46 protein-coding genes and 2 pseudogenes are annotated in these 44,662 nt (G+C 37.9%); 35 read left to right on the top strand and 13 right to left on the bottom strand.

Annotated features, from left to right (window positions below; translation table 11 throughout):
- Window positions 1–123 precede the first annotated feature (123 nt).
- Window positions 124–582, top strand: a complete 459-nt coding sequence (locus J7E67_RS16465; protein ID WP_214732387.1) for a 2-thiouracil desulfurase family protein — start codon at window positions 124–126, stop codon at window positions 580–582.
- Window positions 583–605: 23 nt separating this feature from the next.
- Here the strand turns inward: J7E67_RS16465 and J7E67_RS16460 are convergent, their stop codons facing one another.
- The 3 genes from J7E67_RS16460 to J7E67_RS32110 are packed head-to-tail and all read right to left on the bottom strand — an operon-like array spanning window position 606 to window position 2,560.
- Window positions 606–1,157 carry a tyrosine-type recombinase/integrase gene (locus J7E67_RS16460; protein WP_308161427.1) on the bottom strand — a complete coding sequence of 184 codons (552 nt, stop codon included), beginning with the start codon at window positions 1,155–1,157 and terminating at the stop codon, window positions 606–608.
- Between the two features lie 45 nt (window positions 1,158–1,202).
- Window positions 1,203–1,826: an aminotransferase-like domain-containing protein gene (locus J7E67_RS32115; RefSeq protein WP_308161426.1), complete on the bottom strand. Its 624-nt coding sequence runs from the start codon at window positions 1,824–1,826 to the stop codon at window positions 1,203–1,205.
- Window positions 1,817–2,560 (bottom strand): aminotransferase-like domain-containing protein, encoded by a 744-nt coding sequence (locus J7E67_RS32110; protein ID WP_308161425.1) that lies wholly within the window; start codon window positions 2,558–2,560, stop codon window positions 1,817–1,819. Before J7E67_RS32110 ends, J7E67_RS32115 begins: the two co-directional genes overlap by 10 nt.
- Window positions 2,561–2,572: 12 nt before the next feature.
- On the opposite strand from J7E67_RS32110, the pseudogene J7E67_RS31335 reads away from it, so the two are divergent.
- A pseudogene (locus J7E67_RS31335) lies at window positions 2,573–2,671 on the top strand (GNAT family N-acetyltransferase); the annotation flags it as partial.
- Between the two features lie 180 nt (window positions 2,672–2,851).
- On the opposite strand, the gene J7E67_RS16450 reads toward J7E67_RS31335, so the two are convergent.
- The gene (locus J7E67_RS16450; RefSeq protein ID WP_214718456.1) at window positions 2,852–3,481 is read right to left on the bottom strand and encodes a homoserine/threonine efflux transporter; all 630 of its coding nucleotides are present in this window, start codon (window positions 3,479–3,481) and stop codon (window positions 2,852–2,854) included.
- Between the two features lie 142 nt (window positions 3,482–3,623).
- Between J7E67_RS16450 and J7E67_RS16445 the strand changes: the two genes are divergently transcribed.
- On the top strand, window positions 3,624–4,451 hold the full coding sequence (locus tag J7E67_RS16445; RefSeq protein WP_214718458.1) for a TrmB family transcriptional regulator: 828 nt from the start codon (window positions 3,624–3,626) through the stop codon (window positions 4,449–4,451).
- Window positions 4,452–5,159: 708 nt separating this feature from the next.
- Here J7E67_RS16445 and J7E67_RS16440 read toward each other — a convergent pair.
- Complete coding sequence (locus J7E67_RS16440) at window positions 5,160–5,654, bottom strand: undecaprenyl-diphosphatase (RefSeq protein ID WP_214718467.1); 495 nt, start codon at window positions 5,652–5,654, stop codon at window positions 5,160–5,162.
- A 2-nt stretch (window positions 5,655–5,656) separates the two neighbouring features.
- Window positions 5,657–6,445 carry an alpha/beta fold hydrolase gene (locus tag J7E67_RS16435; RefSeq protein ID WP_214732386.1) on the bottom strand — a complete coding sequence of 263 codons (789 nt, stop codon included), beginning with the start codon at window positions 6,443–6,445 and terminating at the stop codon, window positions 5,657–5,659.
- A 290-nt stretch (window positions 6,446–6,735) separates the two neighbouring features.
- Between J7E67_RS16435 and J7E67_RS16430 the strand changes: the two genes are divergently transcribed.
- The gene (locus tag J7E67_RS16430) at window positions 6,736–7,176 is read left to right on the top strand and encodes a cell wall hydrolase (RefSeq protein WP_214732385.1); all 441 of its coding nucleotides are present in this window, start codon (window positions 6,736–6,738) and stop codon (window positions 7,174–7,176) included.
- 431 nt (window positions 7,177–7,607) lie between these two features.
- Here the strand turns inward: J7E67_RS16430 and J7E67_RS16425 are convergent, their stop codons facing one another.
- Window positions 7,608–8,525: an AraC family transcriptional regulator gene (locus J7E67_RS16425; protein WP_214732384.1), complete on the bottom strand. Its 918-nt coding sequence runs from the start codon at window positions 8,523–8,525 to the stop codon at window positions 7,608–7,610.
- A 383-nt stretch (window positions 8,526–8,908) separates the two neighbouring features.
- On the opposite strand from J7E67_RS16425, the gene J7E67_RS16420 reads away from it, so the two are divergent.
- Together J7E67_RS16420 and J7E67_RS16415 are read left to right on the top strand one after the other, a co-directional pair.
- Window positions 8,909–9,901, top strand: a complete 993-nt coding sequence (locus J7E67_RS16420) for an aldo/keto reductase (protein WP_214732383.1) — start codon at window positions 8,909–8,911, stop codon at window positions 9,899–9,901.
- A gap of 24 nt (window positions 9,902–9,925) precedes the next feature.
- A complete protein-coding gene (locus J7E67_RS16415) occupies window positions 9,926–10,666 on the top strand; it encodes an SDR family oxidoreductase (RefSeq protein ID WP_214732382.1) in 741 nt (246 codons plus the stop codon).
- 397 nt (window positions 10,667–11,063) lie between these two features.
- Here the strand turns inward: J7E67_RS16415 and J7E67_RS16410 are convergent, their stop codons facing one another.
- The gene (locus J7E67_RS16410) at window positions 11,064–11,237 is read right to left on the bottom strand and encodes a hypothetical protein (RefSeq protein ID WP_214732381.1); all 174 of its coding nucleotides are present in this window, start codon (window positions 11,235–11,237) and stop codon (window positions 11,064–11,066) included.
- 100 nt (window positions 11,238–11,337) lie between these two features.
- Window positions 11,338–11,571, bottom strand: a complete 234-nt coding sequence (locus J7E67_RS16405; protein ID WP_214718061.1) for a hypothetical protein — start codon at window positions 11,569–11,571, stop codon at window positions 11,338–11,340.
- Window positions 11,572–12,102: 531 nt separating this feature from the next.
- Here J7E67_RS16405 and J7E67_RS16400 point away from each other — a divergent pair.
- From J7E67_RS16400 to J7E67_RS16380, 6 genes are all read left to right on the top strand, one after another.
- Window positions 12,103–12,423, top strand: a complete 321-nt coding sequence (locus J7E67_RS16400; RefSeq protein WP_214732380.1) for a hypothetical protein — start codon at window positions 12,103–12,105, stop codon at window positions 12,421–12,423.
- A gap of 350 nt (window positions 12,424–12,773) precedes the next feature.
- Window positions 12,774–12,905, top strand: a complete 132-nt coding sequence (locus tag J7E67_RS31855) for a hypothetical protein (RefSeq protein ID WP_256942356.1) — start codon at window positions 12,774–12,776, stop codon at window positions 12,903–12,905.
- Window positions 12,906–13,393: 488 nt separating this feature from the next.
- Entirely contained in the window at window positions 13,394–15,556 is a 2,163-nt protein-coding gene (locus tag J7E67_RS16395; protein WP_214732379.1) for a xanthine dehydrogenase family protein molybdopterin-binding subunit, read from the top strand.
- Window positions 15,556–16,020: a (2Fe-2S)-binding protein gene (locus tag J7E67_RS16390; RefSeq protein WP_251026818.1), complete on the top strand. Its 465-nt coding sequence runs from the start codon at window positions 15,556–15,558 to the stop codon at window positions 16,018–16,020. The genes J7E67_RS16395 and J7E67_RS16390 overlap by 1 nt, the downstream gene beginning before the upstream one ends.
- A complete protein-coding gene (locus J7E67_RS16385; RefSeq protein WP_214732378.1) occupies window positions 16,014–16,883 on the top strand; it encodes an FAD binding domain-containing protein in 870 nt (289 codons plus the stop codon). The genes J7E67_RS16390 and J7E67_RS16385 overlap by 7 nt, the downstream gene beginning before the upstream one ends.
- Before the next feature lie 26 nt (window positions 16,884–16,909).
- Complete coding sequence (locus tag J7E67_RS16380; RefSeq protein WP_214732377.1) at window positions 16,910–17,704, top strand: XdhC family protein; 795 nt, start codon at window positions 16,910–16,912, stop codon at window positions 17,702–17,704.
- Window positions 17,705–18,371: 667 nt separating this feature from the next.
- On the opposite strand, the gene J7E67_RS16375 is transcribed toward J7E67_RS16380, so the two are convergent.
- Window positions 18,372–18,788, bottom strand: a complete 417-nt coding sequence (locus J7E67_RS16375) for a MerR family transcriptional regulator (RefSeq protein ID WP_214732389.1) — start codon at window positions 18,786–18,788, stop codon at window positions 18,372–18,374.
- Window positions 18,789–19,171: 383 nt separating this feature from the next.
- Between J7E67_RS16375 and J7E67_RS16370 the strand changes: the two genes are divergently transcribed.
- Window positions 19,172–20,212 carry an NAD(P)-dependent alcohol dehydrogenase gene (locus J7E67_RS16370; RefSeq protein WP_214732376.1) on the top strand — a complete coding sequence of 347 codons (1,041 nt, stop codon included), beginning with the start codon at window positions 19,172–19,174 and terminating at the stop codon, window positions 20,210–20,212.
- A gap of 206 nt (window positions 20,213–20,418) precedes the next feature.
- Here J7E67_RS16370 and J7E67_RS16365 read toward each other — a convergent pair whose 3' ends face one another.
- The gene (locus J7E67_RS16365; RefSeq protein WP_214732375.1) at window positions 20,419–21,321 is read right to left on the bottom strand and encodes a LysR family transcriptional regulator; all 903 of its coding nucleotides are present in this window, start codon (window positions 21,319–21,321) and stop codon (window positions 20,419–20,421) included.
- 294 nt (window positions 21,322–21,615) lie between these two features.
- On the opposite strand from J7E67_RS16365, the gene J7E67_RS16360 reads away from it, so the two are divergent.
- From J7E67_RS16360 to J7E67_RS16320, 9 genes are all read left to right on the top strand, one after another.
- The gene (locus tag J7E67_RS16360) at window positions 21,616–22,461 is read left to right on the top strand and encodes an SDR family NAD(P)-dependent oxidoreductase (RefSeq protein ID WP_214732374.1); all 846 of its coding nucleotides are present in this window, start codon (window positions 21,616–21,618) and stop codon (window positions 22,459–22,461) included.
- A gap of 464 nt (window positions 22,462–22,925) precedes the next feature.
- A complete protein-coding gene (locus tag J7E67_RS16355; protein WP_214732373.1) occupies window positions 22,926–23,666 on the top strand; it encodes a cytochrome P460 family protein in 741 nt (246 codons plus the stop codon).
- An 87-nt stretch (window positions 23,667–23,753) separates the two neighbouring features.
- The gene (locus J7E67_RS16350) at window positions 23,754–24,455 is read left to right on the top strand and encodes a DUF4405 domain-containing protein (protein ID WP_214732372.1); all 702 of its coding nucleotides are present in this window, start codon (window positions 23,754–23,756) and stop codon (window positions 24,453–24,455) included.
- Between the two features lie 132 nt (window positions 24,456–24,587).
- Window positions 24,588–25,163 carry a cyclophilin-like fold protein gene (locus J7E67_RS16345; RefSeq protein ID WP_214732371.1) on the top strand — a complete coding sequence of 192 codons (576 nt, stop codon included), beginning with the start codon at window positions 24,588–24,590 and terminating at the stop codon, window positions 25,161–25,163.
- A 24-nt stretch (window positions 25,164–25,187) separates the two neighbouring features.
- Window positions 25,188–26,363: an MFS transporter gene (locus J7E67_RS16340; protein WP_214732370.1), complete on the top strand. Its 1,176-nt coding sequence runs from the start codon at window positions 25,188–25,190 to the stop codon at window positions 26,361–26,363.
- A 109-nt stretch (window positions 26,364–26,472) separates the two neighbouring features.
- Complete coding sequence (locus tag J7E67_RS16335) at window positions 26,473–26,700, top strand: hypothetical protein (protein ID WP_214732369.1); 228 nt, start codon at window positions 26,473–26,475, stop codon at window positions 26,698–26,700.
- 138 nt (window positions 26,701–26,838) lie between these two features.
- A complete protein-coding gene (locus J7E67_RS16330) occupies window positions 26,839–27,894 on the top strand; it encodes a transposase (RefSeq protein WP_214732368.1) in 1,056 nt (351 codons plus the stop codon).
- Between the two features lie 689 nt (window positions 27,895–28,583).
- Entirely contained in the window at window positions 28,584–29,633 is a 1,050-nt protein-coding gene (locus J7E67_RS16325; RefSeq protein ID WP_214732367.1) for an NAD(P)-dependent alcohol dehydrogenase, read from the top strand.
- Between the two features lie 87 nt (window positions 29,634–29,720).
- Window positions 29,721–30,428, top strand: a complete 708-nt coding sequence (locus J7E67_RS16320) for an SDR family oxidoreductase (RefSeq protein ID WP_214732366.1) — start codon at window positions 29,721–29,723, stop codon at window positions 30,426–30,428.
- Window positions 30,429–30,527: 99 nt separating this feature from the next.
- On the opposite strand, the gene J7E67_RS16315 is transcribed toward J7E67_RS16320, so the two are convergent.
- Window positions 30,528–31,073 carry a TetR/AcrR family transcriptional regulator C-terminal domain-containing protein gene (locus tag J7E67_RS16315; protein WP_214732365.1) on the bottom strand — a complete coding sequence of 182 codons (546 nt, stop codon included), beginning with the start codon at window positions 31,071–31,073 and terminating at the stop codon, window positions 30,528–30,530.
- A gap of 298 nt (window positions 31,074–31,371) precedes the next feature.
- Here J7E67_RS16315 and J7E67_RS16310 point away from each other — a divergent pair, with 298 nt between their 5' ends.
- Complete coding sequence (locus J7E67_RS16310) at window positions 31,372–32,316, top strand: alpha/beta hydrolase (RefSeq protein WP_214732364.1); 945 nt, start codon at window positions 31,372–31,374, stop codon at window positions 32,314–32,316.
- A 158-nt stretch (window positions 32,317–32,474) separates the two neighbouring features.
- A complete protein-coding gene (locus tag J7E67_RS16305; RefSeq protein WP_214732363.1) occupies window positions 32,475–33,683 on the top strand; it encodes a multidrug effflux MFS transporter in 1,209 nt (402 codons plus the stop codon).
- 136 nt (window positions 33,684–33,819) lie between these two features.
- Here the strand turns inward: J7E67_RS16305 and J7E67_RS16300 are convergent, their stop codons facing one another.
- Window positions 33,820–34,368, bottom strand: coding sequence for a TetR/AcrR family transcriptional regulator (locus J7E67_RS16300; RefSeq protein ID WP_214732362.1), 549 nt, complete (start codon window positions 34,366–34,368; stop codon window positions 33,820–33,822).
- A gap of 216 nt (window positions 34,369–34,584) precedes the next feature.
- Between J7E67_RS16300 and J7E67_RS16295 the strand changes: the two genes are divergently transcribed.
- From J7E67_RS16295 to J7E67_RS31850, 11 genes and pseudogenes are all read left to right on the top strand, one after another.
- Window positions 34,585–35,343: a carboxymuconolactone decarboxylase family protein gene (locus J7E67_RS16295; protein WP_214732361.1), complete on the top strand. Its 759-nt coding sequence runs from the start codon at window positions 34,585–34,587 to the stop codon at window positions 35,341–35,343.
- Window positions 35,344–35,364: 21 nt separating this feature from the next.
- A complete protein-coding gene (locus J7E67_RS16290; protein WP_308161421.1) occupies window positions 35,365–36,564 on the top strand; it encodes an MFS transporter in 1,200 nt (399 codons plus the stop codon).
- A gap of 14 nt (window positions 36,565–36,578) precedes the next feature.
- Window positions 36,579–36,935: a cyclophilin-like fold protein gene (locus tag J7E67_RS16285; RefSeq protein WP_308161419.1), complete on the top strand. Its 357-nt coding sequence runs from the start codon at window positions 36,579–36,581 to the stop codon at window positions 36,933–36,935.
- A 275-nt stretch (window positions 36,936–37,210) separates the two neighbouring features.
- Window positions 37,211–37,930, top strand: coding sequence for a dihydrofolate reductase family protein (locus tag J7E67_RS16280; protein WP_214732359.1), 720 nt, complete (start codon window positions 37,211–37,213; stop codon window positions 37,928–37,930).
- 42 nt (window positions 37,931–37,972) lie between these two features.
- Window positions 37,973–38,950, top strand: coding sequence for an aldo/keto reductase (locus J7E67_RS16275; protein WP_214732358.1), 978 nt, complete (start codon window positions 37,973–37,975; stop codon window positions 38,948–38,950).
- A gap of 468 nt (window positions 38,951–39,418) precedes the next feature.
- Window positions 39,419–39,601: a Fur-regulated basic protein FbpA gene (locus J7E67_RS16270; RefSeq protein ID WP_168243455.1), complete on the top strand. Its 183-nt coding sequence runs from the start codon at window positions 39,419–39,421 to the stop codon at window positions 39,599–39,601.
- Window positions 39,602–40,320: 719 nt separating this feature from the next.
- Window positions 40,321–41,856, top strand: coding sequence for an argininosuccinate lyase (gene argH, locus J7E67_RS16265; RefSeq protein ID WP_214732357.1), 1,536 nt, complete (start codon window positions 40,321–40,323; stop codon window positions 41,854–41,856).
- A gap of 971 nt (window positions 41,857–42,827) precedes the next feature.
- A complete protein-coding gene (locus J7E67_RS16260; protein ID WP_214732356.1) occupies window positions 42,828–43,421 on the top strand; it encodes a XylR N-terminal domain-containing protein in 594 nt (197 codons plus the stop codon).
- Between the two features lie 125 nt (window positions 43,422–43,546).
- Window positions 43,547–43,675: pseudogene (locus tag J7E67_RS16255) on the top strand (alcohol dehydrogenase); the annotation flags it as partial.
- Between the two features lie 13 nt (window positions 43,676–43,688).
- Complete coding sequence (locus J7E67_RS16250; RefSeq protein ID WP_214732355.1) at window positions 43,689–44,219, top strand: GrpB family protein; 531 nt, start codon at window positions 43,689–43,691, stop codon at window positions 44,217–44,219.
- Window positions 44,220–44,463: 244 nt separating this feature from the next.
- Window positions 44,464–44,592 carry a hypothetical protein gene (locus J7E67_RS31850; protein ID WP_285291931.1) on the top strand — a complete coding sequence of 43 codons (129 nt, stop codon included), beginning with the start codon at window positions 44,464–44,466 and terminating at the stop codon, window positions 44,590–44,592.
- The last annotated feature ends 70 nt before the right edge of the window (window positions 44,593–44,662 follow it).

Below are 44,662 nucleotides of genomic sequence, written 5' to 3'. Positions count from 1 at the left end.
ACTCTCTACAGGAATGCTAAAGAAGTAGGTTAATGCAAAAGAAACTTGTTGTATTAACTATTTTCGAAATATAAAATTAATTATAAAATGAAGAATTGATTTATTGTGAAAGGGTGTTAGTCGATGATATTAGTTAGTTCCTGTTTAGCAGGGTTAGAGGTAAAGTATAACGGTACAAGTAGTTTAAATAATACAATACGCAAATTAGTAGAAGAAAATAAAGCTATCACCATATGTCCTGAATTACTTGGTGGATTTGTAACTCCCAGAGAACCTGCTGAGATAATAGGTGGAGACGGGGGAGATGTACTCGATGGAAAGGCTAAAGTAATTGAAAAATCAGGAAAAGATGTTACGAAACTTTACATAAAAGGTGCTTATGCTGCTTTGGAACAGGCTAAAGAAATAAATGCAACAATAGTTGTGCTAAAGGAGAATAGCCCATCCTGTGGTAGTTCTATGATTTATAATGGAGAATTCATTGGTAAGAAAATTGTGGGAACTGGAGTTACATCTGCTTTACTAAAAAGAAATGGATTACAAGTAATTTCAGAAGAACAATTTACTAAAAATCTATATTAGTTCTTCAATAAACGAATGCGTATTCAAGATAAGGTAGCAAAATTGTGAAGTATTGCACGACTTGATATTCGTTTTATTATGTACCTCATCTGACCAATACTCATTTTATGCGGGTGCCGTTCAGTTACAAAAATAGCTGGGTCTTTATCCTGACGAAAATCTAAGTATCGTTTCAGCCAAATTTCACAACGTATATTAAAATAGACCTCCCTTTCTTTATCCCCCTTTCCTAGGACAATGGCAGAGCGATTTGACCAATTGATAAAATTCTTTTCGAGAGAAACTATTTCACCAATTCTACAACCTGTGAAAAACATAAATTCAAGTAATGCCTTTTCCATTGGAGTAAAACACGCTTCCCTTAAATGCTCAATTTCCATCTCTGTTAAGAATTTTGGGATTCGTTTCCCTTGTTTAGGTTCTTTAATTTTAGCAGCTGGAATTTTTGTTATATGCCCTTCTTCGTGTGACCAACGAAATATCGATTTAATGAATCGAATTCGATGAGCTAAACTTGATGGCTTTAAATGTTCACTGGATTTTGCTAGGTATCTTCGATACTTGAATAGTGGTATCGCACCTTTTTATTATTTAAATAAAAGTAAAACTGTTGTTTATAATTATTTAAACCAAGCTTTATTCAAAAGAATAATTCCTTCAGTTATTTGATGTTCTGTTAATCCACCAAATCCTAGTTGGATCAGAGGATTATTAATATGCCGTAAATCATTAAAATATTTCGATGTTGGATAAACCTTTACTTTATTTCTTAGTGCAGTTTGTACAAGCTCTTTCTCAGTCATTTTGTTGTTTACTTGTAATAAAATATGCAACCCTGAATGACTGCCAACTATATTAACTTTGTCATCCATTATATCTATAATGCTTGAAATAAGCGTTGAACGTTTTTTTTGATAAATTTTTCTCATTTTCCGTATATGTCTATCCCAATGTCCTTCTTCAAAAAATAACTGCATAGTTATTTGATGAATTTTTGATACAGTTTGCTCATAGGAGGCAAAGTTTCGTTTGAAAACTGACAACAAATATTTTGGTAAAACCATATAACTCATTCGTAAAGCTGGTATTAAAGCTTTAGAAAAAGTACCTAAATAAATAACCCTTCCATTTGGGTCTAATCCTTGTAAAGAAGGAATTGGCTTTCCAATGTATCTAAACTCTCCGTCATAATCATCTTCAATTATGCATCCGTTACGTTGCTCTGCCCACTGTATTAATTCCATTCTTTCGAATAAGGCATTATCATTCCACAAGGAAATTGATGAGAAGGCGTAACGTATACCACATTTGCATCACTACTTTTTAAGTGCTCCATATTAATTCCTGTTTCATCCAACAAGATGGGGCGTAAGTTAAAACCTAAGTTTTTAAAAACCATTCTCACACCATCATATGAAGGCTCTTCAAATGCAATGGATTGATTATTTACACCGATTATTTGGCAAAAAGTTGTTAGCAATTGCTGGATCCCAGATCCAACAAGGATCTGGCTTAGAGAACAATTTACACCTCTTGATTGATAGAGGTATTGTGCTATTTCTCTCCTAAGTGCTAGCTCACCTTGAGGGTCTCCGTACAAAAAATTACTTTTGTTCTCAGGAAATAACACCTGGTTAGAAAGTTTTCTCCAAGTTGTATAAGGAAAATGTTCTAAATCAATTCTTCCCTGTCGGAAATCATATTCAAATGTTTCTTTGTTCTCATTTAAAACTTCATCAAATAATTTTCGCTTTGCTTTTTTGATTGGAATTATGTCCGTGTCATTTTCCACCACATATAAGCCACTTCTTGCTCTACTTTCTACATATCCTTCAGCAATTAATTGTTGATAAGCTAATTCTATCGTGTTTTTACTTACATTTAAATACGATGAAAGTTGACGGATTGATGGTAAACGAGTTCCAGCATCTAGAATCCCTTTTTGAATTTCTTCTTTTATGTATTGGTAAAGTTGCATATACAAGGGCTCATGACTTGGGAAACGGCAAAAGATAATTTTGTAGCCCAATCCCTTTATAATAAAATGGGTGGAGAACTATCTGAATGGTTATTTTATGAAATTAGATAGGTGCCAACATTTATTTTTTATTAAGCTAACGGGGGCGATTGTCCAATAGAGGCAGTCGCTTCTTGTGCTAACGAGCAGGTTAGTTGAACAATGAGTTGCACGTTTGAAACAAATGAGGACAAAAAAACCGTTCAGTTGTCTGAACGGAAAAAGTCGAATTAGGAGTGTTAGTAAATGAATTTAAATTCCTGTTTTAACGCCCAAACTTACTAAAATTAAGCCAGTTGATTTTTGGAATACTTTCTGGAATTTGGAGTTATTCAACCATTTTTTTGCGTAATCAATTACATAAACAAGGGTAAGAAACCACAATACAGCGAGTAAAGAAAGGATTGATGCTAACACAATCAATTGCTGATTTACATTTCCGTTCAAATCGATAAATTGAGGCATGACAGTTATATAAACCAAAACAGTCTTTGGATTAAGAACATTACTAAGTAACGCTTGCATAAAAGACTCTTTATTATGCCGACTTGAAGAATTGGTAGGTGCATTCGCTTGTGCTTGAATTTCCTTTAAAGAAAAAACACTTTTAGCAAAAAAACTTTTTATACCCAAATAAATTAAGTAAGCAGCTCCCAAATATTTGATTGTACTGAAAAGAATTACAGACTTTGCAATGACAACAGATAATCCAAGAATAGCAATAAGCGTCCAAAAAGAAAGTCCCGTTGCCATTCCGAGAACCGTATAACGTCCAGCTTTTGTACCATAGCTGAGTGTGTTTTTCACCAATAGCATAGTATCTGCTCCTGGAATAACAACCATCATTGCAGCAATTGAAATGTATGTTAGTAAGCTATCCATGTTGTTTCTCCCTTCATTTGCTAATAGTGACTACCAAAGTAACTACTTACCACGAGTATATCAGAAGCCTTTGGAAATAATCAACTGATTTTGATAAAATATTAGTTACTAAGGTAGCGACTGATATTATATTGGAGGGTTTATGAAAGAAACCATTTTCGAAACATTAAAGAATCTAAATTTTACCGAATATGAAGCGAAAGCGTATCTTACCTTATTGGAAGAATCGCCATTAACTGGATATGCAGTAGCGAAAAATTCTGGTGTACCACGTTCAAGAATTTATGAAGTTTTAGATAGTCTCGCCATACGAGGAGATATTCTGGTTAGTCCTGGAAACACGCCACAGTATACTCCTGTTCCTGCCAAGGAGCTAATTAAAAACCGCCGAAGGAAAGCAGAAGAGAATTTGGAATTGGCAGAAAAATCACTAGCGGAGTTCGAACGTTCTGCAAATGACCGTGAAAATATCTGGAATATCACGGGACGCAATGAAATACTCGATAAGGTAAAAGCTTGTATATCATCTGCTACAAAAAGAATTCTCTTAGAGGTTTGGAAAGAGGAATTCGAAGAGTTGGATTCTGAACTAAGACAGGCAGCAAAAAGAGGGGTCAACGTAACGATTATTGCTTATGGGGAAATCGTCTCCGATTTTGCTAATGTTTACCTTCATTATATGGGTCATGAAATTACAGAAGAGTATGGTGGACGATGGATTGTTATTAGTGGAGATGATTCAGAAGTAGTAGCAGGTATTGTTTCGCTGGGCGAAGATAGCCGTGCAGCATGGACCATGCATGTAGGTTTAGTCATGCCAATTACAGAAGTCATGATTCATGATTTGTATCTCATGGAAATTATGGAGAAACATAGAGAACTTCTAGAGGAAAGTTTTGGGAAAAACCTCGTGAATTTACGCCATAAATTTTCTATTTACCCAGATTTTAAAAAACATTATGTAAAATAAATTTGTACAATTAACTGTTTTATACAGCATAAGAAGAACAGTATTTCTTCATAGCAAATAAGCTGTTCTTCTTCAACTGATATGAACGAAACTGTCAACCCACCACACATAAATGTTTTTAAATGGTGTTTTATTCAGCAATGAATAGAGTTATTCCTTGTTCAACTTACAAACCAAATATCCTAAGTACAAATTACTGAAAAACTTCAGTTATTTAAATATGAAAAAATATTATAGTTATATTTCAGTTTTTCGCCACTTTAAGAGAATCGCGTTTAGCTTTGTAGTTGCAACTTTGTTGATTTTTCAAAGCAAGATTGTGAAGAATTGTGCTTAAAGTAACGGGTGCAAGAGTTGAACTGTGGAGTTGTTGTGGCAGCTCATTTTCTTATTGAACTAAAGGACAGTTTACTTGAATAAGGATAGTTGTAATTGACTCGGGAAAAATACACCTAGTTATAATTTAGGGTGATGAAAAATGAACAAAAGTTTTTCTTTTTAATACTTATTTTCAGTTTCATAATTTGCGGAACAACTAATCTAACTGTATTTGCCAAAATTCAAAAGGAGGAAAGCCTCCAAAAAGCGTTTGATTAGTAGAAGGGATTATCAGGACCTCACAAGGGAAATAGTGAACCCAATGTTTCTCAGCTATTTGTTAATTTAAAAGTCAATCACATCTATAGGCAGTGAAATTCCTTAGAGTTTTCATTGCCATTTTCTTTGTAATATTTTATTAATAATCGCACTTGTTAAAGAGCCTAATACAGCACTTCCTGCAATATCAGATGGATAATGATGTCCTACCCAAATTCGTGACAATCCTGTTAAAAAAGAAAACCCCAACATAATAGATCCAAGGATGCGTTCATTAAAGAGGACTATTGTTGAAACGGCGAAAGTTAGTAGTGTATGTTTACTTGGAAAGGACGAATCGAATTTTGAAGGGATAAGTATACCTACTCTCCCTTCTATAAATGGACGGGGCTTAAAATAAAATAACTTAATTATAAAATGCATGAATAACGAAATCATGATAGACACTACTGCTTCAATAGTTACATTCTTTTTTTTAAAAAGCAAAATCACTAAAATAATAAAGAAAACAAATTTCATCTTTTTGGAAATAAGTATCATTAATTTATCTATTACTAAATGACGTCCGGAAAGCAAATTTATTAAACGAAATAGTTTAACATCCAAGCTTATTCACCTTTGTTTGATGGAATATTTTGGATAAATCGATAAATAACTTGATTCAATTCACTTGCTGCTTTTGTTGGGACCTGATGTTTAATGCCTTTAACAAAGGTTATTTCATTTTGAGGTAGTTTCGTATGTAGTTGTTGTGCATAACGATAAAATGTTTTATCTTTTCCGCCATAAATGAGGGAAATTGGCATAGTAATGTTTTCTAGTTGATCGGAAATGTTATAGTTCAAACTGTAATCATAGTATTGCAAGATGTTTCTAGCATCACCTTTTTTAGCTTCTAGTAACATCTTGTCGAACAACTCTTTTGTATTTGAATTGCTATGGGATATTGAACGAGCTAAAGCAGGCAATGCCCCAATCTTTGCAAGGTTTTTAGCAATGCGTATTCTGTTTTTTAGACGCCAGTCACTTACCTCAGACATTCCACTAATAATGATTCCACCTAAAGCACGCCCTTTTGAAGTTGATAAAAAAAACTCCAATAGGATAGATGCCCCTGTTGAATATCCGCATAAAAAGGCTTGCTTAATATTCAGATGGTCCATTAGTTTTTTTATATCCTCAACGATTAGTGGATAAGTAACAGGTTTTCTTGAAAAAGGACTCCTTCCATGTCCTCGTATATCAAAGGTGATAACCTGAAAATAACGAGATAGTTCTTCTAACTGGTATATGAAATTTATAGAAGTAAGAACAGGTGGATGAATAAATATGATTGGAATCCCTTTACCTTTAACAGTGTAGTAAAGGGTACTCTCATCAACTTCGAGGATTGGCATTATATCACCTCAAATTAATAATACCTTGATTTGGTTTCATTTATTATTTGGTTCATTTTGTTGAATCATACAAAAAAAGCTAGGTCTTCCCAGCTTTTTTACAACTCAAATTCCTGGCAGCCTTTTCTTATTGAACTAAAGGGAGCAGTATAGTTGAATAAAGGTATAAAAAGAATGCAATAGTTTTCATTTTACTTAAAAACTGTAGTTTTAAAAACTAAGCATTCTTATTATATAAACAATGGCATGAATGTAGCCTTTTTTTCATATTATATTTTGGAGGTGGAAAAATGCCAAGAGTTAGTTACCGAAGTTCAGACGTTGACTTAATGGCAAGGATGATGAGAGCAGAAGCCGAAGGTGAAGGAAAACAGGGAATGTTATATGTTGGAAATGTAATTGTGAATCGTGTTGTAGCAAATTGTACAGACTTTAAAGGTTTAAGAACAATTAACCAAGTTATTTTTCAAGTACAAGGAGGAAATTTTTCCTTTGAAGCAGTTCAAAAAGGGAATGTATTTTATCAAAGATCAAGAACTTCTGAAAGAAGATTAGCAAAACAGAATTTGGATTATTGGAGAGACCACCCAGCGAAATTTGCTCTTTGGTATTTTAATCCACATGCTCCATGCCCTCCAACATGGTACGGTCAACCTCAATCTGGTCAATTTAAAGAACATTGTTTTTATGAACCAAAACCTGGAACATGTGATAGTGTTTATAACGGTTAAGCTTACTCTTTGAGTAAGCTTTTTTACATATTTAGAATATTTACACAGAATAAAATAAAACTTTTAGTAATAGTTTTTATCCAAGAATGCAAGATTGTGAAATATTGTACTTAAAGTAACGGGTGCGTGTGCGGCCGAGCTTAGGTCGTATCATATAGCGGGTGGGATTCCCGTACTAGAAATAGTGTCTCTTACTATACAATAAGTTGCATTTTGTGAAGGATTGTACTTAAAGTAACGGGGGCAGAGTTGAAAAACCAGGCTGCCAGAGTTGGCAGCTTTCTTTTTGAACTAAAGGGAGTTTAGTTTAGTGTAATTATTTAGAATTTCCATTTATATTGTTAGTTAGGCAATTTTCCAGGTTAATGCATCTCCTTAGAAATTTTTCCTTTTCTCCACACTATAGGAACCCCCACCATTAGGCAGGGGATTCATTCGTTTATCGTTTCGTTATAGTTCTCCCTTAGGCGCTTTATATCTTCTTTAGGTGGTAAACCAAACATGCGCGAATATTCTCGGCTGAATTGTGATGGACTATCATAACCAACCCGGAATGCAACATCTGCTGCATCCGCTGATTCGGATAATAACAGGCTCCGGGCTTCTTGAAGTCTGAGTTGTTTTTGGAATTGGATTGGGCTCATCGCTGTTACCTCTTTAAAGTGTCGATGAAGTGAAGAAACACTCATATTTGCTATTTCCGCAAGTTCCTCAATCTTAAAAGACTTTCCATAGTTATTCATGATATATTCGATCACGTCACTGATTTGATTGGCAGAACTTCCTTCTATTGCAATTTGTTTAAGCATCCCCCCATGTTCTCCTTGCAGAACCCTATAGATGATTTCTTTCATAATTAGAGGAGCAAGTACCGGGATATCCTTCGGATTATCTAGGAGTCGAGCTAATCTGGTTACCGCGTCAAGCAGAAATGGCTCTATTTTGCTGACATACATACCTCGCTTAGCATTCTCCTTCTTATCAACACCCATTTCAGATTCACGTAACACCTCTAAAATTTGACTCGCTGTAAATTCAATTTTTAGAGCCAAGTACGGAACCTGGAAAGAGGCTTCTGTCACTTGTCCGGTTATTGGTAACTTTACGGATGCAACAAGGTAATCGGCAGGACCGTACTGAAAACGCTCTTGTGACAGTAATACCTCCTTCATCCCTTGAACCACAATGCATAAGGAAGGCTTGTAAACTCCGTAATTTGGTCCAGTTTCATTAGAGTATCGAGAGAAAAATAAAGACGGAATAGCAGTCATGTGAGAACCGTCCTGTCCTATGTGACCTTCTATGATTTTGGTGAGCTCAACTCTTTGTCTATATAATTGTTCAAACATAAAATCCTCCTTTGTCTTCATCCGTGATGGTCCCATTATAATGCTAATTCACCTTTTAGGTAATGGATTTGAGAGGATTATGCAATCATTTGGTACGATTGTGATACCAGTCGCGATTTCATTTGTTGCATAATGAGGATGCAAGTTATTTCACATCTTTATTTTTAACCTAGATAGAAACCATGATTAACACATAGAAAATATACATGCTAACACTCATCAGCTTCTTGGTTGGCACCTCACAATTCGTTATTTCTGCATTCTTGATAAAGTGGCTGCTTTCGTCGGCGTTTCCATATGAAATATATGGGATTAAAAACTAATTCTAGCGAAGCAACCAAATTTCATCAATTAATTGCTGATAAAAAGGAGGAAGATAAATAATGAAAAAGCGTCAATTAGGAAAAAGCGGTTTAGAAGTTTCTGCAATTGGGTTAGGTTGCATGGGAATGAGTCAAAGTTTTGGTCCAATTCCAGAAAAGAAAGAGGCAATATCTTTAATCCATGCGGCGGTTGAACGTGGTGTTAATTTCTTCGACACTGCAGAAGTATATGGGAAAGATCATCACAATGAGGAGTTGGTAGGTGAAGCACTTGCTCCATTTAAGGGAAAGGTGGTCATCGCAACTAAATTTGGCATTAAAATGGAAGACGGCAAGCAGGTGCTTGACAGCAAACTTGAGACTATTAGGAAATCAGTCGAAGGCTCGCTCAAACGACTTAAAATCGAAACGATTGACCTATATTATCAGCATCGTGTTGACCCAACTGTGCCAGTAGAAGAAGTGGCTGGAGTAATACAAGACCTAATCATGGAAGGCAAGATCAGACATTGGGGACTTTCTGAAGCAGGGGTGGAAACAATTCGTCGTGCGCATGCTGTTCAGCCTCTCACGGCAGTTGAAAGTGAATACTCAATGATGTGGAGAAGTCCTGAAAATGAATTGTTACCTACCCTTGAAGATTTAGGGATTGGCTTTGTACCATTTGCCCCGCTGGGCAAGGGATTCCTTACTGGAACTATTGATAAGAATACAACATTCGGGAGCGACGACTTCCGCAGCAAGCAGCCTCGCTTCCAATCAGAGAATCTTGAAGCAAATCAGGTTTTAGTGGAATTAATAAAGAAGGTGGCTGCAGAAAAGAACTCAACGACGGCTCAAATTGCACTAGCATGGGTACTTGCTCAGAAGCAGTGGATTGTTCCGATTCCTGGTACTCGTAAATTTGAGCGACTGGTAGAAAATATTGGTGCAGTGGATGTGGAGCTTTCAACTGAGGAACTAAAAGATTTGAATAACGCACTCTCTAAAATAGAGATTGTGGGAGATCGTTATCCTGTAGGTTCTGATTACGCAAAAAGAGTGAGCAAATAACTTAAAAGAAGGGATTAATTCAGTATGTCTAATATTCAAGATAAAGTTGTTATTATTACGGGTGCTTCTAGTGGGATTGGGGAGGCTACTGCAAAGGAGCTTGCATCTAAAGGTGCCAAGCTGGTCTTAGCAGCTCGCCGGGAAGATCGTTTAAAGAAATTACAAGAAGAAATTAAAAGTTACGGTGGTCAGGTTGTTTATAAAGTAACGGATGTCACTTCGCATGAACAAATGGAAGAGTTAGCTGAAGATGCGCTTCAAACGTTTGGAAAAATAGATGTACTAGTCAATAATGCAGGCGTTATGCCGCATTCATTTCTTTACAAGAAAAAAGTTGATGATTGGAACAAGATGATTGATGTAAACATTAAAGGAGTTCTTTTTGGAATTGCGGCTGTGCTTCCATCAATGAGAGAACAAAAATCAGGTCATATTATCAATCTTTCTTCTGTAGCCGGACACTTTGTTGGTCCTGGGAGCACCGTTTATGCTGGAACGAAGTTCGCCGTGCGTGCTATTTCTGAAGGTCTACGTAAGGAAGAGGCTGGAAACAATATTCGTTCCACGATTATTTCACCAGGGGCTGTTAAGAGTGAATTAACAGAATCGATCACAGATATGGATTTGAAACCTGGAATCGATAAAATTTATGAAGGTGCGATTGAAGCTGAAGCAATAGCTCGTGCCATTGCCTTTGCGATTGAACAACCAGCTGATGTTGCTATTAATGAGATGATTATTCGACCAACAAATCAAGAACGGTAAAAACTCTGGGGGCAGTTTTAATATCGGGTTATTATCGTTCCTTATTGTAGTGAATCTACCCACTTAATTGATATGAATGAACGACGGCGATGCTCTAAATAGGCATCGCCTTTTCCTTAATAAAAGGTAAGTTTGTGAAGATTTACACTTAAAGTAAAGGGTGCTTGAGTTTAAGATTAAGGCTGCCATAATTGGTCGCTTTTTCGGCGAAACTACTTGGAGCTTAGAAAATTACTATGTACAGTTGAAGAATACGAAGAATCATCGTTTAATGAATTAATAGAGGATTTAAAAATGTATAAATGTTTATAATCTGTTCTAGTTGTTGTTTGAACACAGCCTATTTCTTTTTTTAAATAAAGGGAGGGCTGAGGATTCCTCACGCCCCTTAGATTTACTACTCGTTCATAGAACCGCTATTATTACTCGCATTACGGTTGTTAGCAGCAGCATTGTTATCTCCGCCAGCACCCTCGCCAACTTGGTTACCAAGCGCACCGACCGCAAGACCGCCAGCAACAGTACCAAGTGGTCCAAACATAGCGCCCGCAGCACCGCCGCCAACAGTCAATAATTAAAACAAGCTGTAAATAAAAAATGGGTTTTATCCTTTTCTGCTTTTTTTCGAAGAATTTATCTAAAAGTCCCATTGTCAATCAACCCTAACCTGACTAAAATTCCTCAGGTACGTTTAGTACCTTTATCGTCTTAAATGCTGGAATCACTTTAAACCGCAAATTGTAGTTAGAATGAATTATTTCCAACTCTTGTTCTGTAGCTGTAAACTGCATAGCAACATCATTATCCTGATCTATAAGTGCATAGGAATTTTCGTTTGAAAACAGCTTGTAAGATTTATGTGCTATCAGCGTCCAGCCATATAGTAGTTCATGACTTTTATTCACTATTACTACACCTCCGTAATTACGATTATAATTTAAAAAGGTCAAATAGAACACTTATTTTAAGTTCACAAACCTAAGGATAGGTGAGGATCCAACTGCAATTTGTTGCCATGTTCATCTTTCACTAAAGGGGCAGGTTACTTCAATAGGAGTGTTAAGCAGGGAATAAATAAGATGAGGTGGAATATTAATTAATGTGACAATTTATGGGGGTGTGGAATTGAAGATTGGTTTTTTTCGAAATCTCAATAAATTAGAGAAACAGCAGTTTTAGGTGTTGAGCAATGTATAATTGAATGGAATGGAAAAACTCACTTATTCCATCATCTCAAATTCCTATAAAATTGTTTTCCTTATGGTGCTTACGGGTGCAGGAGTTTAAGATAGGGATAGCTGCGGCGATCCCTTTTCTTATTCGACTTAACGGGCAGTTTAGTGTAATAAGGCAGACGGAATATCAGGCGTTGAGATATAATTGTGATATTGCGTATTTGCAATTTTTATTTATAAATTTGAAATGGAGAATAAATAATGTTTTGGAAAAAAAGAAGAAACTGCAAACATACTTCATATAAATTCGAAGCTGATTTTGTGGCGGATCCGATTTGGTGTAACGATTGTGGTGAAAATCTTGATATAGAGGAATTTCCTTTGACAGATGAATTGAGGGAACAGTTAATGGATTGGGTATCGGAGTATGGAAAATGGATTGATTTAGAAACCGATTTATTAGAAGAAAATGGATTACAACTAGTGGAAAATCACAATGAAAAAGGGTTGCAACTACTCCAAGAGATGAAGAAACAGTTAGGAGAACAATATCCAATCGTATTTGTTCCATCCGAATTTTGAAAATAATTGAATAGTTTCTTATTCAGCTAACGGGTGCGATTGTTTAATAATTAAAGAAAAAGTTTTAGAAGGCTTTAAGCGATATTTCGGAGAAAATTCGGATTTTCATATTATGTTTAGAAATGCCTATTTAAAGGGATTGGAATAGGAAGTCTTATGAGGGAATCAAAGAGATTGACGGAACTGTCCAAATTACCAGATTCAAAAACAGAAAAATTTTATGAGTGTTTCACTCTTATTTCCTCACAAATCTAATAACACGATTTATTATTTTCCAATAAAAAGCACCTGACAAATGTAACCGCTTCCATTAATATAGATAGTAAGAAATAGGAGAGGGGATACAAACAATGGAACTTTTATTAGAACAATGTGAACATAACCAGTCGGAAGAACCTTGTGAAGAGTGTACCCCAAAAAAAGAAAGAGAAGAGAATTACGATATCTCTGAATATGATTATCATAAAAGATTGTGGTTTTAATATAAAGAGAGCTTCCTTTAGAAGTTGTTTTAGAAAGGGTAGTTGTTGACGGAAAAAATGACATAGATATAAGAGATGTGTTGATTTTCTTCTTCAGCTAACGGGTGCTTTACTTCAATAGGAGTAGAGCCCTTTTTTCTGTTGTTAAGTAACGGGTAGCTTTAACATAATAAGGAACAAGATTAAAAAGCCTAAAATATACAAGTTATCATGCACAACTTGTATATTTTTGCTTTTTTTAATTAATGGTTTAATTCTACCTAGACTGATGAAACGGAAAAGAACAAGCAAGTTAAATGAAAATACTTTGTCAAAAATTCTTACATAAATAGGTAAAGTTTCCCGAAATAAAAATATAATTAAATACTACGAGATACTTGAATCAAAATTAATCATAAAATATCAATCTCATTTATAAAAATGTAGGAAGAGGTTTCTATTTATCATATGTCCCCCTTGAAAAAAATGAGTCGAAGGGTGTTGTTCCAATGAGTCTCAAAGACATAAGTACCTCAGTGCCCAAAAAGGATCATACAGGAAAAGTATCGGGCCAGCTGCCCTATATTAGCGACGTGAAAGTGGAAAATATGGTTTATGGTGTTTTGGTTAGGTCTCAGGTTGCATATGGAAAAATCATCTCCATCCAATTACCAAACCTTCCGGAAGGATATGAAGCGGTTGGAGCAGAGGATATCCCTGGTCCGAATTATGTCAAAATTATCAAAGAAGATCAGCCCATTTTTGCCAATGAGTGGGTCAATTATATTGGTGAGCCAATTCTGATGCTCGTAGGAGAAGACCTGAATATCTTGTACCGTTTGTTAAATGAAGTAGAGATTGAATTTGAAGAACATCCACCTATCTATACATTGGACGAAGCGATCAAGCAAAAATCTGTAGCCGGGGTCAATATGGCAAGCTATGAATTCGGGGAAAGCTTAGAGACCATTTCAGCGATCGAGCAGGGAGCTCACAAAATAATTGAAGAAGAATATGATACGGGTTATCAGGAGCATGTCTACCTTGAGCCACAAGGTATGCTCGCCATATATAAGGAGGATGAAATTGAAGTCCAGGGATCGATGCAATGTCTGTATTATATAAAAAATGCCTTGCTAAGCGCGTTAGCCTGTGGTGACGATGAAGTCAGAGTGGTTCAAAGCCCTACTGGCGGAGGTTTTGGCGGAAAAGAAGATTTTCCTTCGATGATGGCTTGTCACGTAGCCGTTGCAGCAAAGGCAGTCAAAAAATCGGTGATGCTCGTCTTCGACCGTTCGGAGGATATGGTAGTTACGACGAAAAGGCATCCGGCCAAACTCAATTATCGAACTGCCCTTGATAAGGAAGGAAATATTTTGAGCCTGTGTATTGACATCTATCTCGATGGCGGAGCGAATGTCGGTTTGAGTTCTGTCGTACTGCAGCGTGCATTAATAAACAGTGCCGGTGTTTATAAAATTCCGCATTTTCATGCAAAAGGCTATGTCTTAAAAACCAATACCGTTCCGAATGGCGCCTTCAGAGGCTTTGGTGCTCCACAAAGCTTCGCCGGAATCGAAAGTCATATCGGACATCTTAGTAAACTGGCAAAAATCGAACCACTTGAATATAAACGAAAATACCTCGTTAAACAAGGAGACCCCACCATCACCAAAGGTATATTCCGCGATCCAATATTAGTAGAAGAAATGATTGAGGACCTGCTCAATTCGTCAGCATACAAAAAGAAAAAACAGGAGTTTCAGCGTTTCAATCAACAAAGTCAGCGCTATAAAAAAGGCATTGGAACCTCGCTGTTCCTCCACGGCTGTGGATTTACAGGCAGTGGCGAACGAGACCATATTAAAGCAACGGTGAAGCTGGTTAAATCAAAGGACGGCAAAGTTATGCTAAAAATCTCCAATTCCGATATGGGACAAGGCATTTTGACGACGCTGTGTAAAATTGTCGCCAAAGAACTAAACCTCCCGTATGAAGATGTTTTGTACCCTTATCCCGATACAAAAGAGGTACCCGACTCCGGTCCGACCGTCGCCTCCAGGACGACGATGATTGTCGGAAAATTGCTTGAACGGGCCGCAAAAAAACTGAAGGTTCAGTGGCAAACAGGGGTGGAACAGGAAGTAGTAGAGCATTATGTTCACCGTGAAATGATCCCTTGGGACGAGAAAACCTTCACTGGAGATGCTTACCCAGCTTATTCATGGGGTGTGAATATCGTTGAATTGGAAGTCGATACGTTAACAGGAAACGTAAAGTTAGAAAAAGTATACGGCAATTATGAAGTGGGGAAGGTCATCGATGAACGGATTATGAAAGGCCAAATTGACGGTGGTTTGGCTCAAGGGTTAGCATACGGTTATTTAGAAAAGATGACGTCAAAGCAAGGTAAGATCCAACAAAAAAGCATATCGGATTATGGACCGCCGACTTCATTGGACGTTGTTACAATTGAAAGCAAGGTCTTTGATAACCCCTATGCTGATGGTCCATACGGGGCGAAGGGCGCAGGTGAATTGACGTTAATCGGCGGCGCTCCAGCCGTCCAAGCGGCGATCGAGGATGCACTGCAAACTTCTTTTCAGCAAATTCCAATAACACCAGAAGTCATTATTGAAAGTCTTTCGATGAAAGAAGGTGAAGAGGGTTGATGAAATTTACCCTAAATGGAAGAACCGTAGAAACGGACGCCCCTGCTACAGCAAGATTACTAGATTTATTAAGAGATGACTTTGAATTAATCGGTACAAAGGAAGGCTGTGGAGAAGGGGAATGCGGCGCCTGCAGTGTTTTTGTGAATAACCTCCTACAAAACAGCTGCCTTATTCCCATTGGCTCAATTGATGGTGCCGATATTCAAACGATAGAAGGGATACTTGAAACGGAACAATTTAAGATTTTAGATGAGAGCTATAGCTTAGCAGGGGGAGTGCAATGCGGCTATTGCATTCCGGGGATGATTATGGCAAGTGCAGCTTTGCTATCTAAAAATCCTCAGCCTTCAGAGGCTGAAATACGTGAAGGTATATCTGGAAATCTGTGCCGATGTACGGGCTACAATATGATTGTTGATGCGATCAATCAGGCAGCTAAAAAAGGTGACGGCTTATGGTAGAGAAAATAACCGCGTATCGCTTCGATCGTTTAGACCAAACGTTGAGTCAATTGAATAGAGAAGACTGTTTAATCATGGCCGGCGGCACTGATGTCATGGTTCTTCACAAAAGTGGTAGGGGAGTACCTCTGAAACTCCCAAAACCCCTTGTTTTTATTGATCATCTTTCTGAACTAAAGCGAGTGTATCAAAATCAGAAGGATCTTCACATCGGTGCTTGCTGTACCTATAGTGAATTACTTGAACATCCGTTCATTCCCATGCCATTAAAAAATGCCATTAAAACCATTGCGGCCCCGGCAATAAGAAACAGAGGGACATTAGGTGGGAATATTTGCAACGCCTCTCCAGCTGGTGACACACTTCCTTTATTATATGTATACAATGCAAAGCTTCTGTTGCGCTCCGTAAATGGTGATCGAATCGTTGAGATTAGCGATTTTATTCAAGGTCCACGACGGGTACAGCGTTATCAAAATGAGATTTTAGTAGAAGTTATATTGCCGTCCGTATTAGCAGAAGGTGCACATGTCGTTTTTGAGAAAGTCGGCAACCGCAACGCAGATGCCATTGCCAAAGTAGGGTTTGCAGGATATATCCGGATCAATGATGCTCGAATCGATGATGTACGGTTTGCCTTCGGGGCGGTCGGACCAACGATGGTTCGTTCCATTGATATTGAGAAGACGCTGCTTGGAAAGACAATACCATTAGCCAAAGCAGACATCGCTGGAATTGTGGCAGCTTTCGATAAGATCATTAGACCAATCGACGATCAGCGCTCCACTGCGACTTACCGAAAAACCGTCGCCTTAAATCTTTTACGTTATTTTCTTAGCATGAAGCAATATCAAACGAATTAATGTTTAAAAAAAGGGGGGAGCTATTCATGCTACTGATGGAAAAAGTAGCCATACTGAACCGTCAAAACGAAACCTTTGCACTAGCCATGATCATTGAATCAAAGGGCTCGACTCCCAGGCATGTTGGAAAAATGATTGTATACCGTGATGGTACGATTGAAGGCACTGTCGGAGGGGGATTGGCTGAACACTATATCATCGAAGAGAGTGTTAAAGCAATCAAAATGGGTAAATCAAAAATCGTTGAATACAAATTGAATAGACATGCAAAAGATGGAATTCAAATGAGTTGTGGCGGAACGTTGCGGGTGTTTATTGAGGTCTATACAAGCAGGCCTGAACTCGTTCTGGCTGGAGCCGGTCATTTAGGCTATGCGTTGGCGAAGCTCGCTGATTCCCTTGAATATCCTTATTGCATTGTCGATGATCGCGTTGGTTATTGTACGAAGGAACGCTTTCCGAACGCGACGAACCTTTTTGTGAACGAAGATATTGGAGAGGCCATACTCGCAGCCAACCTAAATGAAAAGTCATATGTGGTGATAGTTACAAAAGATCGTGATGATATGGTCTTAAAAACAGCACTGCAATTTCCGATTGCCTATGTTGGGATGGTTGCCAGCAAACGCAAGGTCATAACCATTTTTGAAAAATTAAAAAGTGAAGGAGTCACACAAGAGCAGTTGGATCAGGTCCATTCCCCAATCGGATTGGAAATGGGCTCGGAAACAACAGAAGAAATTGCCATCAGTATTATCGGAGAAATCATCAAAGTAAGTAAGGAACACAAGCCATTAAAAGTGAAACAATTAAAGAGATAAAGAAAAAGAAGTAACAGCGGAACGGATTTAATACATCTTTTTTAAAATAAAAAGCCTTAGGTCAATGCTTTATGTAATTCAAAGCGTTGGCCTTATTTGTTATTTTTATCCTTTTGGTATATGGTAGGTTTCTACTTTTTCTTAAGATATTAAACAAAATGGATTGATTTGTTCAATAATCAACAAATTGCATGAATTTATGATTGCAAGCATTCTGTTGCTATTTATATTATAAACAGATGTTGATCAATCAATTAATGTTATCAAGTTTAAGAAACTGAATAAAGTAAATCGATTCAAGTCCATTCGAATATTCAGTGCTAACAAAAAAGGATTGTGTTGTTTCATGCTTTTTCTTCTTCTTGTATTTTTATTTCCTTTAGATATAAATTTTGCGTTAGTTCTAAGTTACGTGTGAAAGAAGGGACTTTAGGCAAAGGCCCTTCTAAATAAGATATAAGTTAAAGTTAAGTTCAAGTCAAACGAAAGACTCAAATTTAAAAGTTCTCCATTCTTTAATTAAATCATGGCATCATAAATTTTTCTATTTATGCTCTCGAGATATCTAAATGTCTGTGCCAAATCCTTTTCCTAGTTGGTAGTAAATTATATAAATAGAGTCCCCTGTATTTCATATCCACATTTATGATATACAGGGGACTTTCTGTTAATTAGAAATGGAGATTCCTAACTTAGTATTTTTATGAATATCTTCCGGTCCGGCATCTAATGCAGTCTTGTAATATAAGCATTTATGCTCGATGACTTCCATTGTTTTTTTTAGTTCTTCCATCTGTGCTTCAACATGAGCTTTTCGGTCTAAAAACATGTCATATCTTTGTTTCAACGTGGAATCCCCATCAGAACACCAATGAATGAAAGTTTTAATTTCCTTAATAGGCATCCCGGTTGCTTTCAGACATTCAATTACTTTTAAAGCGTCGATATCGGATTCTTTAAACACTCGTGTTCCGCTTGGTGTCCGTTCTACAAAAGGAATTAGACCCTCCTTGTCGTAGTAACGCAAGGTATAAACTGTTAGATTTAATTCTTTTGCAACTTCGCTTATTGAATATGTCTTCATCATTTTTCTCCATTTCTTAATGATATAGACTTCGAGTTAACTCTATGAATGAGAAGATTTTATCATGGTATTTTCATAATGTCAAAGTCACCTTACAGGGAAAGAATAACTTGGCTCTGTTTTACGGAGAAATACTTAGTAATAAAAGAATATAGGTAGTTATAGGCCTATTGACAGATGGTTTGAAACCATTGTGGTCGGGGATCTTCAAAAATAATCTAAACTAATCTCTTGACCTAGAGTTAACTATAAGGATTAATATTGTTTTGCAGGAGAGAAAAGTAGGGATAGAAGGGAATGAAGGGGAATTTTAACCTGAGTTCTTCATTTATATCCGGTACAAGCCATTCTCTTGAAAAATATAAATTATTGGAGGTTTTTTTATGATAACTGCTAAAGCGCGAGCTGTAGACGGTCCAGACAAACCGTTTCGAGCTGCTGAAATTAAAAGACGAGACCTTGATTTGCATGATGTTCTGATTGAAATTAAATATGCAGGCATATGCCATTCTGACATCCATACTGCTCATGGCGAATGGGGTCCCGTGGACTATCCACTCGTGCCTGGACATGAAATTGCGGGAATTGTCACTGATATAGGAGCAGAGGTCACAAAGTACAAGGTCGGTGACCGGGTAGGGGTCGGATGTATGGTTGATTCCTGTGGAGAATGTGCGAACTGCCGTAAAGGAGAAGAACAATACTGTCTCAATGGAATGGTTCCCACGTACGCTGGTGTTGACAAATACGGCGAGCCTACTCAAGGCGGATATTCTACCCACATTGTCGTAACTGAGGACTTTGTAGTGAGAATTCCTGATAGCATTGAGCTTGATGCTGCAGCACCATTACTTTGCGCAGGTATTACAACATATTCGCCACTAAATCATTGGGGAATTGGTCCAGGTAAGAAAGTAGCGGTTGTTGGTATGGGCGGTCTTGGTCATATGGCTGTTAAAATTGCACATGCCATGGGTGCCGAGGTTACCGTTCTGTCACAATCATTGAAGAAAAAGGATGATGGCTTGGAATTCGGCGCTGACAACTACTATGCCACGAGCGATCCAGAGACGTTTAAGAAACTGGCCGGTTCGTTCGACCTAATTGTAAATACAGTTAGCGCTAAGATCGATATTAGTGCCTACCTTTCGTTGCTGGCGCTGGATGGTACACTGGTCAACGTCGGTGCACCAGCGGAGCCGTTGTCAGTTAACGTATTCTCACTTATCGGTCATCGTCGTTCATTTGCAGGTTCAATGATTGGAGGCATCCGTGAGACTCAGGAGATGTTAAATTTCTGTGCAGAACATAACATTGTTCCTAAAATTGAAGTCATTTCAGCCGACCAAATTGACGAAGCCTACAAACGCGTATTAGCTTCAGATGTGAAGTATCGATTCGTGATTGACATCAGCACAATGTGAGTTGTGTAAATGATAAATTCTAATGTTAATATCGAGGGATGTCCAAAAAGCCTAGCTTTTTGGACATCCTTTTATATAGTGGCTTCTAAGTGGTAAGTTCCAGGTGATATCAGCACAAAAGCTATTCAGCCAATTCCACAGTAATTATGCTTATCTATTATTTTTGAAAATCGATATTACTAACCCAACAGAAGCCGAGTATTTCGTCAATTTAAAGAATTTGAAAAATTCCCCTGAATTTTTTTTTTGAACATCTCTGCAGCAGCGGAAAAAACCTGATGCTTTTTCCAAACAATATTTAAGCCAGATTCAAGTCTTGGCTCTAGCGGTCTAAAACAAAGGTTACTATCACTAGACGTATTCACTATTTTATCAAGAGTTATTGCATAACCAATGCCCTCATCAACCATAATGGCTGCATTATAGGCAAGATTGTAGGTAGTCACGACGTTTAATTTATCAAAATCTTCACCAAACCAATCTGCAAATTCATTTTTGGAAAATGTCTGTTTCATAGCCTGTCGAGAACAGATCAGCGGAACATTTAATAAATCCAATGCTAGAATGGAATCTTTGAAAGCAAGAGGACTGTCTTTCCTCATAACAACGCCCCAAACATCTTTACCAGGGATATTGAGATAATTGTATTTTGATAAATCAGCTGGTTGAATTAAAATGCCAAAGTCAAGCAATCCCTTGTCAAGCCTTTCGGTCACATCGTCTTCGTTTCCGCTGTAGAGGTGATAGCGGATATTGGGATAACTTAACTGTAAATCTTTTACTACCCGTGCAATCTGTCGCATAGCATCTGTTTCCCCACCACCTATGAAGACATCACCACTTATTGTTTCTTCCATGGAACTAAACTCTGCCTCTAATTTATCGACCATATCAAGGATTTCTTCTGCTCTTTTTCGCAGAAGCATTCCTTCATCTGTAAGAATGATACTGTGACTACTCCGAATAAATAATTTTTTTCCTAACTCTTGTTCAAGGTCTTTCAATTGTCTTGACAAGGTTGGCTGTGTAACATGCAAAAATTCAGCAGCACCTGTCATGCTTCCTTCTCTTGCAACAGTAAGAAAATAGCGCAAAACTCTTAGTTCCAAAAAACACCCTCCTTTATGAAGTTTTAGTATATATGTTTTTGAAATGCTCATCAAGCATATCATGATATGAGATATAAGCATTGGCTATATCAAAGGGCCGTAGCTAGAATAAATAGTAATAACAACAGTAGAAAGGATGGTGTTTAGTATTTCTACTATTAAAAATAAAGTTATTGTAATTATGGGTGCATCAAGTGGAATTTGAGTTCCGTCGGTCGCGGTAAGTGAAATCATCATCCGTCCGACACAACAAGTGGAAAAATAAAATCAAGAGCAATCTAGGAGGAAATAAATATGACTAACAATAAGAAAGTTTGGTTTATCACAGGTGCTGGACGTGGAATGGGTGTTGAGTTTGTAAAAGCAGCTCTTACAGCAGGTTATCAGGTCGTCGCGACTGGTCGTAATACTGATAAGGTAGCTAAAGTTCTCGGCGATGATGAAAATCTGTTAATTGTGAAGTTGGATGTTACGGACCCAACAGATGCTGAGGCTGCAGTCAAATCGGCTTTAGACCGATTTGGACGTATTGATGTGTTGGTCAACAACGCAGGCAACTTCTATGGCGGATTCTTCGAGGAGCTGACCCCACAGCAGATTGAACGACAAATTAATACCAATCTCTATGGTCCAATGAACGTCACCCGCGCCGTGTTGCCTTTGATGCGAAAGAATCGTTCCGGACACATTATTTCAATCTCTTCTCTTGCGGGATTAGCTGGATTTGAATACAATGCCGCTTACTGTGCTTCGAAATTCGGTCTTGAAGGTTTTATGGAGTCGTTACATCAGGATGTAGCTCCATACGGAATAAAAACCACCATTGTAGAACCAGGCTTTTTCCGTACCGAACTTTTAGAGCCAGAATCAACATTCCTTGCTGAGCCATCAATCGATGACTACGCCGAGCGTAATGCACAATACCAGGCTTTCTGGAAAGAAAAAAATGGAAATCAGGAAGGCGATCCAGTCAAGCTTGCAAAGGCTTTAATCACCATCGTAAATCAGGAGAAACCACCATTACGCTGGATCGCTGGTGCAGATGCTATCGCTGGTGCAGAGCAGAAAGTTGCAGAGCTTCGTAGTCAGATCAATGCCTATCGGGACCTTTCTATATCCCTTTCTTACGAGGATGCATAAGCTTTCAGACGAAAGTCAACCGGGTTCGTTGGGAAGTATCTTTAAGAATCAAAAATATAGTGCAAGCTTACATTGCGGTAAGTGAAATCATTATTCGTCTAACGAAACAAGTTAACTAATGGATGAGCTATTAATGAATGATTAAAAATTGCCTCATAGCTTGTTTGAGGCAATTTTCTTTTCTTATGGCAGTTTCGTGATAATCCCCAATCATTGAAATTCTTCTTCCAGGAATTATCTGTTTAAATCAGGAGGTAATCTCGCTCGATGTAAAGATCATTTGAAGGATGATGTCATTCATTACCGTATGGTGAAATTATTTATGCTTGCGAATGTAACGAGGTTGAAAGTAATTTCCTACCATCTTAAGACAACGATGTTCAACTTGAATTAGTAGTCAGATAGAGTCCCAGTCACAATGAATTTACGAAACAATAAAACGAAACTTGGAGGAAGTAAACGGTATGAAAAAACGATTAAGTCAATCATTTGCATTGCTTCTAACCCTCATCCTTACTGCTTGCAACGAAAATGATACTGAAATAAAGGTCATTTCTCAAGAAGAAGAAAATTCCTCTGTGGCTAAGTCTGGGGAATACGCAGAGATTGGCTCTGGGGCTAATCTTGTTAAATTCCCTAAAGACCTTGAAAAGGGGATAGTGTTTGCCACTTACGATCGAGGAGATATTCATGAAGATATCTACGTAAATAGTAAGGAAGCGATTGAAGCAGTGCAGAACGGAAAGGAGCTTCCCCGCGGCACCGTTATTACTCTTGTAGGATATAAGGATGGAGAGATTGAACACTATTTAGTGATGGAAAAGCGTACCGGCTGGGGTTCCCAATATTCGCCAGAAGAACGAAATGGGGAATGGGAATACCAGCATTTTACCCCAGACAGAGAAGTGGCTGAAGATAATATTGGACGTTGCTTTTCCTGCCACGCAAATCAGGAAAGGGATCAATATATAAATTCGTTAGATCAAATGAAAGAGTTTGATTTAGGAAAAGTTACAAGTTCGAAGAACAGCAGCTCAGAATCCCTAATCGCAGAAATCCCTACAGATCACTGGAAGGTAACTGCTCATATGAAGAATTCTAAGGATGTAAATAAAGAAGAAAGTAAATTAATAGATGATGAGGAAAAAGCGAAAAAAATTCAGGATGTTCTATTGAAGATGTATTTAAAGCAATATGAAAGCTAATGGTTGTGTTGCCATTAAGAGGTATTTGCATGCCTGCAATGAAAACACAATTTAGTGATGAATAGGCAATAGAAAGAGGTGAATTCTTTGAATCGCAAGATGTTATTCAAGCTAGTAAATGACGTTGTTATGACAGTTCTCATGTTGATAGCAATGGCTTACTATATTACTGGAAATACAATTCATGAATTCGTTGGTGTTGTGGTACTTATATTATTTATCGTCCATAATTTTTTTAATGGACGTTGGTATAAGCTGATTTTAAAGGGAACGCATAATTTAAGGCGCATTTTACAAATAGCAATCAATCTACTTTTTCTTGTAACTATGGCGATGATGATGATTAGTGCTGTGCTAATTTCAAGTGATTTATTTCCCTATATTCCTATAAAAAACGACATGACTCTACGGCAATTACATGTTCAGACTGCCTATTGGGGATTTATCATGATGGCAGTTCATGTAGGATTTTCTTGGTTTATGATTATCAATTCAGTGCGGAGGATGACGGGAATTACCGGCACTAGCCGTATTCGCACCATTGGGTTGCGTATTTTGGCGGTGTTAATTGTTGCCTATGGGGTGCATGCTTCCTTCGAGAGAGAAATGGGTTCTAAGCTAATGATTTATAATCCATTTGGTAGTTGGTCGAATGATAATTCTATTATCAATTTTTTAATTGACTACTTATCTATTATGGGAATCTATGTTTGTGGGACACATTATGCTTTGAAATTTATTCAAAAGCAGGAAACACAGAACAGACAATCTAAAATAGCCTTAAAGTGAAGGATATCAAATGAATCTATGGACCGGTTTTTCAGGCATAGGTTCAATAAGAGCATATATAATCACTTCTAGATTTTTGGTTATTCTTCATGTTATTTTCAAACCATTTGTACGGATAAATGAGGAGGAGAAATGGTGGGAAAAGGGTTTAAATTCAAACTTTTGTCTATATTGGGGATTTCAACGTTTCTTACAGCTTGCGGAAGTAGTAATAATGGGAGTGAAAACAATGATGATATTACTACAAATAAAAATTCAAGTGGTGAACAAATAGTTAAAATCGATGTGCAGGACAAACAGAATAATAAGGATTCAACAATTGATAATGGAGGTTTAGTTATTATGGAAGATGTTAAAGTCAAATTGACATTTAACAATGAGGAAGTAATGGTGAATATGTATGATAATTCAGCAAGTAGAGATTTTTTAGCTCAATTGCCGTTAACGATAACATTAGAAGATTATGTAGGTAAAGAGAAAATTAGTGTGTTACAAAAAAGATTGTTGGCAGATAATGTGCAATCCGGAAACCAACCAAAAAAAGGAGACTTTGCTTATTATTCTCCTTGGGGAAATTTGGCTATTTTTTATAAAGGTTTTGGGGATGCCACAAATGATCTTATTATACTAGGTAAGATTGAATCTGGAAAAGAAAACTTTGAAAAAATTGATGGTGATTTCACAGTTCATATTGAAAAGGTCGATTAAAGGAAGAGAGTTGGAGGAATTTTCTTGCAAAAACAAAATAATTTACTCATATTTATATTAACCATCGGAGTCTTCGGCATCTTAAATACAGAAATGGGGGTTATTGGGATATTGCCTTCCATTGCTGATCACTTTCATGTCAGTGTATCAAAAGCAGGATGGCTGGTGAGTTTTTTTGCCCTTGTTGTTGCAGTATCTGGTCCAACGATGCCTTTATTGTTTTCAGGGATAAATCGGAAGAAGGTCATGTTACTTGTACTAGGTGTTTTCGTTTTGGGAAACATTGTATCCATATATACATCTAACTTTACCATTCTATTAATGGCTCGGATAATTCCAGCCTTTTTTCATCCCATTTATTGTTCGTTGGCATTTACAGTAGCGGCTGCCTCAGTAAGTAAAGAAGAAGCTCCAAAAGCTGTTTCCAAAATATTTATAGGAGTATCTGCCGGTATGGTAGTCGGTGTACCAATCGCAAGTTTTATTGCTAGTGCAACTTCTTTACAAATGGCGATGGTATTCTTTGCTATTGTAAATATGTTGGCATCCGTTGCTACCTTACTATTTGTACCCTCTATGCCTGTTAAGGAAAGACTTGCTTACGGAGCACAATTATCGGTATTAAAAAAATCTATTACTTGGCTTTCGATTGTGTCTGTCATTTTATTAAACTCAGCCGTATTTGGAGTTTATAGTTATCTTGCAGATTATCTGAAAACTGTTACGAATATGTCTTCCAATACCATTAGTCTAATATTATTCGTATACGGCGGAGCCAATATTATTGGAAGCATTGTCGCAGGGAAGTTACTTACTAAAAATGCGATCAAATCTGTAGTGACATTTCCTTTTGCATTGGGAGTTGTTTACATCCTATTATTCTTTTTTGGACAATTTACCGTATCAATGGCTATCATTACTTTAATTTGGGGAATTTTAGCTGGTATTGGAGGTAATATCAATCAATATTGGATTATGTCTTCCGCTCCCGAAGCACCTGACTTCGCTAATGGTTTATTTTTAACAGCTTGTAACTTAGGAACGACATTTGGTGCAGCTGCAGGTGGGTTATTTATATCAGAAATGGGTACACAATACGTTGTATTGGTGGGAATCCTATCATTAATACTAAGTTTGGTCACTATTTTTTTAAGATACTATCTGTTTACGATAAAACCGGCAGAACGCCCCTTATTTTAATGAGGGGATGAATGCAGGGGTTTTTCTTTTTTTAGGGAGCTTTTATTTGTCTTAAGAGTAGTGAAACCTTATACTGAAGATAAGAATGAATGTTCGGTGGTGAAGATATATGGCGAAAGAAAAGAAAGCCAGATACATAGTGGAATTAGATGTGTTAATAGAGCCTTTTCAGTTTCATATCTTAGAAAAGAGATTTGAAATTGCTCGCCATATTTCGAACGCCTGTAAACGAGTGATGATGGATAATCTCGCTCGTATGAAAAAGGATTCTGACTATCAATATGGGTTGAAACAGCCAAAGTCAGAAGAACGTTCTTCTCACTTAGTGTCAATTTGAGAAAAATATGATCTATCTCAAACTGGTGCGGAACGAATTGTCAACGAGATGGGGAAACATTTTAAACAAAAGAAACCAAAAAATCCGAAGCATAAACAAAAAGTTCATCTGGACTCCCACGTGGTGCAAAAAATCGCCTTGAACGTATGGAAATCTGTTTCGGATGTACTTTTTGGTAAAGGAAAAACGGTTCATTATAAAAAGTATGGTCAGTTTGATACGGTGGAAGGTAAAAATAATAAAGCAGGGCTGACTTACGACAACGGAATTCTTTATTGGAACGGACTTCAGATGAGAATTCATATACCTAGTAAAGATGAATATCTGCAAAAAGCTCTTCATGATGAAATTGCCTACTGCCGGTTGGTCCGCAGGACCATCCGAGGTAAAGTGAAATACTATTTGCAATTAGTTTTAAAAGGAATCCCACCCCAAAAACGAGAACAGGTGGATGGAGAAGTTGGCTTAGATATAGGCATTTCAACCATTGCGGTGATTTCAGATAAGGAAGTCATCATAGAAGAATTTTGCGAAGGACTCGATATGTTGGAAAAGAAAAAACGACTCATTCTTCGTAAAATGGACCGGTCTAGGCGAGCGACCAATCCCAATAAATATAATCCTAATGGAACCATCAAAAAGGAAAATCGAGACATGGTCCGATCAAAACGATATTGGGACTTGTTGCTAGAGCTAAAGGAAATTGGTCGGAAGATAGCGGCTATTCGGAAAATCATGCATAACCGAATGGCGAATCACGTGTTAAAGATGGGGAACACTATCTTTTGCGAAAAAATGAACTACAAAGGTCTTCAAAAAGCTAGATATGGGAAACGAATTGGATATAAAGCGCCAAGTTTGTTCTTGAAAATTTTAAATACCAAACTAACGTATCAAGACAAAGAAATTGAATTTGTGAATACGTGGACCGTTAAAGCAAGCCAATATTGTCATGTTTTGAACTCCTATTCCAAAAAGAATTTGTCTCAAAGGTTCCACCTCTTACCAGATGGTACGAAAATTCAACGGGATTGTTACTCAGCATGGCTAATTAAGAATGTAAATAAAGGCAAAAACAAAGTGAGTCGAAAAAAATGCATGGAACAATTTGATTCTTTCTTAGTAATTTATAAAAAGACCGAAGCGACGCTCCGGTCTTCGAATAGAAAAATTATTTCTAGTATCGGCTTTTAATCTATCAAAATAATTATTGATAAAATCCTTTGCCGTGTTGAATCCCACGGAAGAACAGAGACAAGTTGTCGTGAGATACCTTTCTTTCTGTTTGGCATGGAGGTCAATGCCAGATGCGAATACTAAACTGCGATTGGGAACCTTCAGGTTCCTAACATCGAAAGGACTGTCTTTCTTTTTTGTGTCAGAGTGGTTTGTTCGCGAATGTTGCACAGAAAACCATAGAGTCTGAAAAGCGGGAGCTTATCTCCTGCCTAGCAGGGAAAGGGAAAAGTATGTGCATCCTAATGAAAATAGGTCTAATTTTTAGAACCTCCCTATACCAATAGGGAGAGGATTCAGTCCTGCACAACAACTTTCAAGGTAAGAAAATTATCAAAAAAGACTATGTATGCTCTGGGTTTTTTATTAGATCTAAAAGGTTTAGAAATAAACACCTTAAAATACTCAACAATTTTAATTAATTTGTTGAATAAACAACGAATTGCGTTTTTTTAACCATTGAATGCATCTTGGTTCTATTTATAATTATAAACAGATGTTGATTAATCTTGTTAAGAGGGAACTTCGTATTTTGGGATAAAACATACTAACTAATTAATCTTGTGAACTTGACAGAATTTGCTCGAGAATCCCAACCGACAAGATTGTAAAAATTCAATAATATTTGTATTTCAGGAGGGTTTTATATGATTAACGCTAAAGCACGTGCTGTATTCAATCCAGAAGGTTCGTTCAAACCTGCCACGATCGAGCGCAGGGATTTACAGCCGAATGATGTCCTCATTGAGATTAAGTACGCAGGTATTTGCCACTCTGACATTCATGCAACTCGCGGCGAGTGGGGTCCGGTAAACTATCCTTTCGTTCCAGGCCACGAGATCGCCGGGATTGTCACTCAGGTAGGTTCGGAAGTCTCGAAGTTTACGGTTGGTGACCGAGTCGGGGTAGGCTGTATGGTTGACTCCTGTGGAGAATGCGTTCACTGCCATGAGGGAGAGGAGCAGTATTGCCTTAATGGAATGACGGGCACCTATGGATCTATCGACAAGAATGGGCAATACACACAGGGCGGTTATTCCTCTCACATCGTCGTTACGGAAGGTTTTGTCGTTCGAATCCCAGACAGCATTGAGCTTGACGTCGCCGCTCCACTCTTGTGTGCCGGCATCACAACGTACTCGCCACTGCGCCATTGGGGGGCTGCAGCTGGCAAAAAGGTAGCGATTGTTGGACTTGGCGGGCTTGGACACATGGCGGTGAAGCTTGCTCATGCCATGGGGGCAGAGGTTACCGTTTTATCACAAACATTGAAGAAGAAAGAAGACGGTTTGCAGCTTGGTGCGGACCATTATTATGCTACGAGCGATCCAGAGACGTTTAAGAAACTGGCTGGTTCATTTGACCTCATCGTAAATACAGTAAGCGCTAAGATCGATATTAGTGCCTACCTTTCTTTGCTGGCGCTGGATGGTACACTTGTCAACGTCGGTGCACCAGCGGAGCCGTTACCAGTTAATGTATTCTCACTTATCGGTCATCGTCGGTCGTTTGCTGGATCGGCAATCGGTGGAATTTGCGAAACACAGGAAATGCTCGACTTTTGTGCAGAACACCACATTACTCCGGAGATCGAGGTTATTTCCGCCAAACAGATTGATGTAGCCTGGGAGCGCGTCCTAGCTTCAGATGTCCGGTATCGATTTGTGATCGACATCAGCACGATGGATAATGAATAACAAGTATTCCTAGCAACATATTAGAGGGCACTCCAACACCGGTGTGCCTCTTTTAGTATTTAAATAGCCAAAAATGGAGGATAAAAAATGTCAAAGGATTTAAAAGTTGCACTTGTCACCGGCGGGAATCGAGGAATTGGTTACGAGTTGGTCAAACAGTTGTCTTTGAAAGGTTTTAAGGTCATTTCGGCATGTCGGGATCCGGAAATGGGTCATAAAGCAGTGCAAAAACTTAAGGAATTAAATTTTGATGTTTCGTTTGTGGCGATGGATGTAAACGATCAAGAAAGCATCCGTCAAGCTGCTGTTACAGTAAATGAGCTGTATGGAAGATTAGACGTATTGATTAATAATGCCGGTGTTTATTTGGATGAGAATAAAAAGTTAATGGCTATGGACCCTTCTATATTGGAGAGAACGATGGAAACAAATTTCTTCGGTGCTTACTATTGTCTCAGTTTGTTTATTCCCCTTATGGAAAAACATGGATATGGGAGGATTATTAATATTTCCTCAGAATATGGGGCGATGAGCGAAATGTCTTATCAAGGTGCAGGCGCTTATAAGTTGTCTAAACTTGCCCTAAATGGTTTGACACGATTGGCAGCGGCAGAAACCAAAGGTGATATTAAAATAAACGCGGTTGATCCGGGATGGGTGAGCTCTGATATGGGTGGACCATCTGCTCCAAGAACCCCCAAACAAGCAGCTGAGTCAATCCTTTGGTTAGCGACTGTCGGATCCGAAGGACCTAATGGGGGATTCTTCCTAGATGGAAAACGAATCGATTGGTAACAAATCAAGTATCTCCATGTGTAAAATGAGGCTAGGTATACCAATTACCCAGCCTTTTTAATTTCATTAATTTATATGTTAACTTCCTTCTGCCATTAACTATAAGAGCCTCTCTAACAAATCTCCCAATTGTTCTGCCATCACTCGAGGTGGATAAGGCATTCCATCTTTTAACCATGATTCCAATACCCCTAGGTAAGCATTTGCTGCAAATTTAACAATAATATCTTCATTTAAACCTTTATTTTTTCCTTTTGTTATATCCAACTCATCCTTGAACCCTTCAATAACCAACTCTAGGAACTTACTTCGAAAAGAAGGAGCCCCTTTACTGGCCAGCATGGTGGAAAAGAATAAATAATTATTCTCAAAGTATTCGAAAAAGATCCTGGTTGCATCGATCCATTCCTCTTGACATGCCCATTCACTTGTTTCTCCGAGCTCGTTTATATGTTCTTCTATCAGCTTATCTAGCAGATCGTATTTATCCAAGTAATGAAGATAGACAGTACTTCGATTTACATTTGCCCTGTCAGAAATATCCTGAATGGTAATGTCATCGAAATTTTTTTCACTCATAAGTTCAAGAAATGCTTTTTTTATCACCTTTTGAGTTTTGACTACTCTTCTATCTACTTTTGGCATTGTTTCATCACCAACTTTTCCTGAAAATTTTTATCCGTTTGGATTGCTTTAATGGAAAAACAAAGAATTGCGTAAAATTGGCTAACTAACGTAGGTAAGTATGGACTAACAAAAAGAAAAATTAAAGCTTTTAAAAAAAGCCTAAAAAATAATCAACAATTTTTATTGATTTGTTGAGTAAACAACGAATTGAGTGAATTTAACGATTGAAAGCATCGTTTTTCTATTTATAATTATAAACAGATGTCGAAAATACATCAATCGTTGATTTTATTTACATGAAAGGATGTTGATTAATATGTCAAACTATATTTTTGAGTTAAGCGATAAGGTAACAAGGAAATCACTTTCTTACCATAACAGGTTTGGAATCAATATTGCTGCAGATCTTTACTTGCCAAAGGATTTTGATGAGTCAAAGAAACACGCAGCCGTTATAATCGGTGCGCCATATGGTGGTGTGAAAGAGCAGGGTCCTGGTATCTATGCTCAAAACATGGCAGAGCGTGGTTTTGTCGTTCTTGCATTTGACCCATCTTACAACGGATACAGTGGCGGAGAGCCGCGGCATATTTCATCGCCTGATCTCTTCGTAGAAGATTTCAGTGCAGCCGTTGATTATTTAGGTACACGTCCATTTGTAGATAGAAATCAAATTGGAGCAATCGGTATATGTGGCAGTGGTGGCTTTGCAATTAGTGCAGCACAGGTTGATAGGCGCATAAAGGCCATTGCCACGGTCAGCATGTATGATATATCCCGTGTGTCAGCCAACGGCTGGATGGATTCGTTAACCGAAGAAGACCGCAACAGTATGCTCGATGCAATTGCTGCGCAACGTTACGCGGATTTTGAGGGCGGCCAGCCAGCGCTCGCCCAGCGAGGAGCACCTATTGGATTTGATGAAAATACAGACCCTATCGGTCGTGAGTTTGGAGAGTTTTATTCTACGCCTCGTGGGTACCACCCAAACTCTATTACTCAATTTTCCGTGACTAGCAGCATGTCATGGATGAACTTTCCTCTGCTTACGCACATTAAATCGATTTCGCCGCGGCCAATTTTGTTCATCATGGGCGAGCAGGCTCACTCCCGATACTTTAGTGAAGATGCTTACGAATTGGCGGCAGAACCAAAAGAATTGTACATCGTTCCGAATGCAGGACACGTTGATTTGTATGACAAGACGGACTTGATTCCATTCGACAAGTTGGAAGTATTCTTTACCGAGAATATGAAGTAATAATCACTTTAAAGAAACGTTCCACATTCTATGCAAGGCTTTTCTGGTAACGATCGATGAGTGTTACTAATTTAAAAAAATAACTGCCCTTAAATTGGGGGCAGTTTTATTAAAAAATTCAAAATCAATCATTACTACCAAAGTAAGGAGGTATCTGAATGAATGTTAAGACCACTAACCGTACAGTTCTATCTGCCTTGATGCTTTCCGCTTTTTCTGCATTGGGACCCTTTACGGTCGATATGTATCTTTCATCGCTGCCGCAAATGATGAATGATTTTAATACAACGGCATCTTCCATTCAAGCGAGCCTAACGGCCAGTTTGTTAGGGTTAGGTGTGGGGCAGCTCGTTGCAGGTCCTTTAAGCGATGCTCATGGCAGGCGTAAGCCTTTGCTGATTTCGATGCTGCTTTATTTTCTCATTTCTGTAGTATGTGCGTTTTCACCGAGCGTCGGTATATTTATTATTTTGCGCTTTATTCAGGGATTTGTCGCTGCCGCAGGGCTTGTTATCTCTCGTGCGATAGTTCGTGATCGCTACAGTGGAGTAGAAATGGTTAAATTCATGGCACTATTGACTATGATTAGTAATGTCGCTCCATTGATTTCCCCTACTGCTGGAAGCGTGGTGACTACGTTCACTTCATGGATCAGTGTGTTTATTTTTCTAGGTTTTTTAGGGCTTTCTTTAACAGGCATAACCATATGGGGAATAAAAGAAAGCTTGCCTGCCCGGCAGCGTGTTCCCAGCAATTTCAGTAGAGTATTAAAAAACTACGGTTCCTTGCTTCGAGATCGGAGCTTTATGGGGTATGCGCTTGTCAATGGCATATTGTTCTCTGGTGTGTTTGCCTATGTTGCCGGTACTCCTTTTATTTATCAAAATATGTATGGTATATCGCCACAATTGTTTTCGGTTCTTTTTGCCTTAAATGGGCTTGGGATTATTCTTGGATCACAGCTTGTTAAACGACTGGCCGAGCGGATGGACGAACACCGTATTTTTCAGATGGGACTGCTGTTAGCTTTCATCACTACCGCTGCCATCTTAATGGTAGTGCTAGTTCACGGACCTTTCGTTGCTTTGTTCATTGCCATCTTCTTATTCGCAGCAGCTATTGGAATAATCGGACCGGTTTCATTTACACTGGCTATGGAATCACAGGGGCAAATTGCCGGGAGTGCGGCCGCCGTATTAGGCACTCTTCAATTTGCATTAGGGGCTGTCACTTCACCTTTAGTAGGTATGGCAGGAGAAAATTCTGCTGTTCCATTCGGAATCACCATTTTTATGACAAGTATACTTGCTGTTATTTCCTACGTAATCTTGGTGAGAAAGTCATCAACAGCTTCACAATACATTTAAAGAAAGTTGAAGATACAATTAATTCCCATTTCTCAATGCCTATTCATGAAGTCAAATAGACAGTAATAATAAAATAACCTGAGTCCAGTAGAGTTAGAGACTCAGGTTATTTCATTTCTTTAAAAAACTTGTTCCATTATTCTAGGTTTCTATCTAACAATGCCCCCGTTTGTTCTGCCATAACACGTGCTGGCAATGGCATTCCATTCTTGAACCACCATTCCACTGCCCCAACAACTGCGGAACCAAAAAATTGAAGAATAACATCTTCACTTAATCCTTGGTTTTTCCCTTCGGTTGTTTCCACTTCCGCTTTAAACTCTTCGATCACTAATTCAAGAAAACGACTGCGGAAATAGGGTGCACCTTTACTCGCTAACATCGTTGAAAAAAATAAATAATTACGCTCAAAGTATTCGTACCAGACATAATTTCCTTCTTGAAAAGTCATCTCAGATGCAGATTGGCATAGTTCTCGGAGATTGTCCATATGTTCTTCAATCATCTTATCCAGGAGGTCATATTTATCTGTGTAATGAAGATAGATGGTTCCACGATTAACATCTGCCCTATCGGCAATATCCTGAATGGTAATGTCATCAAAACTTTTTTCAGACATCAGTTCAATGACAGCATTTTTTATAGCTACTTGGCTTTTTACTATTCTTCTATCTACTTTAGACAATTTAATTCACCAATCTTTCTAAAGATAATCAACAATTTTAATTGATTTGTTGAGTAATCAACGAATTGCGTTAATTTAACCATTGAACGCACTCTGAATCTTTTTATAATTATAAACAGATGTTGATTAATCAATCAATATTAATTTTTAAAGCATCATGTTTAGCTAACTATTGAAATAATAAAAGTAAATTTTCTTCAAACAGGAGGCTTATTTATGGACCGTGTTGAAAAGAGCAAGGAAAAATACAAACAGCTATTTGGGAATGGAGTATCAGCCGCATACGCTACTGATCCTGATTTTCAGGACATTCTTAGCCGCTTCATTTTTGGAGAAGTTTTTTATCAAGGTAATCTCGATGACAAGCAACGTGAGTTGATAACTCTGGTAGTGCTTGCAACCAACCAAACGTTACCTCAACTGAAGGGCCATGTCGGTGCGGCATTGAACGTTGGGCTGACACCTGTAGATATCAAAGAGGCCGTTTATCAGTGTGCACCGTACATTGGATTTCCCAAAACACTAAACGCTATCAATGAAGTCAATGAGGTTTTCAAAGCAAAGAATATCGCTTTACCAATTGAAAGCCAACAGCAGGTTGATGAAGAGACTCGTTTTGATAAGGGACTTTCAGTCCAAGTAGAGATTTTTGGGGAAGTTATTGCAAAAATGCGTGAGGCTGCCCCATCAAATCTAAAGCATATACAGGATTATCTTTCCGCTTTTTGCTTTGGAGACTTCTACACCCGTGGCGGACTTGATTTGAAAACACGTGAATTGCTGACACTCTGCATCGTAAGCAGTTTAGGAGGTGCAGAAGCCCAAGTGAAGGCACATGTGCAGGGAAACCTAAATGTAGGTAATGACAAGGAAACAATAATTACCGCCATCACTCACTGCCTCCCATATATGGGCTTTCCGAGAACACTGAACGCCTTAAATTGTATAAATGAAATTATTCCCGAAAAGGAATGAAAATTCAAAGAGAGGATAATAGTGGATGCCTGGGGGGACGGAAAAAATATGAAAAACACCTGGAAAATTTACATGCTGGCCTTAATTACCTTCATGGTAAGTACATCTGAGTACGTCATTGCAGGTATTTTGGATAAAGTGGCTGCCTCGAATCATGTTTCCGTAGCGGTGGCAGGACAACTAATCACCGTATTTGCTCTTGCTAATGCAATTGGTTCTCCTCTTGTCGTCATGGCGACGACAAAAATGAATCAGCGAAAGTTATTAATACTCTCTCTTATTTTAATGGTGCTCGGCAGCGTAATGACATTTACCATTACAGGCTTCGGTTTTCTAATTGTCTCACGCATTATACTTGCTCTAGGAAGTGGAGTTTTTGCCATTGCTGCCAAAACTGCCGCAGCCAAGCTAGCTCCCCCAGAAAAACAAGCAGGTGCTATTGGCACAGTTATCCTTGGGTTTAGTGCTGCCATTATCATCGGTGTACCAATTGGTCGTCTGATAGCAACAGCATACGATTGGAAGCTAATCTTTGTGGGTATCGGTGTTCTTAGTTTACTTGCAATTTTCGTTATCATGCGAACGATTCCTGCCACAAATAACGGGGCTCCCGTTCCTCTAGGCAAGCAACTCTCTTATTTAAAGAACCCGAAAATATTAATGGGCCTTGGTGCAACGTTCTTTTGGCAGTTAGGATATGGGGTAATGTATTCCTATATTGCTCCCTTCCTGTTAACCGTTACATTCATGAGCGGACGAGAAGTGAGCAGTGCTTTGTTTGCCTTCGGTTTCGCTACCTTAATAGGTTCTAAGTTTGGTGGCTTCATGACGGATTGGATTGGTAACCCCAGAACTCTTGTCGGCGGTTTGGTTGTCCACGTTATAGCTTTAGTGTTGCTATCTACTATTGCAAGGTCACCCTTTGTCGCCATTCCATTGCTCATGCTATGGTCCTTCTCGGCATGGTCGTCTGGCCCAGGTATGCAGTATAATCTGGTTTGGCTTGCTCCTGATGCTTCGGGAATCATGCTTAGCCTGTATGGCTCTTTCATACAGTTAGGCATAGCAGCAGCCGCTGGAATCGGGGGTATTGCAGTAAAAAGCACATCAGTGTTGGAAGTCAGCTGGATCGGAGCTTTATCAGTCGCCATTGCCGCAATTATCGCAGCGGTCTCGTTTAGTCTTAATAGGAAACCCACTAAGTACGAGAAAGCTATTTAATGGAGGGTTGTAATGTGAGTAGTATAAAAGTGAGATATAACAACGGGGAAGTAATTGTGAAAATGGATCATAATCCAACAACCAAGGATTTTCTATCATTACTTCCATTAACTTTAACATTCGAAGATTATGCAGGCACCGAAAAAATTAGTAATCTACCGAAAAGATTATCAAAAGAAGAAGCACCATCAGGCTGTAAGCCTTCAGTTGGAGATTTCACTTATTATTCCCCATGGGGCAATTTGGCTATATTTTATCGGGATTTTGGTTTTGCAAGTGGATTGATTAAATTAGGGAAGATTGAATCTGGTATTGAAAAGCTTGCATGTATGAAAGGTAATTTTACAGTTACAATTGAAAATATCGATTAAAAACACTTAGCAAAAATTCCAGTAAAAATAATCAACAATTTAGAATGAATTGTTTAATAATCAACAAATCGCGTTATATTAACGATTGAAAGAATTCCGTTTCCTTTTATAATTATAAACAGATGTTGATTAATCAAATAACGTTTATTTTATACTTTTGCAAATTAAAAAAGGGCGTTATTTAGAATGTCTAATCCAGTAGGTTAAAATAATAGATTTATCTTTTCCAGTTTTGCAACTTAGAGGCACATTTAAAGATTAAAGGGGTAAACCAAATGGAACGACCATATATAATCTGTCACATGCTAACCTCATTGGATGGGAAAATCATTGGAGATTATTTGAAAGAAAAACGAGCAGCTTATTTTAGAGATTTATACGAAGAAATCCATAATCGTTACGGATGTAAAGCATGGATGTGTGGCAGGGTTACCTTGGAAGAACACTTTACTTTCGGACATCAATTAGATTTAACACAAGATAACATTCCCACGATAACTAGAACTGATTACGTTGCAAATAAAGATGCAAAAAGTTTTGCCATTGCAGTAGACCCTTCTGGGAAACTAGGATGGACAAAAAACTACATTACAGATGACTACGGATTAGGTGACCACATTATCGAAGTCCTTACAGAACAAGTATCTGATGCCTATTTAGCTCATCTGCAAAAACTTGGTATATCTTATATTTTTGGGGGAAAAGAACAATTGAATTTTACTGTCGTAGTAGAAAAGCTAAAAAATCTATTTTCAATCGATGAATTAGTGCTAGAAGGTGGAGGAGTTTTAAATGGCTCCTTTTTGAATGAAGGATTAATTGATGAATTGAGTCTGATTTTAGTTCCAATTGCAGATGGTGCATCTAATTCAGTGACGCTATTTGAGACGAGCTCTTTTCTAACAAATCAGCATCCAGTAAATTTCTTCTTGAAAGAAGTCGAAAAACTGGATGATGGCGGGTTATGGTTGAAGTATGTAACAAAACGTGATTAACCGCCGTTTAACAAAAGATTGATTAAATATTGGAGGTCCATTATGGAATATCGCACAGTAGGAAAAACAGGAATTCAGGTTTCAAATTTATGTTTTGGTGCCATGTCTTTTGGCGGAGACGCTGATGAAGAAACATCTAAAGCCATGTATCAACGTTGTCGGGAAGCTGGTATCAACTTCTTCGATACTGCCGATGTTTATGGGCGTTCTGAGGAAATTTTAGGTGAATGCATCGCACATGAACGTGAATCCATCGTCCTAACAACAAAAGTGTTCTGGAACACGGGTGCTGATGTGAATGCTAGAGGCTTGTCCCGAAAACATATGATGCAAGGTATTGAAAATAGCCTGCGTCGCTTAAAGACGGATTATATTGATTTTTATTTCGTCCATGATTTTGATGAACAAACTCCAATGGAGGAAACGCTACGGACATTCGATGACTTACAGCGTCAAGGGAAGATTCTTTACCCAGCAGTAAGCAATTGGGCAGCATGGCAAATCACAAAAGCATTAGGAATTTCTGCAAAAGAGCAACTCGCTCGTTTTGAATTGATTCAACCTATGTATAACCTTGTTAAACGCCAAGCAGAGGTTGAAATCTTACCAATGGCTGCTTCAGAACAAGTTGGAGTCATTACTTATAGCCCACTTGGTGCTGGACTTCTTTCAGGGAAATATGGAATGAATAAACGTCCTGAGCAGGGCCGCCTTGTTCAGAATGCCCGCTATGGTGACCGTTACGGTGCTGCTGAAGATTTTGTTACGGCTGAACAGTTCACCAAATATGCACAAGAACATGATGTGAAACCTGCAACTTTAGCTGTTGCTTGGGTAATGGCTAATCCTGCTGTAACTGCTCCTATCATTGGTGCCCGTAATTTAGACCAATTAGAAGATTCAATAGCAGCGGCTGATTTTAATATGACAGAAGAAATGTACGCTGAAATTACCAATTTATCAAGGACACCTTCACCTGCAACGGATCGAACAGAGGTATTAACTGGTAAATGGAACTAAGGACGAAAAAGGTCTTTATTAAAATGGTTAAGAAGGATGTATTATGTGTACACTCTTCTTTTTTAACGATTTAAATGTTGATGTTCACTTATTTTGTGAAACGAATGAAAACCAAAAAGGAGCCGTCCTTTTGGCATCAAATGTAATATGTTGAAACATATAAAAGTTAATAGAATGTGAGAAACATCTAATGGAATATGAAAAACCGGGGGATATGACGAACAATTTGTTTCCGATTGGCACAAATTATTAATCGATAAGTTATAAATATTTAACCGATTGGGTCCATACCGCTTGTTATTGAAAATCGCGAAGGCACTGTCATGATGATAGTGTCTTCTTTATTTAATTTTAATTCATACTTTACTGATAGGAATTGTAGGTTTATAATAAAATTAATCTAATAAATGAAATTAAAAGTGGTTGTATTCAAGGGAAAGTTTTTGTAAAACTAAGGGAGTGTTTCTGTTGAGAAATAATGATGAAAAAAAGCGACAAAAACTTATCAATAAATTAATTTTTTTAAACGTCTATAACAAAGGCGATCAAAAGCTATATGAGTTGCCACTATCGAAATTAGAATATGAGTATAGAAGATTTAAATTACAAAACCATCCGCATGGTGAGTTTGGATCTATTCAATGGATATAAAATAAATATGGTTAGGTTACATTAGACTGTATGGTATTTCCACACCTGCGGTCTTTTTTTGGCAAGGAAATTAAAAAATTCAATGTTGGGGCAGAAAAGAATCTTTTAATCTTGGAATCAACGTTCTCTCTGTCCGCAAATTTATGAGGTCAAACAAACTTGATGGAAGGCAGAAAACGGGGGTCAGATACTTGTGACAAAAATTCATTTGATTGATACAAAAATTTATCAATCTAACTCCTTGTTTATCAAGGCTTTCCCTTAATCAATTTGACAGTTGATACATTTCGTTATCAGTTTGTATTGTATAAGAAAACTTCATTAATCTATAAATACCGTAGAGATAGCATAAAACCATTATATTTTTAGAGGAACTCTGTTGGCATAATAATAGCATTATTTAAATTATAAAAAATTCATCACTATTGTAAGAAGGTTGGAAAGAAAAATAATTTTGCAAGCGATTCTAAACCGTGCACAGAGATTTTAGTCTATATAAAGTATTATTTACTGTCTTCCGGACAACCGATGGCATGAACATACAATGTTCATGCTTTTTTTATTAACATAAATAGGCTGGAGACATAAAATAAACAAAAGATTGCGAACTTTTTTCTCCTGTTTTATTTTCAAAAGTTTACTAGTCATTTAAGGTTTATTCATTCTTGTAGCCTTTTTTACCGAATTAACCATGATAGGGGAATATTGGGGGTATTGTGATGAATATTAAGGAGAGCATTTTGGAAAAAGAAGGTCGGAAGTTTCCAGGAGCGACCTATTCAGAGGTAGTATTGGCACCTGCTTATGAGCACGCCAAGCAATCTTTACTAGAGCCGATGATAGCAATCCATAAAGCCCACCTGATTATGCTTGTGGAACAAGGGTTGTTGCAGGAGAGTGCGGGTTCCCAAATCCTTGCAGCTATTTGCGCACTTGATAAGGAGAGAATTCTCCAATCCACCTATGATGGACAGTATGAGGATCTCTTTTTCCTTGTAGAAAGTCAAATTATGAAAATTGCCGGCGAAATGGGTGGGAGTTTGCACCTTGCTCGGAGCCGGAACGATATGGGTGTTGCAATGTACAGGATGGTTCTTCGGGACAAGATTCTACTCGCCATCGAGGCGCTGCTTTCCTTTCAAGAAACACTTTTGAGGGTGATCGACACCTATAAGGAAACCATTGTCCTTGGGCATACCCATACGCAGCAAGCCCAGCCGATGACGTTCTCCCATTATCTTCTGGGTATGTACGATGTCGTTGACCGTGACTTAAAAAGATTGAAAGCAGCCTATGATACATGCAATGCTAGTCCTCTCGGCGCGGCGGCCCTCACTACGACCGGATTTCCGATTGACCGAAATACAGTCGCAGAGTTATTAGGATTTCCGAAAATCATCAAGAGTGCCTATGATGCGATTGGCGGTGCCGATTATTTAGGGGAAATTGCAACAGCGATACAATTAACCTTTATCAATCTCGGCCGGTTTTCACAAGACCTTCTCTTATGGTCCAGCCAAGAATTTTCAGCGATTCGTGTGGCAGACCCCTATGTTCAAACGAGTTCCATTATGCCGCAAAAAAGAAATCCTGTTTCACTAGAGCATATTCGTGCATTAAGCTCTAGCGGAATTGGGAATGCCCAAACCGTACTTCAAATGTTACATAACACACCATACGGAGATATAAACGATACCGAGGATGACCTTCAGCCGTATTTATGGAAGGGCCTGCACCTTATTGATCAAGTTTTTCGGTTAACAAACGTGGTGGTTGGAACACTTGAAGTAAATGAAGCACTGTTAAAAAGAAGGGCCCAAGAAAGTTTTGCGACAATAACGGAATTAGCCGACACCCTGTTTAGGGAAGCAAACATCCCGTTTCGAACCTCTCATTCCATTGCCAGCCAGGTGGTGAAAATTGCCTTGGCCAGAGGACTGAATGCTACTCATGTCACATCTGTACTCGTGGATGAAGCGGCAAGAGCAGTTGTCGGAATTCCGTTGAATTTACCGGAGGAGATCATTCGCACAGCAATGGACCCAGAACACTTTATTAAAACTCGGTCGCTGCCTGGCGGACCAGCACCGGAGGAAATGAAGCGGGCCATTGTGGAAAGAGAAGCTAGTCTACACCACCATATTTCTTTACTCCATACTGAGGTTAATCGAATTAAAGTTTGTATGGAGAGACTTGACCAACTGACAAGCCATTGGGGTACAACGGATGAAAACGATATCAATACTGGACATTGATGAAGGCGGTAGTTAATTCCAGAAGAAAATATGTGATGATCAGGACCCTACTGTTCTTAAATAGGGGAATGACTTAGTAAAATATAGTAAAAAATATTTAATTTATACTTGACTGGTAGGAATTGTCGGGTATAAGATGTTAGTAAATATTTGCGCAATAATTTATATGCCGACTGGTTAACTAGAGGCTCTCAATTCAAGGTGAGATTATCTTGAAATGAGGGCCTCTTATTTTTTCAATAAAAGAGAAAGGGAATAACGATCTATCATCGGGCCATGGGGAAAAAATAACCTTATTCAATGCTAAAAAATATAAAAATAGGAGGGAAATAAATTGTCAAATTCAGTTAATCAGCTAAAAAAGATACTCAAAAAAGTCCAACCCACCGATCAATTAAAATAGAATCTACTCTAAGATGGGTTTATTCTGAATTTGACCAGCTCTATAGTTTAGGAATGGTAAATGAAAAAAAGTATTTAAGTTAAACCGGGGCTAGACTTTAAGAAGGTATACTGTGCCGAAGCATTATTGGACTGTGTAATGGGGCAGACTGTTTCCAAAATCAAAAACTTAATCATAAAGAAACTTAATGAAATCCTTGTTAGATGAATGGTGCGATTTCATTTCGGGGCAATTAAATCTATTAAATCAAGTCCTAATATTATTTCAGAGCTATAAGAACATCGTTCCTACTATCTAAACTAAGTAAATAAAATTCTGAATATTATGTTATAATACTCATGAAATAAATAATTCTTCGTAGTTGTTTCAATAATTACATAATACATAATGAAAGTCTTTCCATCTTTAATTGAGGAAAAAACATGAAATATTAAATGGTGCCTGTCACTTGTCGAATGCTACAAATTTCGAGTGGTGACAGGTCTTTTTCAAGAGCACAGACTAAGGGGTTGAGTAAATATGAGTTTTAACCAAATACAATGCTTTTGAATTACCTAAAGAAACAGTTTTGAATGAATTTTATGAACGAATTATTACAATCCCTAGTGAAGCAAGAACAAATTTGAAAAATGAGCTCATTACCGTAATTGGCGAGGAACGAACAAGGGGCGTGTTTATTCGCTACGGCTGGCATTGTGGTGTGAGTGATGCGGAAAAAGCCATGTCGCTGCAATGGGACGATGAGATGGATTTGGTAAATGCAGGTCCTAAATTTCACATGTTGCATGGTTACTTAGATAAAGTGGAAATTTTGGAAATGAGCTTTGATGAGCAAAAGAAATGCAATATTATTGAAGTCCTTTGGATTAATACGTTTGAAGCGTCTCAATATTTAAAAGACAAAGGCCTTAGTGAAGAGCCTGTTTGTCACACCTTGTGTGGATATGCAAGCGCTTACCTGTCGAAAGTGTTGCAACAGCCGATCCTTGTTAAGGAAGTAGAATGTCGCGCGATGGGCTACGAGCAATGCAAATGTATTAGTATGCCAATTGAAAAATGGGGAGAAGAAATTACGAGTGACCTGAGTTACTATCAAGCGAATAGCATGATTAAGGAACTCGATGAAATTACAGCGAAATTAAAAATGGAGCCGACCATTTAAGTAAAGCGAGCGATATACACCGGCAATTAATTGAGGAACTACTGTCGTAGGTCCACAAGAACCGTCACAATGGCTTTCAATAGCCTAGGTCAATGCTTTATGTAATTCAAAGTGTTGGCCGTGGCGAGGAGCAATATTGTACGAAAGGTGTTGTTTCAATTTATAACTCTTTAGACTACGATGGTAATCCAACTTATGGTGGTTATAGCCAGAAAATTGTTGTAACTGAAGGGTTTTTTGTCAGGATTCCAGATGGGGGGGATTCTTTTGAGAAAAACCAAAATACTCTCTTGGACCGAAGACTGGGGAAAATCATACAGGCAAGAAGAGATAAAATTAAAAAAGGTATTTAAAGATGAACTAATTGATATTTTCCATATTGGAAGTACCTCTATACCAACAATAGGTTACGCAAAGCCGATAATTGATATTTTGATTGTTGTTAAGGATATTGAAAAAGTAGATTTATTCAATGATGAAATGCGGGCATTAGGTTATGAACCGAGAGGTGAAAATGGGATTGCTGGAAGAAGATATTTTCCAAAAGGAAAAGATAATAGAACACATCATTTACATATCTTTCAAGTCGGAAGTGAACACATAAAAACCTACTTAGATTTTAAAGAATACTTGATAAAGAACCCCTCTGAAGCCAAAAAGTATGGAGAATTGAAAATAAACTTAGCAAAACAGTTTCCTAACGACCATTACAAGTATCAAGATGGAAAGCAGCAGTTCGTTAATGAATTAGCAGATAAAGCGAAAGAATGGGCTTTACAGTGGAAATTTTCTTATTAAAGTAACGGGTGCTTGAGTTGAAAAATGGGATTGCTGCGGCGATCCTTTTTTGTTCTTCAGCTAACGGGCCAGATAATTGAATAACACTTGGTAGTTAATTTGGATATTTATGTAAAAATAGAGGTTGTAAAAGAATGTACTTAAAGTAAGGAAGCAGCTTAATTGAATAATATAAAAGGGATTAATTGATAAAATGTCGAAAATTTAATAGAAATTCTGTTTATAAAAGGAAAGGGTGAGGGAAGTGGGAGAAATTATCAAGAATCGATCGTCTAAAGAATTAATTAAAGATAAAGTAACAGAAAAGCTGCAGGAAAAGCACGAATTCGTAAGGCTTTACTTCCAGCTATATCAAGGAAAAAGTAGTTTATGAACAAACACACTAAATTGATAGGAGAATTTATTTATGGCTAGTAAAAATAATTACGACGTAACAGAGTGGC

Source organism: Bacillus sp. ISL-46, from assembly GCF_018613205.1.
This window is presented reverse-complemented; position numbering and strand designations above follow the sequence as displayed.

Bases quoted from the DNA above. Each gene is read 5' to 3' on its own strand.
- J7E67_RS16465 (WP_214732387.1), top strand. From the start codon at position 124: ATGATATTAGTTAGTTCCTGTTTAGCAGGGTTAGAGGTAAAGTATAAC.
- J7E67_RS32115 (WP_308161426.1), bottom strand. From the start codon at position 1,826: ATGGAATTAATACAGTGGGCAGAGCAACGTAACGGATGCATAATTGAA.
- J7E67_RS32110 (WP_308161425.1), bottom strand. From the start codon at position 2,560: ATGCAACTTTACCAATACATAAAAGAAGAAATTCAAAAAGGGATTCTA.
- J7E67_RS16450 (WP_214718456.1), bottom strand. From the start codon at position 3,481: ATGGATAGCTTACTAACATACATTTCAATTGCTGCAATGATGGTTGTT.
- J7E67_RS16445 (WP_214718458.1), top strand. From the start codon at position 3,624: ATGAAAGAAACCATTTTCGAAACATTAAAGAATCTAAATTTTACCGAA.
- J7E67_RS16435 (WP_214732386.1), bottom strand. From the start codon at position 6,445: ATGCCAATCCTCGAAGTTGATGAGAGTACCCTTTACTACACTGTTAAA.
- J7E67_RS16430 (WP_214732385.1), top strand. From the start codon at position 6,736: ATGCCAAGAGTTAGTTACCGAAGTTCAGACGTTGACTTAATGGCAAGG.
- J7E67_RS16425 (WP_214732384.1), bottom strand. From the start codon at position 8,525: ATGTTTGAACAATTATATAGACAAAGAGTTGAGCTCACCAAAATCATA.
- J7E67_RS16420 (WP_214732383.1), top strand. From the start codon at position 8,909: ATGAAAAAGCGTCAATTAGGAAAAAGCGGTTTAGAAGTTTCTGCAATT.
- J7E67_RS16415 (WP_214732382.1), top strand. From the start codon at position 9,926: ATGTCTAATATTCAAGATAAAGTTGTTATTATTACGGGTGCTTCTAGT.
- J7E67_RS16400 (WP_214732380.1), top strand. From the start codon at position 12,103: ATGTTTTGGAAAAAAAGAAGAAACTGCAAACATACTTCATATAAATTC.
- J7E67_RS31855 (WP_256942356.1), top strand. From the start codon at position 12,774: ATGGAACTTTTATTAGAACAATGTGAACATAACCAGTCGGAAGAACCT.
- J7E67_RS16395 (WP_214732379.1), top strand. From the start codon at position 13,394: ATGAGTCTCAAAGACATAAGTACCTCAGTGCCCAAAAAGGATCATACA.
- J7E67_RS16390 (WP_251026818.1), top strand. From the start codon at position 15,556: ATGAAATTTACCCTAAATGGAAGAACCGTAGAAACGGACGCCCCTGCT.
- J7E67_RS16385 (WP_214732378.1), top strand. From the start codon at position 16,014: ATGGTAGAGAAAATAACCGCGTATCGCTTCGATCGTTTAGACCAAACG.
- J7E67_RS16380 (WP_214732377.1), top strand. From the start codon at position 16,910: ATGCTACTGATGGAAAAAGTAGCCATACTGAACCGTCAAAACGAAACC.
- J7E67_RS16375 (WP_214732389.1), bottom strand. From the start codon at position 18,788: ATGAAGACATATTCAATAAGCGAAGTTGCAAAAGAATTAAATCTAACA.
- J7E67_RS16370 (WP_214732376.1), top strand. From the start codon at position 19,172: ATGATAACTGCTAAAGCGCGAGCTGTAGACGGTCCAGACAAACCGTTT.
- J7E67_RS16360 (WP_214732374.1), top strand. From the start codon at position 21,616: ATGACTAACAATAAGAAAGTTTGGTTTATCACAGGTGCTGGACGTGGA.
- J7E67_RS16355 (WP_214732373.1), top strand. From the start codon at position 22,926: ATGAAAAAACGATTAAGTCAATCATTTGCATTGCTTCTAACCCTCATC.
- J7E67_RS16345 (WP_214732371.1), top strand. From the start codon at position 24,588: ATGGTGGGAAAAGGGTTTAAATTCAAACTTTTGTCTATATTGGGGATT.
- J7E67_RS16335 (WP_214732369.1), top strand. From the start codon at position 26,473: ATGGCGAAAGAAAAGAAAGCCAGATACATAGTGGAATTAGATGTGTTA.
- J7E67_RS16325 (WP_214732367.1), top strand. From the start codon at position 28,584: ATGATTAACGCTAAAGCACGTGCTGTATTCAATCCAGAAGGTTCGTTC.
- J7E67_RS16320 (WP_214732366.1), top strand. From the start codon at position 29,721: ATGTCAAAGGATTTAAAAGTTGCACTTGTCACCGGCGGGAATCGAGGA.
- J7E67_RS16315 (WP_214732365.1), bottom strand. From the start codon at position 31,073: ATGCCAAAAGTAGATAGAAGAGTAGTCAAAACTCAAAAGGTGATAAAA.
- J7E67_RS16310 (WP_214732364.1), top strand. From the start codon at position 31,372: ATGTCAAACTATATTTTTGAGTTAAGCGATAAGGTAACAAGGAAATCA.
- J7E67_RS16305 (WP_214732363.1), top strand. From the start codon at position 32,475: ATGAATGTTAAGACCACTAACCGTACAGTTCTATCTGCCTTGATGCTT.
- J7E67_RS16295 (WP_214732361.1), top strand. From the start codon at position 34,585: ATGGACCGTGTTGAAAAGAGCAAGGAAAAATACAAACAGCTATTTGGG.
- J7E67_RS16280 (WP_214732359.1), top strand. From the start codon at position 37,211: ATGGAACGACCATATATAATCTGTCACATGCTAACCTCATTGGATGGG.
- J7E67_RS16275 (WP_214732358.1), top strand. From the start codon at position 37,973: ATGGAATATCGCACAGTAGGAAAAACAGGAATTCAGGTTTCAAATTTA.
- argH (WP_214732357.1), top strand. From the start codon at position 40,321: ATGAATATTAAGGAGAGCATTTTGGAAAAAGAAGGTCGGAAGTTTCCA.